Annotated in this window: 46 protein-coding genes, 1 pseudogene and 1 riboswitch (1 of these 48 only partly in view); of the genes and pseudogenes, 24 read left to right on the top strand and 23 right to left on the bottom strand. The window is 71.8% G+C overall.

Annotation, left to right across the window (positions count from 1 at the left end; all coding sequences use genetic code 11):
- Positions 1-62: 62 nt before the first annotated feature.
- The gene (locus tag ACZ41I_RS32970; protein WP_468515778.1) at positions 63-4,877 is read right to left on the bottom strand and encodes a DNA repair ATPase; all 4,815 of its coding nucleotides are present in this window, start codon (positions 4,875-4,877) and stop codon (positions 63-65) included.
- A 99-nt stretch (positions 4,878-4,976) separates the two neighbouring features.
- The gene (locus tag ACZ41I_RS32965) at positions 4,977-7,133 is read right to left on the bottom strand and encodes a flotillin family protein (RefSeq protein ID WP_399766417.1); all 2,157 of its coding nucleotides are present in this window, start codon (positions 7,131-7,133) and stop codon (positions 4,977-4,979) included.
- A 255-nt stretch (positions 7,134-7,388) separates the two neighbouring features.
- Here ACZ41I_RS32965 and ACZ41I_RS32960 point away from each other — a divergent pair, with 255 nt between their 5' ends.
- Positions 7,389-8,480, top strand: coding sequence for a PucR family transcriptional regulator (locus tag ACZ41I_RS32960; RefSeq protein WP_399766420.1), 1,092 nt, complete (start codon positions 7,389-7,391; stop codon positions 8,478-8,480).
- Positions 8,481-8,492: 12 nt separating this feature from the next.
- Here ACZ41I_RS32960 and ACZ41I_RS32955 read toward each other — a convergent pair whose 3' ends face one another.
- Complete coding sequence (locus ACZ41I_RS32955) at positions 8,493-9,359, bottom strand: GyrI-like domain-containing protein (protein WP_468515777.1); 867 nt, start codon at positions 9,357-9,359, stop codon at positions 8,493-8,495.
- A gap of 197 nt (positions 9,360-9,556) precedes the next feature.
- Between ACZ41I_RS32955 and ACZ41I_RS32950 the strand changes: the two genes are divergently transcribed.
- Together ACZ41I_RS32950 and ACZ41I_RS32945 are read left to right on the top strand one after the other, a co-directional pair.
- Positions 9,557-10,021 carry a hypothetical protein gene (locus ACZ41I_RS32950; RefSeq protein WP_468515776.1) on the top strand — a complete coding sequence of 155 codons (465 nt, stop codon included), beginning with the start codon at positions 9,557-9,559 and terminating at the stop codon, positions 10,019-10,021.
- Positions 10,018-10,365: a winged helix-turn-helix domain-containing protein gene (locus ACZ41I_RS32945; RefSeq protein WP_399766426.1), complete on the top strand. Its 348-nt coding sequence runs from the start codon at positions 10,018-10,020 to the stop codon at positions 10,363-10,365. Before ACZ41I_RS32950 ends, ACZ41I_RS32945 begins: the two co-directional genes overlap by 4 nt.
- A gap of 7 nt (positions 10,366-10,372) precedes the next feature.
- Here the strand turns inward: ACZ41I_RS32945 and ACZ41I_RS32940 are convergent, their stop codons facing one another.
- Complete coding sequence (locus ACZ41I_RS32940; RefSeq protein ID WP_363215176.1) at positions 10,373-11,320, bottom strand: MIP/aquaporin family protein; 948 nt, start codon at positions 11,318-11,320, stop codon at positions 10,373-10,375.
- A gap of 83 nt (positions 11,321-11,403) precedes the next feature.
- Positions 11,404-12,069: an SDR family NAD(P)-dependent oxidoreductase gene (locus ACZ41I_RS32935; RefSeq protein WP_363215177.1), complete on the bottom strand. Its 666-nt coding sequence runs from the start codon at positions 12,067-12,069 to the stop codon at positions 11,404-11,406.
- 308 nt (positions 12,070-12,377) lie between these two features.
- Here ACZ41I_RS32935 and ctaD point away from each other — a divergent pair, with 308 nt between their 5' ends.
- Both ctaD and ACZ41I_RS32925 read left to right on the top strand, forming a co-directional pair.
- Positions 12,378-14,093 carry an aa3-type cytochrome oxidase subunit I gene (ctaD, locus tag ACZ41I_RS32930; RefSeq protein WP_468515775.1) on the top strand — a complete coding sequence of 572 codons (1,716 nt, stop codon included), beginning with the start codon at positions 12,378-12,380 and terminating at the stop codon, positions 14,091-14,093.
- Entirely contained in the window at positions 14,090-14,434 is a 345-nt protein-coding gene (locus ACZ41I_RS32925) for a cytochrome C oxidase subunit I (protein WP_468515774.1), read from the top strand. Before ctaD ends, ACZ41I_RS32925 begins: the two co-directional genes overlap by 4 nt.
- Positions 14,435-14,543: 109 nt before the next feature.
- Here ACZ41I_RS32925 and ACZ41I_RS32920 read toward each other — a convergent pair whose 3' ends face one another.
- Together ACZ41I_RS32920 and ACZ41I_RS32915 are read right to left on the bottom strand one after the other, a co-directional pair.
- Positions 14,544-15,221: an HNH endonuclease family protein gene (locus tag ACZ41I_RS32920; protein WP_468515773.1), complete on the bottom strand. Its 678-nt coding sequence runs from the start codon at positions 15,219-15,221 to the stop codon at positions 14,544-14,546.
- Positions 15,222-15,354: 133 nt separating this feature from the next.
- Complete coding sequence (locus tag ACZ41I_RS32915; RefSeq protein WP_468515772.1) at positions 15,355-16,050, bottom strand: DUF6445 family protein; 696 nt, start codon at positions 16,048-16,050, stop codon at positions 15,355-15,357.
- Between the two features lie 276 nt (positions 16,051-16,326).
- Between ACZ41I_RS32915 and ACZ41I_RS32910 the strand changes: the two genes are divergently transcribed.
- Positions 16,327-17,043, top strand: coding sequence for a DUF4142 domain-containing protein (locus ACZ41I_RS32910; RefSeq protein WP_399767231.1), 717 nt, complete (start codon positions 16,327-16,329; stop codon positions 17,041-17,043).
- Here the strand turns inward: ACZ41I_RS32910 and ACZ41I_RS32905 are convergent.
- Positions 17,040-18,707 (bottom strand): glycoside hydrolase family 13 protein, encoded by a 1,668-nt coding sequence (locus ACZ41I_RS32905; RefSeq protein ID WP_363218183.1) that lies wholly within the window; start codon positions 18,705-18,707, stop codon positions 17,040-17,042. The genes ACZ41I_RS32910 and ACZ41I_RS32905 overlap by 4 nt on opposite strands.
- 93 nt (positions 18,708-18,800) lie before the next feature.
- Positions 18,801-19,145 (bottom strand): ArsR/SmtB family transcription factor, encoded by a 345-nt coding sequence (locus tag ACZ41I_RS32900; protein ID WP_468515771.1) that lies wholly within the window; start codon positions 19,143-19,145, stop codon positions 18,801-18,803.
- A 78-nt stretch (positions 19,146-19,223) separates the two neighbouring features.
- Positions 19,224-19,413, top strand: a riboswitch (cobalamin riboswitch).
- Between the two features lie 29 nt (positions 19,414-19,442).
- On the opposite strand from ACZ41I_RS32900, the gene nicT reads away from it, so the two are divergent.
- Complete coding sequence (gene nicT, locus ACZ41I_RS32895) at positions 19,443-20,522, top strand: Nickel transporter NicT (RefSeq protein ID WP_468515770.1); 1,080 nt, start codon at positions 19,443-19,445, stop codon at positions 20,520-20,522.
- On the opposite strand, the gene ACZ41I_RS32890 is transcribed toward nicT, so the two are convergent.
- Positions 20,519-21,529 (bottom strand): nucleoside hydrolase, encoded by a 1,011-nt coding sequence (locus tag ACZ41I_RS32890; RefSeq protein ID WP_468515769.1) that lies wholly within the window; start codon positions 21,527-21,529, stop codon positions 20,519-20,521. The two genes, nicT and ACZ41I_RS32890, sit on opposite strands and share 4 nt — an antisense overlap.
- A gap of 82 nt (positions 21,530-21,611) precedes the next feature.
- Positions 21,612-22,826 (bottom strand): threonine--tRNA ligase, encoded by a 1,215-nt coding sequence (gene thrS, locus ACZ41I_RS32885; RefSeq protein ID WP_468321189.1) that lies wholly within the window; start codon positions 22,824-22,826, stop codon positions 21,612-21,614.
- A gap of 326 nt (positions 22,827-23,152) precedes the next feature.
- Here thrS and ACZ41I_RS32880 point away from each other — a divergent pair, with 326 nt between their 5' ends.
- Together ACZ41I_RS32880 and ACZ41I_RS32875 are read left to right on the top strand one after the other, a co-directional pair.
- On the top strand, positions 23,153-23,935 hold the full coding sequence (locus ACZ41I_RS32880; RefSeq protein WP_468515768.1) for a hypothetical protein: 783 nt from the start codon (positions 23,153-23,155) through the stop codon (positions 23,933-23,935).
- A gap of 268 nt (positions 23,936-24,203) precedes the next feature.
- Positions 24,204-25,856 carry an RCC1 domain-containing protein gene (locus ACZ41I_RS32875; RefSeq protein ID WP_468515767.1) on the top strand — a complete coding sequence of 551 codons (1,653 nt, stop codon included), beginning with the start codon at positions 24,204-24,206 and terminating at the stop codon, positions 25,854-25,856.
- Positions 25,857-25,873: 17 nt separating this feature from the next.
- Here ACZ41I_RS32875 and ACZ41I_RS32870 read toward each other — a convergent pair whose 3' ends face one another.
- Entirely contained in the window at positions 25,874-27,217 is a 1,344-nt protein-coding gene (locus ACZ41I_RS32870) for a helix-turn-helix domain-containing protein (RefSeq protein ID WP_399766459.1), read from the bottom strand.
- Between the two features lie 813 nt (positions 27,218-28,030).
- Between ACZ41I_RS32870 and ACZ41I_RS32865 the strand changes: the two genes are divergently transcribed.
- Entirely contained in the window at positions 28,031-29,272 is a 1,242-nt protein-coding gene (locus ACZ41I_RS32865) for an amidohydrolase (RefSeq protein WP_468515766.1), read from the top strand.
- Between the two features lie 87 nt (positions 29,273-29,359).
- Here the strand turns inward: ACZ41I_RS32865 and ACZ41I_RS32860 are convergent, their stop codons facing one another.
- Together ACZ41I_RS32860 and ACZ41I_RS32855 are read right to left on the bottom strand one after the other, a co-directional pair.
- Positions 29,360-30,586 carry a hypothetical protein gene (locus ACZ41I_RS32860; protein WP_468320974.1) on the bottom strand — a complete coding sequence of 409 codons (1,227 nt, stop codon included), beginning with the start codon at positions 30,584-30,586 and terminating at the stop codon, positions 29,360-29,362.
- A 97-nt stretch (positions 30,587-30,683) separates the two neighbouring features.
- Positions 30,684-31,247 (bottom strand): annotated as a pseudogene (locus tag ACZ41I_RS32855) (PP2C family protein-serine/threonine phosphatase); the annotation flags it as partial.
- 349 nt (positions 31,248-31,596) lie between these two features.
- On the opposite strand from ACZ41I_RS32855, the gene ACZ41I_RS32850 reads away from it, so the two are divergent.
- The 6 genes from ACZ41I_RS32850 (at position 31,597) to metG (ending at position 39,966) form a co-directional block, all read left to right on the top strand.
- Positions 31,597-32,076, top strand: a complete 480-nt coding sequence (locus ACZ41I_RS32850) for a hypothetical protein (protein WP_468320977.1) — start codon at positions 31,597-31,599, stop codon at positions 32,074-32,076.
- Between the two features lie 252 nt (positions 32,077-32,328).
- Positions 32,329-33,267: a hypothetical protein gene (locus ACZ41I_RS32845; RefSeq protein WP_468515765.1), complete on the top strand. Its 939-nt coding sequence runs from the start codon at positions 32,329-32,331 to the stop codon at positions 33,265-33,267.
- 123 nt (positions 33,268-33,390) lie between these two features.
- Entirely contained in the window at positions 33,391-34,347 is a 957-nt protein-coding gene (locus ACZ41I_RS32840; protein ID WP_468515764.1) for an endonuclease/exonuclease/phosphatase family protein, read from the top strand.
- A 37-nt stretch (positions 34,348-34,384) separates the two neighbouring features.
- Positions 34,385-36,328 (top strand): FUSC family protein, encoded by a 1,944-nt coding sequence (locus ACZ41I_RS32835; protein ID WP_363218195.1) that lies wholly within the window; start codon positions 34,385-34,387, stop codon positions 36,326-36,328.
- Between the two features lie 71 nt (positions 36,329-36,399).
- Entirely contained in the window at positions 36,400-38,121 is a 1,722-nt protein-coding gene (locus tag ACZ41I_RS32830) for a VWA domain-containing protein (RefSeq protein ID WP_468515763.1), read from the top strand.
- Between the two features lie 132 nt (positions 38,122-38,253).
- Complete coding sequence (metG, locus tag ACZ41I_RS32825) at positions 38,254-39,966, top strand: methionine--tRNA ligase (protein ID WP_468515762.1); 1,713 nt, start codon at positions 38,254-38,256, stop codon at positions 39,964-39,966.
- A gap of 74 nt (positions 39,967-40,040) precedes the next feature.
- Here the strand turns inward: metG and ACZ41I_RS32820 are convergent, their stop codons facing one another.
- The gene (locus tag ACZ41I_RS32820; RefSeq protein WP_399766480.1) at positions 40,041-41,402 is read right to left on the bottom strand and encodes an FG-GAP and VCBS repeat-containing protein; all 1,362 of its coding nucleotides are present in this window, start codon (positions 41,400-41,402) and stop codon (positions 40,041-40,043) included.
- Positions 41,403-41,664: 262 nt separating this feature from the next.
- Positions 41,665-42,012, bottom strand: a complete 348-nt coding sequence (locus tag ACZ41I_RS32815) for a DoxX family protein (protein WP_468320992.1) — start codon at positions 42,010-42,012, stop codon at positions 41,665-41,667.
- A 93-nt stretch (positions 42,013-42,105) separates the two neighbouring features.
- Between ACZ41I_RS32815 and ACZ41I_RS32810 the strand changes: the two genes are divergently transcribed.
- Entirely contained in the window at positions 42,106-42,813 is a 708-nt protein-coding gene (locus ACZ41I_RS32810; RefSeq protein ID WP_399766486.1) for a nucleotidyl transferase AbiEii/AbiGii toxin family protein, read from the top strand.
- A gap of 14 nt (positions 42,814-42,827) precedes the next feature.
- Here the strand turns inward: ACZ41I_RS32810 and aspS are convergent, their stop codons facing one another.
- Positions 42,828-44,591, bottom strand: a complete 1,764-nt coding sequence (gene aspS / locus ACZ41I_RS32805) for an aspartate--tRNA ligase (protein WP_468320996.1) — start codon at positions 44,589-44,591, stop codon at positions 42,828-42,830.
- A gap of 234 nt (positions 44,592-44,825) precedes the next feature.
- Here aspS and ACZ41I_RS32800 point away from each other — a divergent pair, with 234 nt between their 5' ends.
- Positions 44,826-47,027: a SpoIIE family protein phosphatase gene (locus ACZ41I_RS32800; RefSeq protein WP_468515761.1), complete on the top strand. Its 2,202-nt coding sequence runs from the start codon at positions 44,826-44,828 to the stop codon at positions 47,025-47,027.
- On the opposite strand, the gene ACZ41I_RS32795 is transcribed toward ACZ41I_RS32800, so the two are convergent.
- The 4 genes from ACZ41I_RS32795 to ACZ41I_RS32780 all read right to left on the bottom strand — a co-directional run bounded on the left by ACZ41I_RS32795 (position 46,913) and on the right by ACZ41I_RS32780 (position 50,437).
- The gene (locus ACZ41I_RS32795; RefSeq protein WP_468515760.1) at positions 46,913-48,043 is read right to left on the bottom strand and encodes an AI-2E family transporter; all 1,131 of its coding nucleotides are present in this window, start codon (positions 48,041-48,043) and stop codon (positions 46,913-46,915) included. The two genes, ACZ41I_RS32800 and ACZ41I_RS32795, sit on opposite strands and share 115 nt — an antisense overlap.
- A gap of 198 nt (positions 48,044-48,241) precedes the next feature.
- Positions 48,242-48,625, bottom strand: coding sequence for a hypothetical protein (locus tag ACZ41I_RS32790; protein ID WP_468515759.1), 384 nt, complete (start codon positions 48,623-48,625; stop codon positions 48,242-48,244).
- Between the two features lie 243 nt (positions 48,626-48,868).
- The gene (locus tag ACZ41I_RS32785) at positions 48,869-49,840 is read right to left on the bottom strand and encodes a pirin family protein (protein WP_363219262.1); all 972 of its coding nucleotides are present in this window, start codon (positions 49,838-49,840) and stop codon (positions 48,869-48,871) included.
- A gap of 132 nt (positions 49,841-49,972) precedes the next feature.
- Positions 49,973-50,437, bottom strand: a complete 465-nt coding sequence (locus ACZ41I_RS32780; RefSeq protein ID WP_031172737.1) for an SseB family protein — start codon at positions 50,435-50,437, stop codon at positions 49,973-49,975.
- 125 nt (positions 50,438-50,562) lie between these two features.
- Between ACZ41I_RS32780 and ACZ41I_RS32775 the strand changes: the two genes are divergently transcribed.
- The 4 genes from ACZ41I_RS32775 to ACZ41I_RS32760 all read left to right on the top strand — a co-directional run bounded on the left by ACZ41I_RS32775 (position 50,563) and on the right by ACZ41I_RS32760 (position 55,026).
- Positions 50,563-51,321: an alpha/beta fold hydrolase gene (locus ACZ41I_RS32775; protein ID WP_468515758.1), complete on the top strand. Its 759-nt coding sequence runs from the start codon at positions 50,563-50,565 to the stop codon at positions 51,319-51,321.
- Positions 51,322-51,453: 132 nt separating this feature from the next.
- On the top strand, positions 51,454-53,280 hold the full coding sequence (locus tag ACZ41I_RS32770; protein ID WP_363219260.1) for an acyl-CoA dehydrogenase: 1,827 nt from the start codon (positions 51,454-51,456) through the stop codon (positions 53,278-53,280).
- Positions 53,281-53,406: 126 nt separating this feature from the next.
- The gene (locus tag ACZ41I_RS32765; protein WP_468515757.1) at positions 53,407-54,705 is read left to right on the top strand and encodes a M18 family aminopeptidase; all 1,299 of its coding nucleotides are present in this window, start codon (positions 53,407-53,409) and stop codon (positions 54,703-54,705) included.
- A gap of 66 nt (positions 54,706-54,771) precedes the next feature.
- Complete coding sequence (locus tag ACZ41I_RS32760; protein WP_363219258.1) at positions 54,772-55,026, top strand: DUF6458 family protein; 255 nt, start codon at positions 54,772-54,774, stop codon at positions 55,024-55,026.
- A 105-nt stretch (positions 55,027-55,131) separates the two neighbouring features.
- On the opposite strand, the gene ACZ41I_RS32755 is transcribed toward ACZ41I_RS32760, so the two are convergent.
- Positions 55,132-55,518 (bottom strand): cupin domain-containing protein, encoded by a 387-nt coding sequence (locus ACZ41I_RS32755; RefSeq protein WP_363219257.1) that lies wholly within the window; start codon positions 55,516-55,518, stop codon positions 55,132-55,134.
- Positions 55,519-55,570: 52 nt separating this feature from the next.
- Between ACZ41I_RS32755 and ACZ41I_RS32750 the strand changes: the two genes are divergently transcribed.
- Entirely contained in the window at positions 55,571-56,539 is a 969-nt protein-coding gene (locus tag ACZ41I_RS32750) for a GlxA family transcriptional regulator (RefSeq protein WP_468515756.1), read from the top strand.
- Between the two features lie 31 nt (positions 56,540-56,570).
- Positions 56,571-57,065, top strand: coding sequence for an LURP-one-related/scramblase family protein (locus tag ACZ41I_RS32745; RefSeq protein ID WP_363219255.1), 495 nt, complete (start codon positions 56,571-56,573; stop codon positions 57,063-57,065).
- A gap of 48 nt (positions 57,066-57,113) precedes the next feature.
- Here the strand turns inward: ACZ41I_RS32745 and ACZ41I_RS32740 are convergent, their stop codons facing one another.
- Positions 57,114-57,267: the end of a carbon-nitrogen family hydrolase gene (locus ACZ41I_RS32740; RefSeq protein ID WP_468515755.1), read on the bottom strand. The gene runs 665 nt beyond the window's last position; only the last 154 of its 819 coding nucleotides appear in the window; its start codon lies off the right edge, out of view — the gene reads right to left on this strand; its stop codon occupies positions 57,114-57,116.

Below are 57,267 nucleotides of genomic sequence, written 5' to 3'. Positions count from 1 at the left end.
TACCGCCGTGCTCAGGGTGACGCAGGCGAGCGCGGCGGACACGGGCGTCAGGAAGTACAGCATCACCGCTCCTCGCCGCCGGCCCGTGCCCGGTGGATGGCGCTCTCCACGGCCGCCACCCGGTCGGCGAGCAGGCCCAGGGCCGCGACCGCGCGGGTCATGGGGTCGTCCTCGGGGCCGCCGAGGGTGCGGGCCCGGACCTGGGCCCTCTTCACCTCGGCCCAGCGCGCCGCCCGGTCGGCGTCGAGCGCGCCGCGCAGCTCCGCCAGTTTCAGCAGGTTGGCCTCGGCACCCGTGGTGAGGGTCTGGGCCTCGGCGGTGTAGTGGTCGTCGACGACGGCCTCGCGTTCGGCGTCGTTCATGACCGGCCGCAGCCGCTGGACGATCTTGTTCATGTCGCGGTAGGAGCCCTGGAGGCGGAAGGGCGGCTCCGTGCGGGCCGCCTCCGACTGCGCGGCGGAGTCGATATAGGCCCGGTTGACCTTCAGTACCGTCTCGCGGACCGCCAGCGCATGTCGCACCACGGCCAGGGCGCCGTCCAGTTCGGCGGCCGGCATGGGCCGGGTCAGCCGGTCGGCGCGGGCCGTGGGGTCGGCCGCGGCCAGCCGGACCAGCAGGTCCAGGTCGGCGCGGTCGCGGCCGGCGAGCGGGGCGAGCACCGGGTTGGCGGTCAGGGCGTTCTCGATGAAGCTGAGCGCGAAGACGTCCTCCTTGCCGGTGAGGACGTCGCCGAGGTTCCGGACGTCCGCGCGGCTGGCGAGCATGTCGGGGATGCGGAAGCGTTCCCCGGACTCGGTGTAGGGGTTGCCGGCCATGCAGACCGCGAAGCGCTTGCCCCGCAGGTCGTAGGTGCGCGGCGCGCCGTCCCACACGCCGTCCACGCGCCGGGTGGCGTCGCACAGCGGGATGAACTGCTGCAGCAGCTCCGGCGAGGTGTGCTGGATGTCGTCCAGGTACAGGAGGGTGTTGTTGCCCGCCGCCAGCGCGAAGTTGATCTTCTCGATCTCCCGGCGGGCGGTGGCGTTCGGCGCGTCGGCCGGGTCCAGCGAGGTGACGGTGTGGCCGAGCGCCGGGCCGCTGACCTTGACCAGCATCAGACCGAGCCGGTCGGCGACGTACTCCATGAGCGTCGTCTTGCCGTAGCCGGGCGGGGAGATCAGCAGGAGCAGCCCGCCGGTGTCGGTGCGCTTCGTCGAGCCGGTGGTGCCCAGCTGGCGGGCCAGGCTGTCGCCGATCAGGGGGAGGTACACCTGGTCCACCAGGCGGTTGCGGACGAACGCCGACAGGACGCGGGGGCGGTGCTCGTCCAGGCGGAGGCGGTCGCGTTCGGCGGTCACCAGGGTCGTACGGCGGCGCTGATAGGCGCGGAAGGCGGGCACCTCCTCGGCCGTGAAGCGGGCCGTACGGGCGAGGAACTCGTCGATGCGCAGCTGCAGTCGGCCGCCGCGGACGCGCGGGTGCGTGCCCAGCAGGCCCTCCGCCGTCGCGGTGAGCGGGGCGTCGCCGTCGTAGCGGGGCAGGCCGGGGCAGAGCTCGGCGGCGACCGCCTCGGCCAGTTCGCCCGGTCCGGCCTCGGTCCCGGTGGCGGCGGCGTACGCGCCGAGCCAGGCGTGCACCACCTGGCGGCGCGCGGCGAGGCCGGTCAGGTCCTGCAGCTCGCCGCCGTAACTCCCGTCCGCGTGGCGGAACTTCTCCAGCAGTGTGCGGGCCGCGACTCCGAGGACGAAGCCGTCCGGGGCGCCGGTCAGCTCCTCGAAGAGGTACGCGGCCGCCGGACCGCCCGGCGCCTGTGCGTCCCAGGCCTCGATCGCCCCGGCCAGCTCCCGCTCCAGCTCCCCGATGGCCGGTACGGCACCGAAGGCGTCCCGGGCCCGGGCCAGCGACACCGCCCGCCGGACCCACGCCGTACGAGCCTCCTCGGTGGTGCCGTGCGCCCAGAACAGCTGGGCGGCGGCGCGGGCACCGGGCTCGTGACGCAGGGTGCCGGCGCCCTCGTACAAGGGCAGCAGGGCGGTGAGGACGACCGTCGCGTCGTGGTCGTGGACGCCGCGCTCGTAGCCCTCGTCGTACGACTCCTGCGCCGCCCGGCGGACCAGGCCGGGCAGGTCGTCGGCGGCGGCGAGGGCGGCCGGGCCGTGCTCGGCGAGCAGCCGGGCGGCGAGGTGCTCGGCGCGGTAGACCCCGGGCGACTCGGACGGCAGATGGCGGTCCCAGTGGGCGCGGTACGCCGCGAACTGCGGGTCGGTGACCGGGGCGCGGTAGTCCGTGCCCGTGACCGCGAAGGCCAGGCCGTCGCCGTGCGGGACGAGGGTGAGGTCGAGCGGCTGGGTGTTGACGGCGAAGCGGTGGCCGCCGAGCAGCAGGGTACGGCCGTCCTCGGTGTACAGGTCGGTGCGGTCGCGCAGGGCGCGGGCGGCCTCCTGGCGGGCCGACTTCAGGCGGCCGTCGAGTTCCTCGGCGCGCACGCTGTCGCCGAGGGCACGCAGCTCGTCGGCGGTGCGGCGGACCTTGGCGACCAGTGGGTCGGAGGCGAAGTAGGTGGTGACCGCGTCGGTGTCGGCGAGCGTGGCCGCGCGCCGCCCGACGGTGTCCAGGATCCGCCCGGCGGATACGGCGAGCTGTTCGGCGCGGCGGGCGCGGGCGTCGGCGAGGGACTGCTTGCGGGCGGCGAACGCCTCGTAGATCTCCGTGCGGCGGCCGGCGAGTTCGGCGAGGAAGTCGTCGAACTCGGCGAACCGGCCGTCCAGGTCCTCCACCCGGGCGAGGACGGCTGCGAGCTGGTCGTCGCACTCCTCGGGCGTGCCGGACACGGCGAGCGCGGCGGTGACCGCCTGGGCGAGCAGCGCGGTCTCGGCGGCGAACTCGGCGCGCCCCTCACTGTCCTGGAGGGCGCGGCGGCGGCCGTCGAGGGTGGCGCGGGCCCGGTTGACGCCGCCCAGCACCTCGGCGATCCGCTCCAGGACGGCCGTACGGACGGTGGCGTCGGCGATGTCGAGGCCGGTGACGACCTCGGTGACCGTGCGCAGCCCGGCGGCCAGTTCGTCGAGCCGGCCGTCGACGGTCCGGGCCGCGGCGACCGTCCCGATCCCGGCCGCCTCGGCGACGAGCCGCTCGACCTCCGCCTGCTGCCCGGCGAAGGCGTCCTCGCGCGCCAGGTACGCCACCGCGCGCCGCCCGAACGCGGCCAGGTCCTCCTCGGCGGCGGCCGCCAGTTCCTCCAGCCGGGCGGCATCGACGTACCGCAGTTCGCGGAGGGTGAGCACGTGCCCCTGCGCCTGCCGGAGTTCGGTCAGTCCGCGCACCCAGGCGGCGGCCTCGCGCGGGGCCTCGCCACGCAGCCGGCGCACCACGGCGGCGATCCGCTCGGCGGCCTCGTCGAGGGCGGCTGCGGCCTGCCGGGTCAGCTCGCGCACGGTCTCGAACTCACCGAGCACCTGCTCGGCGGTGACCCGGACCTGACCCAGCGGTTCGGCCAGCGAGCCGAGTTCGGGCTCGCTGAGCCAGTGATGGGCGTCGGCGGCGCGTACGCAGGCGGCGGTGAGCGCCCGGTACCCCTCGCCCGTCTCGATGCCGTCGGTGACCAGCCGGGCCACGGACAGGCAGTCGGCGAGCCCGCGCACGAGGTCCGCGTTGCCGACCCGGGCCAGCGCGCCGGTGCCGGTGCGCAGGGCGGCGGCGTGGGTGTCGGAGACGTACGGCGAGGTCCACCACTGGACGGGATGGGTGTGCGCGGGCTCCTCGCCGTCGGCGCGCAGCACGGCGAGCGCGCCGTCCGCGAACAGCGCCCAGCCCCGGCACGGCAGCGGGGTCGCGACCTCCTTGCGCAGGGTGTTGTACGACAGCAGCAGTGTGCGGCCCTCGGTGCGGGACCGGAACGCGTACAGCACGTCCTCCCCGTTCGGCGCGCGCACCTCCCGCTCGAACTCCAGCCCCTGCACGTCGAGTTCGTACGTCTTGTGGGTACCGCCCGCCAGGCAGTACCCGCCGGGGAAGACGATCCCCTGCTCCTCCGGCAGCCGCCGGCAGGCCTGTCCGATCCCGTCGAGCCGGACGACGGTCCGGGAGAGCGTGTCGAACACCAGGTACCGGTCGGCGTCCTCCTTGTACGGCCGCACCCGCAGCAGCACCAGCGCACCGACCCGCGCATGCGCGACGGCCGCGTCCGCGAGTGCCTGCAGCGGCTCCTGCACGGGTTCGGCGTACAGCTCCGCACCGTCCGGGGTGCGTACGGTGAGGGTGCCGCCGACGGTGCTCACCCCCAGTCCCCCGGGAACGGCCACGTACTGCTCCCGGCCGAGGACGTGATCCTCGCGGGTGGTCTCCGTCCAGGTCACGTCCTGGGCCGGCGGGAAGACGTCGTCGCGGTCGCCGCGCGCGTCCAGGAACTGCGCCGCCCGGCCGTCCTCGGTGAGGGACCAGCGCAGGACGCGGACGTCCTCGGCCTTCTCGCCGGTACGGAAAACCGCCAGCAGCCGGCCGTCGACCCGGCGCAGCCGCAGCAGGCGCGCTTCGCGGTAGTAACGGTGCAGCGCGTCGAACTCCCTGACGAACCCGGGGTCGTCCAGCAGACCGGGTACGGCGTCCTCAGCCGGCCGGTCGCCGTCGCGGCCGTACAGCGTGAGGACGTCGGTGACTGCGCCGGTCGCGCCGAAGAGGAGCGCGTCCCCCACGGCCACGATGTCGCTCGGCACGCACGCATGCTCGGTGCGGAGGCGAGCGGTGCGCGCGAGGTCCAGCCGCGCCGAGCCGAACTCCTCGGCCCGGCGGGCGTTGAGAGCCTCGGCCCGCCGGGTGAGTTCGGCGGCCTGCGCGGCGAGCCGTTCGCGGAGCACCTCGTAAGTACCGGCGTCCACCTGCGGCGCCTCAGCGGTGGCCATTGCGGGTGTTTCCTTTCGTGGCTGTGCGGCTGGCGGCTCGGGTCTGCGCGTCGGGGGCCGGGTGCGGGTGCGTCGTGGCTGCGCCACCCCCGTCCCGCGTCAGCTCTGCGCGCCGCTCCCGTTCAGCGCGGTCACCGGCGTGTCGGCGAGGCCCAGTTCGCTTGCCCGGTCGAGGAGTTTCTGGAGCTGACCCGCCTGCGGGCCGCCGCCCCTGATCTGCTTCGCCAGCAGGGCCGACACCGTCAGGTTCCGCACGTCCGCCGAGCCGAGTGAGCCCAGCAGCCTGCTCAGGTCCTCCGTGAAACTGCCCGTACCGTCCAGCCACGGCCTGGTCAGGGCCTGTGCGGTAAGGGAGTTGTCGACGAATCCGTCCACCCCCTTGCCGAGCGACACGGCGGACACCAGCCGGTCGAAGAAGACGGACTCCCCGCCGACGATGTCGATGTCGGCGTTCTCCAGCCCGGTCGCCAGCACCGTCGCCTGCGCCTCGGCCACCTGCCGCTGCGTCTCCAGCCCGGCCAGCCGGATCTCCTTCTCCGCCTGCAGCCGCAGCCGGTACTCCTCGTGCCCGCGCGAGGCCTCGTCCAGCGCGGCCATCGCGGCGGCCTTCTCGGTCAGGCCGGCCGCCTCGGCCTTCAGCTTCTCGCCGATACCGGTGGCCTCGGCGAGCGCCTTCGCCCGGGCACCCTCCGCCTCCGCCTTCAGCCGCGCCTCGGTGGCCTCCGCAGCCGCCCGCGCCCCCTCGGCCTCCGCGAGCCCCTTCGCCCGCGCCCCCTCGGCCTCCGCCAGCGCCTTGGCCTGTGTGCCCTCGGCCTCGGCCCGCAGCCGCGCCTCGGTGGCCTCGGCCTCCGCGCGCCCGGCCTTCACGGTGACCTCGGCCTCCTTGTCGCGGACCTGTACGGCGGCCAGCCCCTCGGCGGCGGCCTCGGCCTGGACGCCCTCGGCGAGCCGCAGCTTGGCCCGGGCGTCGAGGTCGGCGGTCTTCAACCGGGCCTCGGCGAGGGTGAGTTCCTCGGCGGCCCGGTGGGTGGCGGCCTGTTCCGCCGCCTCGGCGGCCTTGATGTCCTTGACCAGCTTCTCCTGCGCCTCCGCCTCGGCGGCGATGACGAGGACCTGCCGCTCCCTCTCGGCCTCCTCGACCACGCGCAGCTTCTTGATGGACTCCTCCTGCTCGGCGACCGTACGGTCCACCGCGACCCGCTCCCGGACGACCTCGGCGATGTCCCGCTTCTCCGCCTCGACCTCCTTCTCGGCGGCGATCCTCGTCAGCTGGGTCTCCCGCTCCCGGGCGATGACTTCGAGCAGCCGGTCCTTCTCGATGCGCTCGTTCTCGACGGCGATGACCCGCTCGCGGTTCTTCGCGGCTACGGCGATCTCGCGGGCCTGGTTCTCGCGCTGGACCCCCAGCTGCTCCTCGGTCCGCAGGAAGGCGGCCTGCGCGCGCAGCCGTTCCTCCTCCACCACACGGGCGGTCTCGGCCTCCTCGCGCGCCCGGGAGGTCTCGATCTCCCGCTTCTGCTTGATCTCGGCGTCCGCCTGCCGGCGCTCCAGCTCCAGGATGGCCTCGCGGGCGTCGACGTCCTGGCGGGTGATCTCCTTCTGCTCGTTGCGGCGGGCCTCGTTGGTGCGGACGTGCTCGACCGCCGTCAGCTCGGTGATCTTGCGGATGCCCTCGGCGTCGAGGACGTTGGCCGGGTCCATCTGGGACAGCGGGGTCTGCTCCAGGTAGTCGATCGCCGCGTCCTCCAGGTGGTAGCCGTTGAGGTCGATGCCGATCAACTCGATGATGTGGTACCGCAGTTCCTCGCGCTTGGTGTACAGGTCGGTGAAGTCCATCTGCTTGCCGACGGTCTTCAGCGCCTCGGAGAACTTCGCGTGGAACAGCTCCTGCAGCGTGTCCTGGTGGCTGGCGCGCTCGGTGCCGACGGTCTGGGCGACCTTGATGACGTCCGGGACGGTCTTGTTGACCTTCACGAAGAACAGGATGCGGATGTCGGCGCGGATGTTGTCCCGGCAGATCAGCCCGTCCCGGCCGGAGCGGCTGATCTCGATCGTCTTCACCGAGATGTCCATGACCTCGGCCTTGTGCACGATCGGCAGCACGACCTGCCCGGTGAACGACACGTCGACCTGCCGCGTCTTCGACACGATCAGGGCCTGGCTCTGGTCCACCTTGCGGTACAGCCGGGAGAACGCGAGCACCGCGAGCAGCACGGTGAAGAGACATACGACGGCGAGCACGCCGAGCGCTTCCATGACCACACGTCCTTGCGTCAGACGACGGGATACGGAGCCCCCCGGTGCTGCGGGGCCGGTCAGCCGGCACGCCATGCGCCAGGTGCCCGGCACCGCGGCCCTCCGTAGTGCTCCCCGCAGGAGATGGTGCGGCAGGGCATACGTCCGCGCATTGCCGGTTTCCGGCAGTGTTCACTAGTGTCTGCATGCCGGACAGGCGCTAAGAAATCGTCACCGGCGCGTCAGGAACACGGGGGAACACGGGGCGGGGCAGGCGTGGGGGAGCAGCACGACACAAGCGGCATACCGGAGCGCTATCTGGACGGTTTCGCCCGGACGCTGGCCGAGGTCGCGGTCACCGGCCGGCGGCTGACCAGGGAGGAGCTGAAGACCCGGCGGACTTTGGGGGAGCAGGCCGCCGACGCCGGGCACGGACTGCGCGCGCTGGTCGTCGCCCACCTGGCCGCCACCCGCGCCGCCTGGCCGGCCGTACCCGGTCGGGCCGAGAGCGGCCAGGCCACCCTGGCCGCCGTGGAGCAGGCGATAGACGCGTTCGCCGAGGGCTACGAACGCGCCCAGCGGCTCGCCGTACGCCGCGAGGAGGCGGCGCGCCGGGAGTTCATCGACGACCTGCTCTACGGCCGCAGCGACCTGGGCCGCCTGGCCGAGCGCGCCGAGCGGTTCGGCCTGCGCCTGTCCCAGGCGCACGCGGTGGCCGTCGCCGAGGGCCCGTCCGCGTACGTCGAGGGCGGCCCGGCCGCCCGCCGCGTCGAGGCCGCCGTACTCGCCCGCTTCGACTCCCGCAGCATCCTGCTCACCACCAAGAACGGCCGGCTGCTGTGTGTCGCGCCCGGCGAGGAGGACGAGATCCTCGTCCACTTCGCCAAGCAGGTGTACGCGGCGACGGGCACCGCCGGCGCAGCACCGCGGATCGCCATCGGCCGTCCGCAGCACGGCGCCGGCGGGGTCGTGCAGTCGTACGAGGAGGCCCTCGCCGCGCTGGAGATGGCGGCCCGTCTGGACCTTGCCGGGCCGGTGCTGCGCGCCGCCGACCTGCTCGTCTACCCGGTGCTGGCGCGGGACCGGCAGGCCCTGGTCGACCTGGTGGAGCACACGCTCGGCCCACTGGCCTCGGCCCGCGGCGGCGCCGTCCCCCTCCTGGACACGCTGAGCGCCTACTTCGACGCCGGCTGCGTGGCCGCCGAGGCCGCCCGCCGCCTGTCCCTCAGCGTCCGCGCGCTCACCTACCGCCTGGAGCGCATCCACAAACTCACCACCGCCGACCCGACCGACCCCGCCCACCGCTACATGCTCCAGACAGCCGTCATCGGCGCCCGCCTGCTGGACTGGCCCAACCATCCCCTGTGATGCGGGGTTCGCTCAGGCGGCGGCCCGTTCCACGGGAATCCACAGCTTCGCGTCCGCCTGTGTCCCGTCCTGTGCCACGCTCACCTGGAGGATCTCGGGTCCCGGCCTGCTCTGGTAGGGGTTCGAGGGGAACCACTGCATGAACACGTCCCGCCACAGGTGCTGGAGCGCCTGCGGGAACGGGCCGGAGTTCTCGAAGACGGCCCACGTCCCGGCCGGGACGGCAAGGACGTCCATGTCCTCGGGCGCTTCGGCGCTCGTCACCACACCCTGGTAGTAGTCGAGTTCGGTCCCCTCCGCCCGGCTCGGATCGAGCTGGTCGCTCACGCCGACGATCCCCGCCGGCTCCTGGTCGGACAGCGCCGTGATACGCGCCAGCGTCTCGGGGCCGATGCCGCGGACGAACTCGGCTATCGCCGGGTTGACCCCCTCGTGGACGAGCGGGACACGGGCCTTCTTGCCGACCACACGGAACTCGTCCTTGTCCACGATCCTGTATCGCATACTGCTGCTCCCTTCAATGATGAGCCGGAAGGACATCCGGGGCTGGGAGTGCAGAGCCGCACCGGTCCGCCGGGCCTCGCCCGGACCCACACCGTGGACGGCCCGGAACGCACGGGCGAAGGCTTCTCCCGAGCCGTAGCCGTAGCGCACGGCGACGTCCAGCAGCGTCCGTTCACCGGCGAGCACCTCGGCGCCCGCCACGGTCAGCCGTCTGCGGCGGATGTACTCCGACAGCGGGACGCCGGCCAGCGCGGAGAACAGCCGACGGAAGTGGTACTCCGACATCGCTGTCATCCGCGCGAGCTCGGCCACGTCGATCGGCCGGTCGAGATGCGACTCGATGTGCTCCATGGCCTGGTTGAGCCGCTCCAGCATCCCGGTCCCCTTCCCTTTCGATCACCAACGTTAGGAAGGGACCACCCTGCCGCACCCGACATCCCGTGCCCGACGCGGTCGGGTTCGACGGGCTCCGAAAGTACTTGCATTTATGGAAAGTACTGTCCATGCTTACGGGTACGAAGGAGAGGCGGCCGACCACCGCCTCTGCCCGCCCCACCGTCGAAGGGACACACATGGACAGCACGGGGGACCCCATGGACGCCCGGCAGGCGCGGGCCGCGCTTGCCGCCGCCTGCGCCGCACGGACGGCGGCCCGCGAGGCGGGCGAGCGCGGCCGGCCTCTCGGTTACGCGATGGGCCAGGGTCTGACGTGTGCGGCCGGCTTCACCGCACTGGGCCTGGCCGAGCAGTGGCCGCGATGGGGGGACTGGCTGGTGGCCGCCGCCGTGGTGTGCCTGGGCGCCTTCCTCGTGCTGCTGTGGCTCGGCGCGCACCACGGCGGAGTGACCCGCTGGTTCAACCGGGACCGCCGGCCCGGCCGTCCGGCCTGGCAGGCCTGGGTGGTGCCGTTCATTCCCGTGACCGTCGGCCTGCTGGCCGCGATCCCGTACGGCACCACGGGGTGGCTCGTCGGCATCGGCCTGGCTTCCGGCACGGACTACGTCCTGCGCGGGATCCGGCAGGGCCGCACCGCATGACCGGCCCCACCGGCGGCGCGCCCCCCGCGCTGGACCGCGAACTGCACCACCCGACCCGGCTGGCCCTCGCCGCCTACCTCTCGGCGTGCGGCGAGGCGGAGTTCGCCGTCCTGCGGGACTACTGCCAGGTCTCCGACTCCACGCTGAGCAAGACCCTCTCCGCGCTGGAGAAGACGGGCTACGTCAGCATCCGCAAGGGGTACCTCGGCAAGCGCCCGCGCACCTGGGCCGGGCTCACGCTCACCGGCCGCAGGGCGCTTGCCCGCCATCTGGCGGCGCTGGAGGACATCGCGGCGACGGCCCGCCGGGCGGCCACCGAGGCGGACGGCGGCGGCTGCGGCTGAGCCCCGCTCACTCCTCGTCGGTCTCAACCACCGGGCGGGTGCGCCCCGGCTCGGGCAGCTCGGCCAGCTCCGCCCGGACGAGCAGGACGTCGCCGATGAAGAGGTCGTACACCAGGATGCCGACGACACCGCCGATCAGCGGGCCGACGATCGGGATCCACCAGTAGGCGCTGAACGACCCCGGCACACTGCCCGGGAAAGCCAGGCCGTTCCACCCCGCCGCATAGGTGAACAGGCGCGGCCCGAAGTCACGGGCCGGATTGATCGCGTAGCCCGCGTTGGCGCCGTAGGACATGCCGATGGCGGCCACGACGAAGCCCACGACCAGCGGCCCCAGGTTGGCCTTCACCGCCTGGTTGCGCAGGTCGATGACGGCGGCGATCAGCATGAGCAGGAAGGCCGTGCCGACGATCTGGTCGACCAGCGGACCCCAGTAGCCGCCGTGGAAGTACGGCGCCGGGAAGGTGGCGAAGATGGAGAAGGTGGCGTTGGTGTGCCCGTTCACCTTCGGGCCCGTCGCGGCGGCGTCGAAGGCGTGGATCGCTTGGTGGTACACGAGGTAGACGAGCGCCGCACCGGTGAGCGCGCCGACGACCTGCGAGAACCAGTACGGCAGGACCTTGGCCCAGGAGAAGCCGCGGCGCACGGCCATGGCCAGCGTCACCGCCGGGTTCAGATGGGCACCGCTCACGCCGCCGCCGACGTAGACGCCGAAGACGACGGCGAAGGCCCAGCCCCAGGTGATCAGCAGCCAGTCGCCGGCCGCGAGGAAGATCGTCGTGGGGGTGGCGGCACGGCCCGAGCCGGGCAGTGCGGCGACCGCCGTCGCGACCACACCGCAGCCGAAGGAGATGAGCACGAAGGTCCCGAGGAACTCGGCGAGACACTCGCCCAGCAGCCCTCCCCGGCCTCTGAGCCGGGACGGCTTGATGAGCGCAGGGATTTCGACAGCCATGGAGGCCCCCTTGCAGAGAGCAATACGGCCAACATCACCATATTGGCCTACAAACCCTCACCTCGCAGGTTGACCGAACGCCGTCAGCCGTCCAGATCGTCGGCGAAGTGCCGGAACCCGTGCCGGTCCCGGTGCATGCCCCACAGCGTCTCCGCGAGCACCGCCGGGTCCTTGCGCGCATGCCCCGGAGTGATCGCCCCCGGAATCACCAGCTGCGCGACGTGTATCCCCTCCCCCGCCAGCCGTTCGTGCAGCAGATGGCCGTAGGCGGTCTCCGCGGCGAACGCGATCGACGTCCCGGCCCGCTCGGTGTGCGGTACGACGGCGGTCCCGCCGTTGACGAAGAGGATCGTCCCGCGCCCCAGCCGGCGCATCCCCGGCAGCACCTGCTGCACGGCCGCGACGGGCCCGTACACGGAGAACTCGACCGGCCCGACGAGATCGCGCGGCCCGGTCTCCAGCACGGGCCGCATGAAGTCCCGGTGCGGCACCGGGCTGTACTGCAGCACCTCGACGGTCCCCACCTCGCCCGCCGCCCGCTCCAGTGCTCCGGCCAGCTCCTCCGGCCTGCGCACGTCGGCGACGAACCCCCGGGCGCCGATCCCGCTCCCGCCGAGCTCCCGCACCAGCGCGTCGAGCCGTTCCCGGTTCCGGGCGAAGAGGGCGACATCGAACCCCTCCCGCCCGAACCGCCGCGCGACAGCGGCTCCGAGCCCCGGCCCGGCCCCCACGACGGCGATGCTGCTCATCCGTGTTCACCACTCGGGAAGTCTTGATCAGTGCCTGCGCAACATGCGGCGAGTAAGGATCCTCGACCCTGCGCATCCTGGACAGGTCATAATCCCCGAGTCTTCAACCGGATCACCCGGGACGCATCTCGAACGCGGCGACAACGGCCGGCCGGGGGTGGCCGGATTGCGCCGTCCGTGTGCATCCGTCACGCGATCGGCCGCGCGTCGGCCGCTCAGGGCGTCGAGCGCGGCACCGCGCAGCAAGGATGGCGAGTAGCCGATGTCATGGCGTGCGCGGCCCGCGAGCATCAGGAGACAGACGACCAGTGAGCATCCTCAACGAACCCCATGGCGCCGCCGAGGAGGCGTACGAGAGCGAGGTGCCGGTCAGGGGCAGGCGGCCCGGCAGTGTCGTGGTGAAGTGGCTGACGACCACCGACCACAAGACGATCGGCACGCTCTATCTGGCGACGTCGTTCGCGTTCTTCCTGATCGGCGGCGTGATGGCGCTGATCATGCGGGCCGAACTGGCCCGTCCGGGCCTGCAGATCATCTCGAACGAGCAGTTCAACCAGCTGTTCACGATGCACGGCACTGTGATGCTGCTGATGTTCGCCACCCCGCTGTTCGCCGGCTTCACGAACTGGATCATGCCGCTGCAGATCGGCGCGCCCGACGTGGCGTTCCCGCGGCTGAACATGTTCGCCTACTGGCTGTACCTGTTCGGCTCGGTCATCGCGGTGGGCGGCTTCCTCACCCCGGACGGCGCGGCCGACTTCGGCTGGTTCGCCTACTCCCCGCTGACGGACGCGATCCGCTCACCGGGCGTCGGCGGCGACATGTGGATCATGGGTCTGGCCTTCTCCGGCTTCGGCACCATCCTCGGCTCGGTCAACTTCATCACCACGATCATCTGCATGCGCGCCCCGGGCCTGACCATGTTCCGGATGCCGATCTTCGTGTGGAACGTGCTGCTGACCGGTGTCCTGGTCCTGCTCGCCTTCCCGGTCCTGGCCGCCGCGCTGTTCGCCCTGGAGGCGGACCGCCAGTTCGGCGCCCATGTCTTCGACGCGGCCAACGGCGGTGTGCTGCTGTGGCAGCACCTGTTCTGGTTCTTCGGCCATCCCGAGGTGTACATCATCGCGCTGCCGTTCTTCGGCATCGTCACCGAGATCATCCCGGTCTTCGCCCGAAAGCCGATCTTCGGTTACATGGGACTGGTCGCCGCGACCATCGCGATCGCCGGTCTGTCCGTGACCGTGTGGGCCCACCACATGTACGTCACGGGGGGCGTCCTCCTCCCCTTCTTCGCCTTCATGACCTTCCTGATCGCCGTGCCGACCGGGGTGAAGTTCTTCAACTGGATCGGCACCATGTGGCAGGGGTCCCTGTCCTTCGAGACACCGATGCTCTGGGCCGCGGGCTTCCTGGTGACGTTCCTCTTCGGCGGCCTGACCGGTGTCATCCTGGCCTCGCCGCCAATGGACTTCCACGTCTCCGACTCGTACTTCGTGGTGGCGCACTTCCACTACGTGGTCTTCGGCACGGTCGTGTTCGCCATGTTCGCCGGATTCCACTTCTGGTGGCCCAAGTTCACCGGCAAGATGCTCGACGAGCGGCTCGGCAAGATGTGCTTCTGGACGCTGTTCATCGGCTTCCACGGCACCTTCCTCGTCCAGCACTGGCTGGGCGCGAACGGCATGCCGCGCCGCTACGCCGACTACCTGGCGGCCGACGGCTTCACCGCCCTGAACACGGTCTCGACGATCAGCTCGTTCCTGCTCGGCCTGTCGATGCTGCCGTTCCTCTACAACGTCTGGAAGACGGCCCGGTACGGGGAGCCGGTCGGCGTGGACGACCCGTGGGGCTTCGGGCGTTCGCTGGAGTGGGCGACCTCCTGCCCGCCGCCGCGGCACAACTTCGTCACCCTGCCGCGGATCCGCAGCGAGTCCCCGGCGTTCGACCTGCACCACCCCGACATCGCGATGAGCGAGCACGAGGCGGCCGCGATCCCGGCACGGCCCGACCGGGGCCAGGGATGACCGGTCCGCCCCGGCAGAGCTCCGACGGCGCCCTGGCCAACGAGGTGGAGGGCTACCTGCTCTGGCAGGCCCGGATCGCCGAGGCGGAGCAGCGCGCCCGGGAGTTCACCGGGCCCCTGGAGTGGCTGACGAGCGGGCAGCGCGAGGAGATCGAGCGGCGGTACGTCGCCGACAGCCTGCGCCGGGCCCGGACCGACCTGGAACGGATCGCAGCCCGCTGCGCGTCCCTGCGCACCGAGTACGAGCACCGCTACCAGGAACTGCGCCGGCGCTGCGTGGGCGTCACGCTGGCGGTGTGCGCGGGCTGCACGGCGCTGGTGGCCCTGCTGCTGGCGCTGTGACGGGAAGCGGTGCAACGGCGGAGGTGCTGCTGCCCGCCGAGGAGCCCCACGGTGCGCTCCGGGTTCGCACGGGCGAGGGGCCCCGGATCGTTCCGGGGCCCGTCGGGGTTCAGGGAGCGGGCTGGTAGGTCACGGTCGTATCGGGGCACGCCTCCGCGAGCTGGTTGAGCGCTTCGAGTTCGACGGCGTCCGCGGTGAGTCCCCAGCGGAGTTTGGTGCCGACCCATTCGGAGACGTACCGGCACACGACGTCGACTGCCGGCGGCAGCCACTCGGCCGGGTCCTGGTCGGCCTTGCTGCGGTTCGAGGCCGCCGACACGGCGACGAGTGAGGTCGGGACGTCCAGGTCGTTCGCATAGGCCTCGCGCCGCTCCGCCGTCCACTGCGACGCCCCGGAGTCCCAGGCTTCGGCCAGCGGCACCATGTGGTCGACGTCCAGGGCGGCGGCCGAGGTGATCCACTTGGCGTCGTAGTACGACCACCAGCGCCCTCCGGACAGCTTGCACCCCGGAAGGACCAGGGGCGGGTCGACCGCCTCCGCGAGAAGCACCTCGGCTCGCGTGTTGCAGCCGTCGGTCGGGTTCTTGCCCGCGTTCCAGTGCTTGAAGCTGGTGCGCTGATACCCGGTCCGCACCTCTGCGGCGACGGGGAGTGCGTGAACCGCCGCCGCGACCGGGACGATGTACGTCACGGCGGAACGGCTCTGCGCCTGGGCCGGAGTGGGTGCCATGAAGGGCACGACAAGGAGTGCGACCGCGAGGGCGGCCCATCTGAGGTTCTTGATCACGTCAAGCAGAGTTGACGCCGGCTACCTCGTTCGAGGGATTCGACTCGAATGAATGAGCCACATGGACGCCACTGTTCACCGTACAGGTGTGCCAAGGACCCCCCGATGGGGGAAGCCCGTCAGGGCAGACGCCTCATGCCATCCAGAAGAACACCGCCGTCATCCGTTTCTCCTCCAGCGTCGTGCCGTGGTAACGGGTCGCGCTGTGCACCAGGTTGGCGTTGTAGAGGAGCAGGCGGTTGTACTTGTGCGGGACGCGGACGTCTTCCTCGAAGTGGTCGCCGGGCACGAAACGGGTTCCCAGGGCCTCGACGAGGTTGTTGTGCGGGGCCTGGACGATGTTGCCGCCGAGCCGGCCGCCGGGCAGTGACTGGCGGTAGAAGGCGGTGCCGCAGTCCTTGGGGACGCCGGGATTCAGATACAGCACGGCCGCGTACCGGCACAGGGCGCGGGAGTCGGTGTGCGGGCGGGGCTCGCTCTCGCCCTCGCCGACCACCTGGACGCAGTTGTGGTTCAGCGTGCCGCCGCCGGGCGCCTGCTGCACCCAGAGTTCCTTCGCCCCGGTGGCCTTCTTCACCAGACGCTCGACATGGGCGAGTTCGGGCGGCTCCAGCCCGGGCATGGCGCGCAGGCCGGGCCAGGTCTCCGAGGTGTACGGGTAGCCCTTGACCCAGTCGTCCTTGGCCAGGCACCGCTCCCGTACGGCGTCGATCTCGGGCAGGGCGTCGTCCAGGACCCAGTAGTCGCGGCCCCTGGTGGGCTTGCGGTAGGGGAGGACGGGGAGGGGCGTGCGGGCGGCGGGCGTGCGGGGCGGGGGCTGCGGGGACATGCGGCGAATCTAGGACCGTGTTTCGGCTGCTTTCTCCCGGAGACCGGTCAACGTTTGACCAACCATGTGTCATGCACACCAACACATGGCAATCGGCAACCGGACCTGGCCGTCCGGGAGTTTTTACCCGAACCACCGAGACGAATCGCTTCCCCGTACGTACTGCTGTGCGTCCGAACCGCCCCACGCCGTCACCGTGGGCGGATCCACGACCGGGCAGGAGGCACGGTGCGCTTTTCGCGGAACGCGACGGGAACCCTCTTCGTGGGCGGTGCGATGGCCATGACCCTCGTGGCCCTGGCCTATCCGAGCATGCTCGGCCTGAACAAGGTCACCACCGCCCAGGACCGCATCATCGCCAACACCCAGTGGGGACCGCTCACCGAGCAGGACCGGGACTTCGTGGTGAAGGTGCGGGCGGCCGGTCTGTGGGAGTACCCGGTGGGCCAGATCGGGCTGCAGAAGGGCACCACTCCGGCGGTCATCACGGCCAGCAAGCACCTGGTCGACGGGCACGCGGCGCTGGACATCACCTGCCGCAAGATCGCGCCGATGCTGAACATCACGCTGCCCAACCTGCCCAGTCCCCAGCAGCAGGGCTTCGTCAGCCAGCTGAAGGCGGACAGCGGCAAGAAGTTCGACAGCGACTTCGCCAACATCCTGCGGATGACGCACGGTTCGATCTTCAACACCATCTCCAAGATCCGGTCGACCACCAAGAACGCGCTGGTGCGCGCCCTCGCCGACCAGGCCAACAACACGGTTCTGGACCACATGACGGTGATGGAGAAGACGGGCCTGGTCGACTTCGACCAGACCCTGTTCCAGCAGACGACCCCGCCCAAGCTGCCCGACTCCGACCTGACCCCGCCGCCCCCGGCCGCCGGCCAGCCGGAGGTGGTCCTCACCCCGCCCCCGAGCCCCACCTCCACACCCGTCGACATCAACGGCATCACGGGCTCGGGACCGAGCCCGAGCCCGACCGTCGGTTAGGCCAGCCAGACCGTCGTGTCCGGCGGGAGGTTCGCGTTCCCGTCGAGCGGCGTACTGGCCAGCAGCACCTCCCCGGGCGGCAGCCGCACCGGGTCGGCGGTGAGGTTCGTGACGCAGCGCCAGGTGTCCGAGCGGGTGAAGTCCAGTACGCCGGCGGGCGCGTCCGGTGTCCAGGTCAGCGTCTCGCCCTCCAGCAGCTTGCGGCGCAGCCGCAGGGCGGTGCGGTACAGCTCCAGGGTCGAGCCCTCGGCCCCCGTCTGCGCCTCGACGGCGTACGACGCGAAGGACGCCGGCTGCGGCAGCCAGGCCGCGCCGCGCCCGAAGCCGTACGACGGTCCGCTCCGCGTCCACGGCAGCGGCACCCGGCAGCCGTCGCGGCCCTTGCGGACATGGCCGGTCTGCTCCCAGATCGGGTCCTGGAGGACCGCGGCGGGCAGGTCGGCGACCTCCGGCAGACCGAGTTCCTCGCCCTGGTAGAGGTACGAGGATCCGGGCAGCGCGAGCATGAGGAGGGTCGCGGCGCGGGCCCGGCGCAGGCCCGCCCCGGTGTCGATCGCGGGCGCCGTGCCGCCGGACAGCAGCCAGGCCGCCGGGTCGGTGCCGGGCGGCAGCATCAGGCGGGAGGCGTGCCGTACGACATCGTGATTGGACAGCACCCAGGTGGCGGAGGCGCCGGCGGCCCGGGCGGTGGCGAGGGAGTCGGTGATGACCTGCCGCAGCTCCTCCGCGTCCCAGCCGGTCTCCAGGTACTCGAAGTTGAAGGCCTGGTCGAGTTCATCGGGGCGGGCGTACAGGGCACGGCGGGCGCCCGGGACCCAGGCCTCGGCGACGGCGGTGCGCGGCGGGCTGTAGGCGTCGAGGATCTTGCGCCAGTCGCGGTAGATCTCGTGAACCTCGTCGCGGTCCCAGTACGGGTGGCTGCCCGGCGGGACGTGCGGCAGGGCCGCCTCGCCGGTGGCACCGAGGTCCCCGATGTCCCGCAGCGGCTCGGTGAGGTCCTTGGCCAGCCCGTGGGCGACGTCGATGCGGAAACCGTCGACGCCCCGGTCGGACCAGAACCGCAGGGTGGTGCGGAAGTCGGCGCGGACCTCCTCGTTGTCCCAGTTGAGGTCGGGCTGTTCGGGAGCGAAGAGGTGGAGGTACCACTCGCCGTCCGGGACGCGCTTCCATGCGCTGCCGCCGAACACGGACTGCCAGTCGCTGGGCGGCAGTTCGCCGTGCACGCCCCGGCCGGGGCGGAAGACATAGCGGCCGCGGGCCGGGGAGCCGGGGGCGGAGCGCAGGGCCTCCTGGAACCAGGGGTGCAGATGCGAGGTGTGGTTCGGGACGATGTCGACGACGACCTTCAGGCCGAGCCGGTGGGCCTCGCCCACCAGGGCGTCGAAGTCGTCCAGGGTGCCGAGGCGGGGATCGACGTCCCGGTGGTCGGCGACGTCGTAGCCTCCGTCGGCCAGCTCCGACGGGTAGAAGGGGCTCAGCCACAGGGCGTCGGCACCGAGGCCGGCGACGTGGCTCAGGCGCTGGGTGATGCCGCGCAGGTCGCCGAGGCCGTCGCCGTCCGCGTCGGCGAAACTGCGGGGGTAGACCTGGTAGATGACGGCCTGACGCCACCAGTCGGGGTTCTTGGAGGAGAGGTCCGGGGAGCGGTCTGCCACAGGGGCCATACGGGATCCCTTCAGGGGGAGGTGGACGACAGTACAAATCTGTCCACATGACCCGGAAAGGGAACCTTCGCATGGGGGGCCGAGGAGAGCACCTCAGCAGAGGTCCAGCACCGCGCGCAGCTCGGCGTCCACCACGCGGTAGCGCACCACCCGTCCCTGTTTCTCCCCGGCCACGACGCCCGCCGCCCGCAGCAGCCGCAGGGCCTGGGAGACGGCGGGATCGTTCATTCCGGTGGCCACGGCCAGGTCGGAGACGGCGAGCGGGCCGGTGCGGTGCAGGGCGAGGAGCAGGGCGAGCCGGTTGGCGTCGGCCAGCAGCGAGAAGCGGCCGGCCCAGGTGCGCACCCGGTCCGCGTCACCGATGGCGGCGATCGCCTCGCACACCCGGTGACCGTCGATGGTGCGCCGGTCGGCTCGGTCGGCAGGCACGAGATGCATGGCGTCATCCTCGCAGGTGGCTCTGTGATCTTGAATACCTGCACGGGTGCGCAGCTATGCAGTGCACCGCTCCCGCCCGTACGGTGGGCGGGCCGTGGTGCTCGGGAAGTCGATGAGAAGTCGACGCGGCCCTCGCCACTGTGACCGGGGAGTTCCGGTCCCGTCCGGCAGCAGCCGGGCCACTGGTCGGTCGTACGGCTGGGAAGGCAGGGACCGAAGAGCGCACCACCCCGTAAGCCAGGAGACCGGCCACGGCAGCTCACGAAGTGATCCACGAGGTGCTGGAGCGTGAACCCGATGGCCGATGCTGCTCCCTTCCGCTGGCGGCGCGAGGACACCCTGAAGACGGCGGGACTGCTGGCGGTGATCGTCGCCCTGCACGTCGTCGCCTTCGGGATCCTCTTCCTGCTGGTCGTGCCCGAGCACTACAGGGTCGGCACCGACGTCTTCGGGATCGGCCTTGGCATCACCGCCTACACCCTGGGCATGCGGCACGCGTTCGACGCCGACCACATCGCCGCGATCGACAACACCACACGCAAGCTGATGGCCGACGGGAAGCGGCCGGTGTCGGTGGGGTTCTGGTTCGCGCTGGGGCACTCCAGCGTGGTGGTCGTGCTGGCGGTGCTGATCGCCGGCGGTACGCAGCTCGCCGGCAAGGTGATGGACGAGCACTCGCGGACCCACCAGGTGCTCGGGTTCCTGGGAACGACGATCTCCGGCACGTTCCTCTACCTCATCGCGGCCCTGAACCTGGTCGCTCTGGTGGGCATCCTCAGGGTCTTCCGCGCGATGCGCGGCGGGGCGTACGACGAGCGGGAGCTCGAACAGCACCTGGACTCGCGCGGTTTCATGAACCGGATCCTCGGCCGCCTCACCAAATCGATCAGCCGGCCCGGCCAGATGTTCCCGCTCGGTTTCCTCTTCGGGCTCGGCTTCGACACGGCCACCGAAGTCACGCTGATGGTGATGGCCGGTTCGGGCGCCGCCGCCGGCCTGCCCTGGTACGCGGTCCTCTGCCTGCCGCTGCTCTTCGCCGCCGGCATGAGCCTGTTCGACACCCTCGACGGCACCTTCATGAACTTCGCCTACCAGTGGGCGTTCTCCAACCCCGTCCGCAAGGTCTTCTACAACCTCGCCATCACCGGCCTGTCCATCGCGGTCGCCTTCGTCATCGGCACGATCGAGCTGGTCGGGGTCCTGCACGAGAAGTTCGGTCTGCACGACGGCGTCACGGGCTGGATCGCCGGACTCGACCTGGACAACGTCGGCTATCTCATCGTCGGCCTGTTCGTGGTGGTGTGGGCGGCGGCACTGTCGTACTGGCGCGTCGCGCGGGTGGAGGAACGCTGGACGGCGAAGCCCGCCGCCGATTAGGGGGTGTCGTTCGGACGCCGGGATGATCCGAACGCCACCCCCTGGCGCTCCACGGTCTCCAGGTACAGCTTCACGTACCGGTCCACGTCGACCTGCAAAGCCACGTCCACCAGGGCGTGTTCGCGCTTGCCCTCGTGGATCTCGGACTCGCCGGGGCGGGGGCGGCGGTCGACGATCGTCTGGCCCCGGGTCGGGCCCGGGGCCAGGCAGACCTCGACGGGCAGGAGCCGGGTGGTGATGCCGGCCGGGTCGGCGACCGCGCACACCGCGCCCGCGTCGCCGAGGCCGCCCGCCTCCTCCGCCTCCGGGGCCTCTCCCTGTGTGGTCGGCCGGTGCGCGAGGAGTTCGCCGGCCAGCCGGGTGCCGGGGTCGCTGCTCGTGCGCAGCCGGTGGACGTCCGGGGCGTCGACGACGACCTGCATGAAGACGTCCAGGCCGTACATGGTGATCGGCACCCCGGCGGTGAGCAGGATCGCCGCCGCCTCCGGGTCGTGCCAGACGTTGAACTCGGCGACCGGCGTGGCGTTCCCGACGGCGACCGCGCCGCCCATGAAGACGATCCGCTCGATGTTGCGGGTCACCTCGGGGTGGGTGCGCAGCAGCAGGGCGATGTTGGTGAGCGGTGCGGTGGGGATGAGGGTGACCGGGCGGGGGGAGGCGAGGATCTCACGGCGCAGCAGGGCGACCGCGTCGAGGTCGACGGGGGTGCGGGTCGGCGCGGGCAGGCCGAGGTCGCCCATGCCGTCCGAGCCGTGCACATGCCGGGCCGAGCGGGCGGGTTCGATCAGCGGGCGTTCGGCGCCCCGGCCCACCGGGATGTCCGGGGCGCCCGCCTGCTCCAGCACGGTCAGGGTGTTGCGGACCACACCGTCGACGTCCGTGTTCCCGGCCACGCAGGTCACGGCCCGCAGGTCCAGGCCGGGGTGGCGTACGGCGAGCAGCAGGGCCAGGGCGTCGTCGACGCCGGTGTCGCAGTCGATGATCACGGGGATGGGCTGACCGGTCACAGCGGGCTCCTTCGTCGTGCCGACGCTCAAACCCTAGATCAGCACCCGGTGATCGGCCCCATGACGCCGGGTCCGACCGCGATCAGTCCCACAGCGCGGTGCCGCGTGCGGCCACCCGGGCGCTGATCGCGGCCAGCAGGTCCGGCACCGGCAGCGCCCCGGGGCGGCGGCCGTCCCGCAGGCGTACCGCGGCCAGCCCCGCCCCGGCCTCACGGGCGCCGATCACGGCCTGGTACGGCACCAGGCGGGCCGCCCGGATCCGGGCGCCCAGGGTGCCCTCGGCCGGACCGGCGAGCTCCGCCCGCAGCCCCAGCTGCAGGGCCTGCCGCACGACCGCCGCCGCCTGCTCCTCCTGCTCCTCGGCGACCGGCAGGACCATCAGCTGGACGGGGGCCAGCCAGGCCGGGAAGGCGCCGGCGTGCGCCTCGACGAGGTGGGCGACGGCCCGCTCGACGCTGCCGATGATGCTGCGGTGCACCATCACCGGGCGGTGCTTCGCACCGTCGGCGCCGATGTAGTGCAGGTCGAAGCGGGCCGGCTGGTGGAAGTCGATCTGCACGGTGGACAGGGTGGACTCACGCCCGGCCGGATCGGCGATCTGTACGTCGATCTTCGGACCGTAGAAGGCGGCCTCGCCCTCCGCCTCCTCGTACACCACGCCGGACGCGTCCAGGACCTCCCGCAGCAGCTCGGTGGCCCGGCGCCACAGTTCCGGATCGGCGACGTACTTCCCGCCCTCCCCGGGCAGCGACAGCCGGTGCCGTACGGCCTCGATGCCGAGGTCGGCGTAGGCACGGGCGATCAGCTCCAGCGCGGCGCGGGCCTCGTCCACCGCCTGGTCCAGGGTGCAGAAGATGTGCGCGTCGTTGAGCTGGATGGCGCGGACACGGGTCAGACCGCCGAGGACACCGGAGAGTTCGGCGCGGTGCATGCCGCCCAACTCGGCAATCCTGAGCGGCAGTTCGCGGTAGCTGTGGGAACGGGAGCGATAGATCAGGGCGTGGTGGGGGCAGAGGCTGGGTCGGAGCACGACCTCCTCCGCACCGAGTTTCATCGGCGGGTACATGTCGTCGCTGTAGTGGTCCCAGTGCCCGGAGATCTCGTACAGCTCCCGTTTGCCGAGCGCGGGCGAGTACACGTGCCGGTACCCGGCGCGGCGTTCGGCTTCGCGGATGTACTCCTCCAGGGTGTGCCGTACGACCGCGCCGTCGGGCAGCCAGTACGGCAGGCCGGCGCCCATCAGCGGGTCGGTGTCGAACAGGTCCAGCTCACGGCCGAGCCGGCGGTGGTCGGGCAGACGGTCGTTCACGGGGGTCACTCCTCGGTCGGAGAGGCGGGAGAGGCGAACGCCCCGTGACAACCAGAAGCCCCGGGGCGTTCGCCCCGGGGCTTCGATGCTGGTCAGGTGTCAGCGCGCCGGGACGGTCTCCGGCGTCGTCGTGCTCTTCGGGCACTGCTGGGCGCGCTGCATGGGGGCGACCGTAGCAGGCAGTGAAGCCGCAGGTCGAGGCGTTTTCGGCGGGCCGCTCACCCGGACGGACCCAAGCGCTGGTGAGGCGGGCGGGGCGGTGGTGCCGTGAGAGCAGGCACCCCGTCGGCCGCAGCCCAGGAGGCACCTCTGACATGATCGATGCGATACGCCTCCGTGGCCTCCCGCTCTGGCTCACCGTCGCCGGCCTTCTCGGCCTGGGCGGCTGCGCGGCGCTCGGTCTGAAGCACCCGGCGACCGCGCCCCAGCCCCTCCCGACGATCGACAAGCCGGCCCCGGCGCCGAAACCGTCCGCGCGGGCCGACGGCTCCACCCTCACCGACGAACAGGCACAGGCCGCGCTCATCACCGAGACCGACCTCGGTGCCCCCTGGACGCCGACCGACGGTGCGGCCACCTGGCGGGACGGCCTGCTGAAGGCGACCACCGAGGCCGGCGACTGCCAGCCGCTGCTGGACGCCCTCTACACCGACGAACTCCTCGGCGGTCCCGCCCGCGTCGCCATCGGTCTGGACGACGCCGACACCGACGCGCAGCTGCGCTACCAGATCGCCGCCCGGCGTCCCTCCGACGTCGACGCGGCGCTGAAGTGGCTCGCGACGATGCCGGCGCAGTGCGCGCGCTTCACCGCCACCACGGAACTGGGGATCCTGGAGGACGTCCAGGTCACCGACGCCCCGCTGCCGGAGGTCGGCGACGCCCGACAGGGCCTGCGCATCAGCATCGCCGCCCTGTCCCCGGACGGGCAGGAGAGCCTGCTCTCGCTGGACCTGGCCGCCGTCCGGGTCGGCGAGGACGCCTTCGCCTTCACCAACGGCGGCCTGGGCGGCGTGGCGAACAACGTGACCCAGGCCGCGGTCCAGGTCGGCGCGCTACGCCTGGCGGACGTCCGCAGGCAGGGGCGGGCGCAGGTCTGACCCCCGGACTGCCCAGGCGGAACCGCCTGGAGAAAAAGCAGACCGAATGTGCCGTCCTGCAAAAGGAATTCACGTTTTCAGATAGTCGGTCATGCGATTTCTCGTTGGCGACGCCCCCGGACAGTCCAGGGCCCACCTGCACAACGAGTGACAAGCAGATCCATGAATGGCCATTCGCGGTGTCGATGCGGATCTTTGCCCAAATGATGCGCCGAGAATAGGGCGGCTCGTGAGTGTACGGGCCAAGAATCCGCACGAGAGGGTCATTATGAGAACGCTCCGTGGCTCGTCCTGGGGAGCACGCATCGCAGCCGTCTGCACGGCGGCGATGCTGGGGCTCTTCCCGGGGGCATGGCTGAGCACAGCACACGCCGACAACGGGAGATCGGACGTACCCGGCGCCGTGGTCTCCTGGGGAATCAACCAGTCCGGCCAGCTCGGCCAAGGCACCGTAACCAACAACGAACCCATCCCGAACCGCGTCTGCGGCTCTGCCTCCTGCTCCTCACAGCTCGACCACGTCATCGCCGTCTCCGGGGGCGGAGCACACAGCCTGGCCCTCCGCTCCGACGGCACCGTCCTCGCCTGGGGCAGCAATTTCCGCGGTCAGCTCGGCAATGGCACGACCACCGACAGCTCCACCCCCGTGCAGGTGTGTGCGCCCGGCCAGACCGCTCCCTGCAGCCAGTTCCTCACCGGCATCGTCGCCGTCTCCGCAGGCGGCCGCCACAGCCTCGCGCTGAACCGCGACGGTCGCGTCTTCGTCTGGGGAGGCAACGACGAAGGCCAGCTCGGCAACGGCACCAATACGGACAGCAACGTCCCGATTCAGCTGCTCAGCGTGGGCGGCGTGCAGTCCATCTCCGCCGGCGCCGCCCACAGCCTGGTGTCCCTCAACAACGGCACCGCCCGCAGCTGGGGGGAGAACATCCGCGGTGCGCTCGGCGACGGTACGACCACCAACAGCAATGTCCCCGTCACGGTGACCGGCCTCACCAACGTCCAGTCCGTCGCCGCAGGCGGCTTCCACAGTCTGGCGGCGCTGACCGACGGCACCGCCCGCAGCTGGGGCGGCAACTTCGACGGCCAGCTCGGCGACGGCACCTTCACCGACAGCAGCGTTCCGGTCCAGGTGAGCGGCCTCACCAATGTGCAGTCCGTCTCCGCAGGGCGCCTCCACAGCGCGGCACTGCTGACCGACGGCACGGTCCGTGCCTGGGGAAACAACGCCTTCGGTCAGCTCGGCAACGGCACGACCGTCAGGAGCAACACCCCGGTCCAGGTGATCGGCCTCAGCACGGTGCAGTCCCTCTCCGCACACGACGGTGACCACAACCTGGCACTCCTGAACGACGGAACGGTCCGCGCCTGGGGGGACGACTCCTTCGGTCAGCTCGGTGACGGCGGCAATGCCACCATCCGCAGCACACCCCAGCGGGTCTGCGCTCCGGGTCAAAGCGCGCCCTGCACCCAGTTCCTGACCAACGTCACCGCCGTCGGCGCAGGCGCCGAGCACAGTCTCGCCATCGTCCGGCCCTCCGCCGACGTGGCCATCGCCAAGAGCGCGATCCCGGAGCCTGTCCGGCCCAACCGCAATCTGACCTACACCCTCACGGTGAGCAACCACGGGCCGAACACCGCCGACAACGTCGTGGTGACGGACGACCTCCCCTCCAACGCCCGGTTCGTCAGCGTCACGCCCAGCCAGGGAAGCTGCCAGGCGCCGCCGGTGGGGTCGACGGACAGTGTGCGGTGTTCGCTCGGCAGTCTCGCGAACAGCGCGAGCAGCACCACTCAGATCGTGGTCACCGTCAGGGCGAACCGGAACACCACCGTGACCAACACGGCGAACGTGACCACCAGCACGCCCGACCCCGTCCAGAGCAACAACTCCGTGACCATCGAGACCCCGGTGAGCTGACGAGCCCGCATCCGGGGTCACAGCGGCGGCTGTGCCGGCGCCGGACCCAGGGTCGTCGTGCCCGGGGCCGTGCGGTGGCCCAGGCCCGTGCGATACGCGTCCAGTGCCGCCTCCACCCGGCCCGTGCGGCGGAGCAGGTCGCCGAGGAGGCGGCACAGGTCGGCCAGGTCGCCGGCGGCGCCCGCGCGTTCCAGGAGGCTGAGCGCGCGGACGTAGTGCTCCTCGGCGGCCTCGGTGTCCCGGGCGTCCTCGGCGATGATGCCGAGCAGGCGGTGGGCCGCGGCGGCGTGCACCGCGCCCCGTTCGGAGGAGAAGTCGCCGAGGACGCCCTGGAGGAGTCCGGCGGCCTCGGCGGACTTGCCGCGGCGGTGCAGTACGTCGGCCAGTTCGACGGCGGCCTGGCTGCGGTAGAGGGCGGCCCGGCTCTGCGCGAGCATGGTGTGCGCCTGACGCAACTCCGCTTCGGCACGCTCCAGTTCGCCGTTCTGCGCACAGACGTATCCGCGCATCCAGTGGCAGTTGGCCAGCTCGGTGCGCAGCTGCAGCTGGCGGTAGAGCTCGGCGGCCTTGGCGAGGGAGGCGTCGGCCTCGGCGACCCGGCCCTCGGCGATCAGGGTGCGGGCCACCGAGCGGTGCATCCGGGCGATCAGCGCGGGGTCGGCGGCCCGCGGCGCGAGCGCGAGGGCGAACTCGGCGGCCTGGGCGGCGCGGGCGTGCGCGCCCATGTCCATGTACGGGCCGATGACGCCGGCGTAGAGCAGGAGCAGGGCGTCGGGGTCGTGCAGGCCGCTCCGGTTCAGTTCGTCGAGGGCCGACTCCAGGAGGTAGACGGCGTACCGGAGTTCACCGGCCAGGTAGTGGGCGACCGCACGGCCGCGGACGGCCGGTACGCGCATCGGGAGGGACTGGTCCGCGAGATGCGCCTCGGCACGTTCGAAGAACTCCCGCGCCCGCGTCAGCTCCCCCGTCTCCAGCGCGCATTCGCCGAGTCCCAGCAGTGCGGTGGCCTGCTCGGCGCCCAGCCCGTGGGTCTCCGCCTCCGCGCACAGCGCCGTGTACTGGACGGCGGCCTCCTCGGCCCTGCCGTCGGCGAGGACCCGCTGGGCCTCGGTGAGCCGCAGCCTCAGGCCGGTGGCGAGGTGGGCGGGCCGGCCGACGGCCAGCTCCTCGAAGGCCACGCCAAGCCGGCCGGCGATGTGCCGCAGCGCCTCGTCGGAGGCCCGCACCCGGCCCGCCTCCAGGGTGGAGATGTAGGCGGGCGTGTAGGCAGGTTCCGCCAGCTGCCGCTGGGTCAGCCCGCGCTCGGTGCGCAGCTGTTGTACGCGCCGCCCGATGACCGCCGGGTCGTCCCGTTCCCGCATCACCGCGTACTCCCAACTCGCCTGGAGGCCCTTGCCGTTGGGCCCGTGCAGCCCCTAGGTTAAACGGCGGATTAAGTCTGCTTAATGCGTCGCTGTCGTGTTGCGAGGTCGCCGTGCCCGGACGTACATCCGCACCTTACGGAAACACCACCGCACGCAGGGCCATAGCCGCCGCTGTGATCGCCACGGCGACCCTGCTCCTCGCGGCGAACGCGGGCCCGGCACGGGCGTCGGACACCGCGCCGGGCGTCCGGACCCAGCATGCCGCTCCCGCCGCTGAACGAAGATGACGACGGAGCGCCCCGGGGAGACTCCGGCTGATCTCGCGGACCCGCCGGGCAGGGCGCGTCCGGCACGTACGTCCGCCACTGGCTCCGGCGCCGGACCGGTGCCCGCGCGGCCGCCGGCCCGCTCGACCGCCCGCCCGGGATCGACGGCGTACCGCTGGAGCGGGACGTGCGGGCTGCCCGCGTACGGGGTCGTGCCGTCGGACGAAAAGGGCCAGGGACTCGACGCCGTCGCCCGGGTGGGGTCGGCGGGGTGCCGAGGGGCCGGCGGGTCGCCGCCGCAGGGCGCCCACCGGGTCCGAGGGCGGCCGTCAGCACCGGGCCCCCGGGGGAGGTCGAGCGTGGTGCGGGCACGGCGGCGGGCTGTGTCCCACAGCCGTGCCGGGTGGCGGGATCGGCCCCGCAGGCACGTGCACAGCCTGGACGACGGCGAGTGACGGCAGCCGTTCACCGGCGGCGTCCCCGCGGGGCCGGAAATGATCCCCTTGGGGAGCTCACGTGCGGCCGGCCCGCATACGCTGGCCCCGTGACGTCTCCCGCCGCCCGCACCGCCCTGGACCTGACCTCCGGCCTCCCGGTGACGGACCTGGAGGACCTCTACCGCGACCTGCACCGCCACCCCGAGCTGTCCCTGCGCGAGCACCGCACCGCCGGGACACTGGCCGCGCGGCTGGCGAAGGCCGGGTACGAGACGACGGAGGGGGTCGGCGGCACCGGCGTCGTGGGCCGGCTGCGCAACGGCGACGGCCCGACCGTGCTGCTGCGGGCCGACATGGACGCGCTGCCGGTCACGGAGGAGACCGGGCTGCCGTACGCCTCGACGGCGGACGGTGTGATGCACGCCTGCGGGCACGACCTGCACGTCACCTGGCTGGCCGGGGCCGCGGCGGCACTGGCGGCCGGGAGGGACACCTGGAACGGCACGCTGCTGCTCGTCGGCCAGCCCGCCGAGGAGAACGGGCAGGGCGCGGCGCGCGTGGTCGCGGACGGGCTGTACGAGCGGTTCGGCCGGCCGGACGTGCTGCTCGGGCAGCATGCCGCGCCCGGCCTGGCGGGCCTGTACCCGCACGCACCCGGCCTCATCATGTCGGCGGCGACGGATGTGGACATCGTCGTGCACGGCCGGGGCGGGCACGGCTCGCGCCCCGAGGCGACGGTCGACCCGGTGGTGACGGCCGCCTACCTGGTCACCCGGCTCCAGACCGTCGTCTCCCGGGAGTTGGCCGCCCGCGAACCCGCCGTGCTCACGGTGGGCCGCATCGAGGCGGGCACCCGGCACAACATCATCCCCTCCGAGGCCCGCATCTCCCTGAACCTGCGTACGCAGTCGGAGGAGGTGCGCACCCGGATGCTGGCCGCGATCCGGCGCATCGCGCACGGCGAGTGCCTGGCCGCCGGCTGCCCGCGCGAGCCCGAGGTGACCGTCGGCAACACCTTCCCGGTGACCGTGAACGACGCGGCCACCGACGCCGCTGTGGCCGCCGTGCACGCGGAGGTCTTCGGCGCGGGCACGGTGTTCGACCCGGGCCCCGCGATGGGCAGCGAGGACTTCCCCGAGCTGGCACTCGGCTCGATCCCGTACTCGTACTGGTTCGTCACCACCACCCCCGCCGAGGTCTGGGAGCAGGCCCCCGGCAATACGCTGCCGGAGAAGTTCGCGGCCGTGCCGAGCAACCACAGCCCGCACTTCGCACCCGACCTCTCCACGATCGTCCCCGGCGTCCGCACCCTCGTCTCCGGGGCCCTGGCCATGCTGTCGGCGGCGTGAGCTCGGATCTGAGGCGGCGGGGCTACGGTGGCGGGCTGAGGCGGCGGCTACGGTGGCGGCTACGGTGGCGCGGCTGAGCCGGCGGGGCTATGGAGCTGCCTGAAGCTGGCGCAGATGCTGCTGGACGTTCTCCAGCGCGCCGCTTCTGCGGCCCGGCACCCGTAGCCTCAACTCGGCGAGGGCAGGGCCGAGTTCACGGGCCGCCACCGCGTCCGTGATCCGCCCCCACTGGTGGTGGGCCCGGTCCACGGCGGCCTCCACGGCAGGCGAGTCCACCGCCTGCCCCGCGCTCAGCCGGGTACGGCCGACCGCCAGCCAGGCCCGGCAACTGCGCACCGCGTCCCCCGCGAACATCGCCAGATCCGCGCGGACTTCGGCCCAGTGCAGCGCCTCGTCGGAGACGGGCCCGTGATCCCGAACGGCGAACTGCTCATGCCGGGCGGCAAGCACATCGGCATCAGCATGCCGCCCGGCCTGAACGGCGGCGCTGATGAGGGCGTGGGGGTCTTGGGTGCTGCCGATGCCGATGCGGGTGTTCGGCTCGGGGACCAGGGCGGCGTGGTGGTTCGGCTCGGGGCCGGGCAGGCCCGGGCTGTGGTCGGGGCCGGGCGGAGGGGTGGTCCGGGCTTGCGGGCTGCCGGGGCGGGTGGGCAGGTGGGAGAACGGGTGTCCGGGGGCGTGGCCCCCGGCGACGGCGAGCACCAGCCCCCGGCCCGCACCGGAGTCACCGACCCGGGCCAGCGCCTGCTCATGCAACTGCCCCAGCGGCGGCCGGTAACCGCTCCTCAACAGCGTCGCCACCGCCTTCATGTACGCCGGCTCGCCCACCCCCCGCCGCCCGCCCGCCGCCACTACACGACCGTAAACAGCGCTGTTGGGCCCGCAGTCCAACCCCCGCTCGGCGACGTACTGCCAGGCTTCCCCGTCCGCATGCAGGTCCACCACAAGCCCCGTGTCCACAGCGGAGCGCAACCGCAGCTCCTCCCGGATCCAGTGCCACGGCAGCCCCGTGTAGCGGACGGTCGCCGCGGTGGTGCGCGCCAGCGCCAGATGCGGCAGCCGCTGCCGGCGGTCCAGCTGCAGCTGGCCGGCGATGTACACGGTCAGCGGCCCCGGCGCGGCCGCGGCGGCGCGCAGCCGGGTCAGGACGGCCTGCGGCTCCAGCGGGTCGGCGAGTTCGACCACGTTGGCGGTGTCGGTGCCGGACAGCACGGCGGGCGCCACGGCGGCCAGCACCGGCAGCACACCGGCCGCGTCCACCAGGCGCCCCCGGCCCACCGGCGAGGCCGCGAGCAGCAGCACGGTTCCGGGCATCGGTCCTCCCCTGTAGCCCCTGAGCTCCTGTAGCCCCTGTCGGTCCTGATCGGCTCTTCCGCCAGCACCGTAACCGCTGCGGCTGCAAACCCGCGCCTCAGGACCGCAAACGTCCCAGTTCGGGGTCTTCGCCCTGCGCCTGCCGTATCCGCCGTACGGCGAACACGGTGGTGTCGTCGACCAGCCGGCCGCCGCTGTGCCGCAGGACGCCGTCGCGGACCCGGAGGACCAGGCGCCGGGGATCGGTGTCGTGCTGGTCGGCGGCGACCGCGCGGGCGATGTCCCGGGCCGGCGGATAGAAGTCGTCCGCCCGGTCGCGGGCCTCGGTCACGCCGTCGGTGACCAGCAGCAGGGTCTCGTCGGCGGCCAACGGCACCCGGCGCACGGGCGGCAGCCCTTCCGCCAGGTCGCCGAAGCCGAGCGGCAGCCCGTCGCCGCTCGGCAGCTCGCGGATCCCCCGCGGGCCGACGGCCGGCGGGGACTCATGGCCGAAGTCGACCATGTCGACGGCGTCGGGGACGTGCTCGGGGAAGCCGACCAGCACGGCGGTGGCGAAGCGGCCGCCGTCGTCCCGGCCCAGTGCACAGGTGTGCGAGCGGTGCCGCCGCATCCGGGTCTCCAGGCGTTCGGCGACGGTCGCGAGATCCTTCTCGTGGTAGCCGCCCGGGTGGTCTCGGCGATGTCCTGGATGTGCAGGGGTCTGCCGCTCCTTGCACAGCCGCACCCCCGAAGCCACCCCATGGCCCGGTACCGGTCGGGCCACGATGCCGACGAGCAGCAGCAGGGGCGGCATCCAGGGGACGTTCCGGCCGTGCAGGCGCTGCAGCCGGCGCCGCACCCCGTACTCCATCTCCGTCACGGCGGGCAGGCCTCCATGTCTCTCGCGTCTCTCAGCGAAACACGGGAGAGAACCGCCCGCATCCGGGCACCCGTCGCCCCCTGGCCGACTTGCCGGGCCCTGCTGCCAGGTGTGCCCTGGAAGGCGGGGGCGAGGAGAGAGGAGTGCTCTCATGGCTCAAGCGGCACCCGCGCCCGGCGGTACGTCCCGCCCCGGCGGCAGGCCGGAGATCGGGGAACGGGCCGATGTGCGCGCCCGTCCGCCCGATGTCTTCGACGCGCGTACCCATCGCATCGCCCACGTCGCCGTCCCGGTCGTGCTGGGCCTCCTCTACGGCTACTGGGTCGCGGCCGACGCCCGCCAGGGCGGCGGCATCACGGGAGGGAACCTGCTGCTCGGGTGGGTCAGCGCGCTGGTGTTCGCGGTGGTGTGCATGGCCCTGCTGACGCTGGCCCCGCGGATGCCGCGGGAAGTGCACGCGCTGCTGTGGACGGCGTTCACCGGTGTCGCGTTCGGTTTCCTCTACATCCAGACACCGCACTCGGTGTGGCGGACCGTGCTGATGTCGCTGCTCGTCGCGGGATGCACCTTCGCCACCTTCTTCTACCGGTACTACACCCGCGAGGACGCGTTCGGGCGCCGCGTCCGCTGAACACACGGAGCCGACCGTGACGGTGAGTGCGTGGGCCCCGGCCGGTCGGCCGGGGCCCGCGCACTCCCCTGTTCCCCTCTTCCCTCACCCGCCCGTCACGTTCCGGCTGCACGAACCGGAAGGACCTCCTTCCCCCAGGAAACACCCGTTCGGGTGAACCCTCCACCGGAGAGCGCGATCGAGAGCGCGGGCCGTCGCCCGAACGCAGGCGCTCCGCTCGCGTGCGCGCCCTGCGGGCCGTTGTCTGGAAGCGTGCCCCCACGTCTCAGGAGCGCCCTGTCGGCCGTACTGCTCGCCCTGTCCTGCCTCCTCGTGCCGTTCGGCGCGCTGGCGGCCTGGGCGGCGTACGGGCTCGCCGACACGGGCCGGTACGTCGCCACGATGGCGCCGCTCGCCACCGACCCGGACGTGCGCGAGGCCGTCGCGGACACGGTCGGTGACGACATCCTGCGCGCGGTCGACCAGCACCTGGACGTCCGGCCGGTACGCGGCTCCGTCCGCCCGTTCGTGCACGACGCGGTGCGCTCCTTCACCCAGACCGAGGCCTTCCAGCTGGCCTGGGACACCGGTAATCGGGTCACCCACGACGCGGTGCTGCGCGCCCTGCGCGACAACGGTGACGGCGACGCGGCCGGGCGTCCGGTCACCGTCGACCTCGCTCCCGTCACCGACCAGGTGAAGCGTCAGCTGACCCGGGACCATGTGCCGCTCGCCGCACGCATCCCGGTGGAGCACATCGCGGTCCCCGTGCTCCCGGCCGAACGACTGGCCTCCCTCCGGAAGGGGTTCCACGTGCTCGAAGTCACCGGTTTCTGGCTCCCGGTGGCGGTCCTCGCCTTCGCCGCCACCGGAATCGCCCTGGCCGTCCACCGCCGCCGCGCCGTCGCCGCGACCGCGCTGGGCACGGCCCTGGGCGGCGGACTGCTCGCCCTGGCCCTGGCCGTGGGCCGCAGCCTCACCCTCGCCGGCCTGCCCGAAGGCGTGTCCCACCCGGCCGTCGGCGCCGTCTACGACGCGCTCACCGGCACCCTGCGCACGGTCTCCTGGCTCCTGCTCGTGCTGGGCCTCACGGTGGCCCTCACCGCATGGCTGACCCGCTGTCTGCGCCCGGTCCACCCGGTGCGGCACCGGCCCGCACCGGACCCGCCCGCTGCGGCACCGGCCCCGCCGGTGTCCACAACCTGTAGATGACCTGGGCGATTCACCCACAGGTCCCGTCCGGTATCCACAACCGGTGGACGACGGCGCCCAGTTGTCCTCTCCGGCCCCGGGAAGTTCATGGCGCGGGCGGACGGCCCGCCGTAGGCTCGGCCCGTGGACCGACGCCCCGGACGCAGGCTCGGCGCCTGGTGCTGCGCACTGCTGCTGGCCGGAGTCGGCGCGGTGGTCGGCTGCCGGGCCGCCGACACCGACGGTGTCACCCCCGTACCCCAGCTGCTCGCCTTCCTGCCCTGGCTGCTCGTGCCGACCGGCTTCGCCCTGCTGTGCGCACTGCTCGCCCGCTGGTGGCCGGGCCTGGTGTGCGGGGTCGCCGTGCTCGGCCTGCTCGCCTGGTACCAGGAGCCGTACGGCAAGGTCACCGAGCCCGACGGCCCGCCGCTCGCCACCCTGCGCGTGCTGACCTCCAACGTCGAGTTCGGGCGCGGCACCCCCGCCCTGGTCCCATGGATCCGCCGCCTGCGTCCGGACGTCGTCTTCGTCGAGGAGTGCGAGTACGCCTGCCAGGCCGCCCTGGAAGACGACTTCGGGACCGGCTACCCGTACCGGCGGGCGGTCCGCGCGGCCGGCTCGCACGGCTCCCTCGTCCTCAGCCGCTTCCCGCTGCGGCCCACCGCGGGCGTGCGCGGCACGATGGGCATGCCCGGCGCCGTCGCCGACGTACGCGGGCACGCCGTGCGCCTCCAACTCGCCCACCCCATGCCGCCGCTGCCCCGCCAGGTCGGTCTGTGGCACCGCGAACTGGGCCGGCTGCGCGCCTTCGCAGCGGCCGGCACCCGCACGCCCACCATCCTCGCCGGCGACTTCAACGCCACCCAGGACCACGCCGCCTTCCGCCGCATCCTCGACACCGGTCTGACCGACGCCGCCCGCCTCGCCGGACACGACCGCGCCGTCAGCTGGCCCGCGCGCACCGCCTCCGTCATCGGCGCCCAGATCGACCACGTCCTGCTCTCCCCGGACTTCACCGCGACCGACGCCCGCTTCCTGCGCGTGGCCGGCACCGACCACCGCGCCCTCGTCGTGGATCTCACCCTCCACCAGCGCGGATGACTCCGGGGGCCGGCAGCGGACCGGCGATAATGGCGACATGTCGCGCGAGTTCCCCATCGGCCTCACCCCTCCCGACTGGCTGGTCCGGAACCTCCGCCCCCAGCAGGCTCCCCTCAACAAGGCCGCCGTGGCCCGCGCCGCCGTCGCCATGGCCCTCCCCCTCGCGATCGGCCAGGCCACCGGATACCCGGCGTACGGCGCCCTCGCCTCCATGGGCGCCCTGTCCGGCGTCATCGGCGACACCGCCGACGCCTACCGGATGCGCATCCTCAACATCGCCGTCCCGCAGCTCTTCGGCGCGGTCGGCGTGACACTGGGCACCCTGGTGTACGGCCACGGCTGGTACGCGGTCGCGGCCGTCACCGGCATCGCGCTGCTGTCCGGCATGATCTCCACGATCGGCGCGGTGGCCTCGGTCTCCGGCCTGCTCCTGCTGCTGAACTGCGTGGTCGGAGCGGGCCTGCCCCTGCCCCACCCCTGGTGGCTGGCCCCGGCCCTGATGACCGGCGGCGGCCTGCTGGTCCTCCTCCTGGCCCTGCTGGCCTGGCCGTTGCGCTCCGGCGTCCCCGAACGCGCGGCGGTGGCGGCCGCCTACCGCACGGCCGCCGCACTCCTCGCCGTGGCCGGCACGGACCGCACCGAGGAGTACGACGACGCCCGCCGCGCCGTCACCCAGTCCCTCAACCAGTCCTACGACCTGATCCTGGCCCGGCGCGCCCGCCAGCACGGCCGCAGCCGCGAACTCACCCGCCTGCTCGCCCAGTTGAACGCCATCACACCCGTGGTGGAGGCCGCCCCCGCGGCCCACCTGGCCGGCCGCCCCCTGCCGCCGCGGGTCCCGGAGTCGCTCCACCACCTGGCGCAGGCCGTCGAAACCGGCTACACGGGCCCGATAGCCCTCGACCTCCCGCAACCCGTGTCGGAGACGGCACGCGCGGTGGACCACGCCCTGCGCCACGCGGCCGAGGTGGTGACGGCCCCCGACGTCGACCCCCGGGGCATCGACGACCGCCTGGGCCGCCCCGCGGCGCTGGGCATCCGCACGGCGAGAGCAGCCCGCAACGTCGTACTGTCGGCCAACTCCTGGCGCTACGGCCTGCGCCTCGCGGTCTGCATCGGCATCGCCCAGGCCCTGGTGTCGTTGATCCCCGTGCCCCGCTCCTACTGGGTGGCCCTGACGATCACCTTCGTCCTGAAGCCCGACTTCGGCTCGGTCTTCTCCCGCGCCCTGCTGCGCGCCCTCGGCACGGTGGCGGGCCTGGTGATCGCGGCGGTGGTGCTGGCCGAGGTCCCGCTCGGCTGGTGGGACGTCCCGGCGATGCTGCTCCTGGCCCCGCTGATCCCGGCGCTGACCCCGCGCGGCTACGGCCACCAGACGATGGCGATCACCCCGGTGATCCTCCTCCTGTCGGACATCCTGAACCACCAGGGCACGGCGCTGCTGCTGCCCCGCCTGACGGACTCGCTGCTGGGCTGCGCCATCGCCCTGACCGCCGGCTACCTGCTCTGGCCGGAGAGCTGGCGCACGCGGGTCGGCGACCGCCTGGCCGACGCGGTGGCGGACACGGCGGCGTATCTGGAGGCGGCCTTCGCCCCGGCCGACGACCCCTCCGCCAGGGCCCGTATGCGCCGTCGCCTCTACCGCGACCTGTCGGTGATCCGTACGGAGTTCCAGCGGGCCCTGACGGAACCGCCGCCGACCGGCCGACGCGCCGCCGCGTGGTGGCCGCTGGTCGTGGCCGTGGAACGTATCGTCGACGCGACCACAGCGGCCCGCGTCCGCGTCAGGCACGGGGCGCCGCCCCCGTCCGCGGCCGAGATCGCCCAGATCTCCCTGCAGTTGCGGGAGCTGTCCGAGGGGGTACGGGACGCGGAAACCCTGACACCGGTCCGCACGGACCTCACCGGGCCGGCGGACAGTGTCCTGGAACCCCTCCGGCAGGAGGTTGCGGCGGCCCGGTCGCTCGCTTCCCCCCGTTGACCGCTTCGCTAACCTTACGTGTCCGTCCTGGCCAGGGATCGACGGGCATCACCTCATGAAGGGTTGCGCACATGGGCATTCTCACTCTCCTGCGGAACGCATTCGGCCGCTCACGCAAGGCACGCGCCGCCGAGGCAGAGGGTGCGGACCGCCTGCCGTCCCAACAGCCCACGCCCCCCGCACCGACCTCGCAGGCCGCCCCCACCACACCGACCCCCGAGCGGCACGAGCCGACGCCCACCGTCCCCGAGCCCCGCCGCTCGCCCTCCGACGAACACGACCTGGTGTCGGCCGCCTTCGACCGCATCCAGGTCCCCCACCCCTCAGAACCGGCAAACCCCGAGCAGCCCCTCGCACAGCAGCCCACCGAGCCCAGCACCGAGCCGGAGCCCGGACACACGCCCGAGACCGGGACGCCGACGGAGCAAAAGGCGGAGGCCGAGGAGAAGGCGGGGGCCGAGGAGAACGCCGACCTGGAGGAGAAGGCGGAGGCCAAGGCCGAGGCACCGGCTCAGCCGGTCCAAGAGGCGGCCACCGAGGAAGGCGCCGAGCGGGAGACCACGAAGACGGCCGAGACCGCGACGCCGGCCGACGAGACGGCTCAGGCCGACGAGAAGGCTCGGGCCGAGGCACCGGTCCAGGAGGCCCCCGCCGGGGAAAGCACCGAGCCGGAGACCACGCAGACGGCCGAGACCACGACGCCGGCCGACGAGACGCCGGACGCTGAGGAGGCGGCTGCGCCGCAGGTCGGTCAGTCGACCGAGGACAGCGCCGAACCGAAGGCCGAGAAGCAGGCCGCGCCTGAGGAGCAGGCCGACCCGGAGAACCAGGCCGACCCGGAGAACCAGGCCGAGCCGGAGAACCAGGCGGAGCCGGAGGAGCACGCGGCCTCTGAGGATCAGGCGGCGCCGCAGGCCGAGCACGATGGCGGACCGGAGGCCGAGGGCCGTACCGGGGCAGAGGCCGAGGAGGTGGGTGAACCGCGGGCCGCCGACGGCGAGGGTGCCCCACAGGGGCCACCGGCAGCCGACGACGAGAGCCGCACGGGTGGTGCGGGTGGGAACGACAGCCCCGCCGAAGGCGAAGCCGAGGGGGAGGACACACCCGCCGAGGCCGGCAAGAAGACCCCCGCCACCCCCCTCACCAAGGTCAAGTCCCGCACCCCCTCCCTCACCACCGCCTACAAGGCCGCCACAGCCACCCTCAAGAAGACCGACCTCACCGGCACCCGAGCGAAGCTCTACCTCGTGCTGGACCGCTCCGCGAGCATGCGCCCGTACTACAAGGACGGTTCCGCCCAGGCCCTCGCCGACCAGACGCTCGCCCTCGCCGCCCACCTGGACCCCGAGGCCACGGTCCACGTCGTCTTCTTCTCCACGGAGGTCGACGGCACCACCGACCTCACCCTCACCCCGGACCACGAGACCAAGATCGACGACGTCCACGCCGGCCTCGGCCGCATGGGCCGTACCAGCTACCACGCCGCCGTGGAAGCCGTACTCACCCACTACACGAAGAACCACGAGAGCGGCACCCCCGCCCTCGTCGTCTTCCAGACCGACGGCGCCCCGGACGCGAAGACCCCCGCGACCCAGGCCCTCACCGAGGCGGCGCAGACACACCCCGCCGTCTTCTTCTCCTTCGTCGCCTTCGGAGACCACGACAACAAGGCCTTCGACTACGCCCGCAAGCTGAAGACCGGCAACACGTCCTTCTTCCACGCGGGCCCCACCCCCCGTGAGCTGACGGACACGGAACTGTACGAGGGCGTACTCGCCACCTGGCGCCCGTAACGGACGGTCACCGCGTGCAACCCCTCGGGCCGCCCCTTCCCGCCCTGCAAAACGGGAAGCGGGCGGCCCACCCCTGTCGGCTACGATTTCAAGGTTCGAAACCGCAGAAAACGCGACCTGGGAGCAGCCACGATGGCTCGACACCTCATCACCAGCGCCCTTCCGTACATCAACGGGATCAAGCACCTGGGCAACATGGTGGGGTCCATGCTCCCGGCCGACGTGTACGCCCGGTACCTCCGCCAGCGCGGCCACGACGTCCTGTACATCTGCGCGACCGACGAGCACGGCACCCCGGCCGAGCTGGCCGCCAAGGAGCAGGGCCTGCCGGTCGACGAGTTCTGCGCCCAGGCGCACGACGCGCAGAAGGCGGTCTACGACGGCTTCGCGCTCGCGTTCGACTACTTCGGCCGCAGCTCCAGCCCCGAGAACCGCGAGATCACCCAGCACTTCGCCCGCAAGCTGAACGAGAACGGCTTCATCGAGGAGCGGGCCATCCGTCAGGTGTACAGCCCCACCGACGGCCGTTTCCTCCCGGACCGCTACGTCGAGGGCACCTGCCCGCACTGCGGCTACGACAAGGCCCGCGGCGACCAGTGCGAGAACTGCACCCGCGTCCTGGACCCGACGGATCTGATCAACCCCCGCTCGGCGATCTCGGGCAGCACGGATCTCGAAGTGAGGGAGACCAAGCACCTCTTCCTGCTCCAGTCGAAGCTGGAGAACGAGGTCCGCGAGTGGGTCGCCCGGCACGACAAGGACTGGCCGCAGCTGGCCTCCTCCATCGCCCACAAGTGGCTGACCGAGGGCCTGCACGACCGTGCGATCACCCGTGACCTGGACTGGGGTGTCCCGGTCCCGGCCGACACCTGGCCGGAGCTGGCGGCCGAGGGCAAGGTGTTCTACGTCTGGTTCGACGCCCCGATCGAGTACATCGGCGCGACGAAGGAGTGGGCCGACCAGGACCCGGAGAACCGGGACTGGAAGTCCTGGTGGTACGAGGCGGACGACGTCCGGTACACCGAGTTCATGGCCAAGGACAACGTCCCCTTCCACACGGTGATGTTCCCGGCGACGGAACTCGGCATCCGCGAGCCCTGGAAGATGGTCGACTACGTCAAGGCCTTCAACTGGCTGACGTACTACGGCGGGAAGTTCTCCACCTCGCAGAAGCGGGGCGTCTTCACCGACCAGGCCCTGGACATCCTGCCCGCCGACTACTGGCGCTACTTCCTGATCGCCAACGCCCCGGAGTCGGACGACTCGTCCTTCACCTGGGAGCACTTCACCGCCACGGTCAACAAGGACCTCGCCGACACGCTCGGCAACTTCGTCAACCGTGTGCTGTCCTTCTCGAAGAAGCGCTTCGGCGACGAGGTCCCGGCCGGCGGCGAGGCGGGCGAGGCGGAGACCCGCCTCGGCGAGGAGATCGCCCGGCTGCTCGCCGAGTACGAGGAGCACATGGAGGCGCTGCAGTTCCGCAAGGCCGCCGCGGCCCTGCGCGCCCTGTGGTCGGCCGGCAACTCCTACCTGGAGGAGAAGGCCCCCTGGCTGCAGATCAAGACCGACAAGGACGCCGCAGCCCTCACCCTGCGCACGGCGATGAACCTGATCCACCTGTACGCGGTGGTCTCGGAGCCGCTGATCCCGGCCACGTCCGCCGCCATGCGCCAGGCCTTCTCCCTCCAGCAGGACACCGCCGTCTGGGTCACCCCCGACGAGGCGAAGTCCCTCACCGCCGTCCCCGCCGGCACCCCCTTCACGGTCCCGCCGGTGCTGTTCGCCAAGCTCACGGACGAGGACCTGGCGGCGTACAAGGAGCGCTTCGGCGGCGAGGGCGCCTGAGCCCCGCACGGACAACACGGGCAAGGCCCCGGCGCACGGTGCGCCGGGGCCTTGCCCTTGCCGCTACCGTCCGCTCACTTGGCCACGGTCCGCGCGAAGTACTGCTGCTCGGGCGTGAGCCCGAACGTCCGGGGGCCGACGGAGACGGAGCCGCTGGTCGTCAGGCCGGCGCTGCCCGACTTGAAGTACCAGAGGTTGCCCTCGTAGATGTTCTCGGAGTCCGTGCCGACGACGAGTTCGCTGCGGCCGTCGCCGTTCATGTCGGCGAGGGAGACCTGCTGCCCCCACCTGTCGTATGCCTCGTCGACACCCGCCACACCGGCGGTGTTCTGGTGCCAGGACACCGCGCCGGTGGCGGTCAGGCCCTTGGCGGAGCCGCGCAGCACGGTCACCGCACCCGTGGTGCTGACTCCCGAGATGCTCTCCTGCTCCACACCGATCGCCACATCGGCGTAGCCGTCGCCGTTGACGTCCCCGGTGTCGACGTTGAAGCCGAACCGGTCGTACTTCTCGCCGGCTCCGGGCACGCCCGTGGTGTCCTGGCTGATGCGCACCGCGGGGCGGGTGGTGCTGATCCCGCCGGCGCTGCCGTACCGGACGACGATGGAGCCGCCCACGACGCCCGCCGGCTGGTAGCCCTCCAGCCCGGCACCGAGAACCACGTCCCCGTATCCGTCGCCGTCGACGTCGGCGATGGAGCCGGAGTTGACCTTGGTGGAGAAGACCTTGGCGGGGCCGAAGCCGCTCTTGGAGCCGAGCACCAGGCTGGCGTCGGCGGAGTCGCCGCCGTTCCTGCCCACGGACAGCAGATCGGCCACATGGTCACCGTTCACGTCCCCGGCGACCAGGCGGCCGGAGTTGATCTTGTTGTCGACGGGGCTGGTCGAGGCGTTCGCGCCGTCCCGGGTGAAGGGTCCCCGGAGCAGCTCGGTGTGCCAATAGGAGTCGCTGACGACCAGGTCGTCCTTGCCGTCGCCGTCGAAGTCGGCCGCGACCATCGGGATCGGCACGTTCGCCTTGACCGCGAGCTGTGTGCGGGAGGACAGGCCGGTGGGGCCGCCCCAGTCGACCGTCACGGCCGAGGTCGCGTCATCGAAGGCCACGAGGTCGTCGTAGCCGTCGCCGTCCAGGTCCCCCGTGGTCATCGAGAGGCCGAAGCCCCAGGGCTCGTTCGGGCCGGTGCAGTGGCCGACGGTCTGGTGCCGGGAGGCGGTGAGACCGGTCGCGGTGCCGTACATCACCACGACGCAGCCGTGCGCGGACACGGCCAGGTCGCCGTACCCGTCCTTGTTGAAGTCCGCCGTCTTCCCCGCGGCGGAGGCCGTCGTGGCCGTGGAGCCGGCCGCGACGGCGGGGCCGCCGGCGCCGAGCACCACACTGCCCGCCGAGACGAGCGTGGCGGTGGCGAGCGCCGCGACTGTACGAACTCTGCGCATGTAAACGTCCGTTCCCCTGCTGTTCTTCTTGATCACATCGCTGCGTCGAGGAGACTCCCCAGAGACCCGCACGGTTGTACAGGTCGCCTGTCGTCCCGGCGTTCGCGTTCATCACGAGCGCACCGGCACCGACGCCGGCGGCCACGACGGCGGCGGCCACGACGAGGGTGCGGCGCTTGCGGAGTGACCGGCAGTGGGAGGGAGCTGCCACGGAGGAGTCCTCAAGGGGTGCTGAACCTGCTTACGACTCCTCCCGGATTCTTCAGGCGGCGCGCCCGAGGACGAGCGCGCCGACGACGGGGGCCGCGTAGACGAGGGGGAACGGGATGTGGGAGTACCAGCGGGCGCGGGCCACGGTGACGGCGGCCCCGAGGAAGTAGAGCACCAGCCCGATCCCGGCCGCCACGCCGATCACCGGCACGAACAGCCCGGCCACCAGCCCGACGGCCCCGGCGGTCTTGGCCACGCCGAGCAGGGTCCACCAGCTCTGCGGCACCGCGTAGTCGGTGAGCGCCTTCACGATCCACTGGGCCCGCAGCAGCAGCACCGCACCGGAGAAACCGGCCATCAGCGCGGCGAGCAGGGTGACGATGATCTGGGCGGTACGCATGAGAGGCTCCCATCGAGCATCGAGCGGTCGAAAACTCCGGACACCTCTCTGAACCCCCAGCCCGCGCCCGTGTGACAGAAACCCGGAAAAATCTTGAACGTCCCCGAACCCCACCACCGGCTCCTCGCCGACGTCGTCACCGCGAGCGGCCCGTACGGACTGGTGCTCGCCGGTGGATACGCCCTGCAGGCGCACGGCCTGGTGCGGCGTCCGCACGGCAATCTCGACTTCGCCACGGAGAGTTCCGAGGGCATGGACCGGATCGCCGCCGCCGTCGGCGCCACCCTGGAGGCCCGCGGCCGGCAGGTGCGGGCGGGTGCCGTCGCCGCGCTCACCGCGCAGCTGACCGTCACCGACCCGCCGACCGGCGAACCCTGCGCCCTGGCCCTGCACAAGGAGGCCTTCTGGCAGCCGCCGGAGCTGACCGAGTACGGCCCGGCCCTCTCCCTGGAGGACGCCGTGGGTACGAAGATCCGGGCGTTGTACGACCGGGGCGCGGCGGTCGATCTGATCGATGCGCGGGCCGCCGCGGCCCGGTTCTCGCTGCCCGGCCTGGAGGCACTGGGCCGCCGGCACGCCCATGACCCGTTCGACCTGCCGACCCTGCAGTCCCGGCTGACGGGCACGGACTTCTATTCCGACGTGGACTTCCTCCGGTACGGGCTGACGGAGGAACAGGTCGTGGCCCTGCGCGTCTGGGCCCAGCGCTGGTCCGACGACATCGCCGAGCGCCTCCTGGAAGACGGCGCGTCCCCCGACATCGAGCCGGACACGGAGTCCGGCCCCGATGCGGGGGACTGACGAACGGCGCCGTACTACTTCGGCTGCGGCTTCCTGATGTTCAGGTGCAGCTCGCGCAGGCGGGCCTCCTCCAGCTCGGTGGGGGCGCCCATCATCAGGTCCTGGGCGTTGCCGTTGAGCGGGAAGGCGATCGTCTCGCGGATGTTGGGCTCGTCCGCGAGGAGCATCACGATACGGTCCACGCCCGGGGCGATGCCGCCGTGCGGCGGGGCGCCGAAGCGGAAGGCGCGGAGCATGCCGGCGAACTTCTCCTCGACGGTCTCGCGGTCGTAGCCCGCGATCTCGAAGGCCTTGAGCATGATCTCCGGCTCGTGGTTCCGGATCGCGCCGGAGGACAGCTCGACACCGTTGCAGACGATGTCGTACTGCCAGCCCAGGATGTCCAGCGGGTCCTGGGTCTCCAGGGCCTCCAGGCCGCCCTGCGGCATGGAGAAGGGGTTGTGCGAGAAGTCGATCGCGCCGGTCTCCTCGTCCTTCTCGTACATCGGGAAGTCGACGATCCAGCAGAAGCGGAAGACGCCCTCCTCGAAGTGGCCGGCGCGCTTGGCGGCCTCGACGCGGACCGCGCCCATGATCTTCGAGACCTCGTCGAACTCGCCCGCGCCGAAGAAGACCGCGTGGCCGGGGGCCAGCGACAGGCGCTTGGTCAGCTCGGCGACGTTCTCCTCGGTGAGGAACTTCGCGATCGGGCCGGAGAGGGAACCGTCCTCCCCGACACGGACCCACGCCAGGCCCTTCGCGCCGAGCGAGATCGCGAACTCGCCGAGCTGGTCGAAGAACTTGCGCGGCTGGTCCTGCACGGCCGGCACCGGCAGCGCACGCACGTGCTTGCCGGCGAAGGCCTTGAACTCCGAGCCCTCGAAGACGTCGGTGATGTCCACCAGCTCCAGCTTGGCGCGCAGGTCCGGCTTGTCGGAGCCGTACTTGAGCATCGCCTCGCGGAACGGGATCCGCGGGAAGGGGGAGGTGACGTGCCGGCCGCCGCCGAACTCCTCGAACAGCTCGGTCATGAGCTTCTCGATCGGCTGGAAGACGTCCTCCTGCTCGACGAAGCTCATCTCGACGTCGAGCTGGTAGAACTCGCCGGGCGAGCGGTCGGCGCGGGCGTCCTCGTCGCGGAAGCAGGGCGCGATCTGGAAGTAGCGGTCGAAGCCGGAGATCATCAGCAGCTGCTTGAACTGCTGCGGGGCCTGCGGCAGCGCGTAGAACTTGCCGGGGTGGAGGCGGGAGGGGACCACGAAGTCGCGCGCGCCCTCGGGGGACGTGGCCGACAGGATCGGCGTCGCCATCTCGTTGAAGCCCATCGCGGCCATCTTGTGCCGGATCGCCGAGATGACCTGCGTACGCAGCATGATGTTGCGGTGCATGCGCTCGCGGCGCAGGTCCAGGAAGCGGTACTCCAGGCGCCGCTCCTCGTTGACCCCGTCCTCGGCGTTGATGGTGAACGGCAGCGGCGCGGCGGCGCCGAGCAGCTCGACCTCGGCCACCTCGACCTCGATCTCACCGGTCGGCAGATCGGGGTTCACGTTCTCGGTTCCACGTGAAACAACGCGGCCGTCGATGCGGACCGTGGACTCCTTGGAGATCTTGTCCAGGGCCTCGTAGGCGGGCGTGCCGGGGCGGGCGACCAGCTGCGTGATGCCGTAGTGGTCGCGCAGATCGATGAAGAGGATGCCACCCAGGTCGCGCCGATTGTGCAGCCAGCCACTCAGCCGGACGTCGGTGCCGACGTCAGAGGCGCGGAGCTGGCCGCAGGTGTGGGACCTGTACCGATGCATCGTCGTTCATCGTCCTTCGTGTGTGAGGTCTGCGGGGCGTGCTCTCCCCCGCGAGAACGGGCACGGGGCCCGGACCCATCAAGGGTACCGGGCACCCCAAGATCGGCTCCCCACCATTACCGTCCGCCACCCGGCGGCGGCTCGCGGACTTCGGCGGCACCTCCAACCGTGACGCCCGCCGATCGGGCCTTCTTACAGTGGCACCCCTCGATCAGATCTCCCTAAAGTAGGGCAATGCGCACTGGCGAGCCTCTCCCGTCCGTCGGGGATGTCCTCGCCGCCCTCGCGACCGGGCTGTGGCAGTGGGACACGGCCGCCGGACTGGTCACCGTCGACGCGGAGGCGGCGCGGCTGCTCGGACTGCCCGCGGAGGCGACCACCCTCACCGAGGCCCAGACCCGGGCGCGACTGCACCCGGAGGACTGGAACGAGATCACCGGCGTGGTCCCGCTGGCGGTCGACGAGGGCACGCTCGCGGAAGTGCGCATCCGGATCATGGACGAGCAGGGGAACATCCTGCGGGTCGTCCGCAGCCGGTCGAAACCCTCCTTCGATGCCGAGCGGCGGGCGTACGAGCTGATCGGCACCCTCCAGGAGGTCACCGAGCCGACCCCGGGCACGGCGGCGGCCCGCAGCGCGGTCACCGGGGACTGGCGGCGCTCACGCGAGGCATTTCTGCTGGACGCGGGCCGGGCGCTGGCGGAGGCGCGGTCCACGGCGGAGGTGCTGCGGGTGGTCGGCGGCCTGTCGATGCCGGGCTTCTCGCCGGACGGGCTCGTGGTCTTCGGGGCGGAGGGCGACCGGCTGACGATCATCGGCCAGCACGGGCACCAGCCCGGCGACATGGGCCCCTTCTCGCATATGGCGCTGACCACCGACTATCCGGCGGCCCAGGTCGTCCGGACCGGCCGCGCGGTGTATCTGTCCTCGCCCGAGGAGTACAAGGAGCGCTACCCGGCGACCTGGCCGCTCGCCCAGCCCTTCGGCCGTCGCTCCTGGGCCTTCCTCCCGCTGACGGTGGCCGGACGCACGATGGGCGCCTGGATGGCGGCCTTCGCCTATCCGGTGGCGTTCACACCCGACGAACGCGCGGTTCTGACGACGGTGGCCCGGATGCTCGCCCAGGCGCTGTCCCGGGCCGGCGCCGAGGAGTCCGAGCGGGAGCTGACGGAGGGCCTGCAGCGCTCCATGCTGCCCTCGCTCGGCCCGGAGATCCCCGGGATGCAGGTGGCCGCCCGGTACATCCCGACCGGCGGCGGACTCCAGGTCGGCGGCGACTGGTACGACCTGATCCCGCTGCCCTCGGGCCGCTTCGCGCTGGCCATGGGCGACGTCCAGGGCCATGACGTACGGGCCGCGGGTCTCATGGGCCAGCTGCGCATCGCCCTGCGGGCCTACGCCTCAGAGGGCCACCGCCCCGACGCCGTGCTCTCCCGGGCGTCCCGGTTCCTGCACGGCATCACGCACGACGACCACCAGATGGCCGACCTGCGCTTCGCGACCTGCGTGTACGTGGAGGCCGACCCGGAGACCGGGACGCTGGAGATCGCCCGTGCCGGGCATCCGCATCCGGCGATCCGGATGGCCGACGGCACGGTGATGATGCGGCCGACGGCGGGCGGACTGCCGCTGGGCATCGACCCGGACGCGGACTATCCGACGACCCGGTTCACCCTGGAGCCGGGCGAGACGCTGATGCTCTGCACCGACGGTCTGATCGAGACCGGTGGGCACGACATGGAGAGCGGCTGGCGCCGGCTGCGCACGATCTTGGAGGACCACCGGGGGGCCGACGGGCCCGAGCTGGAATCGCTGGCCGACGCTCTGGTGCAGGGCGTGCACGGGCCGTCCTCGCACCACACCACCGGCCCCCTGGCCGACCGCCGCGAGGACGACATCGCGCTGGTGCTGCTGAGCCGGCCGCTCAAGGAGACGGCACGGCCCGCGGTCCGGCGCACGCTGCTGTCGGTGGCGCAGGACGAGCCGGACCGGATCGCCGAGGCCCGCCGGCACCTGCGTGAGCTGCTGCACGACTGGGCCGGCGCGGACCAGGTCGACTCGGCGGTGCTGCTGGTCTCGGAGATGGTCACCAACGTTCTCGTCCACACCGACGCCGACGCGCTGCTGCTCGCCGAGGTGACCGGCGATGCGGCTGCGCGGCGGCTGCGGGTGCAGGTCACCGACGCGGGCGACGACCTGCCGCACAAGCGCCGGCCCGGCGAGCTGGCCTCCTCCGGGCGCGGCCTGATGCTGATCGAACTCCTCGCGGACGCCTGGGGCGTGGACCCGCGGGGCGAGGGCAAGAGCATCTGGTTCGAGCTCTACGAATCGGCGGAGGCGTCGGGGGAGGCGTCGGGGGACGTGTCGGCGGACGGCTCGGGTGAGGCGCCGGAGGACGACGGGCCGGAGGACGACGTGTCGGAGGGTGCCGCGTAACGCGTCCGCAGCTCCTGTACGACCCCGAAGGCGGCCGCGGTCAGCGGGACCGCGAGCAGCATCCCGAGGATCCCCGCGACGGACGCCCCGGCGGTGATCGCGAGCATCACCACGGCCGGATGCATCTGCACGGTCCGGCTCTGGATGACCGGCTGCAGCACATGTCCCTCCAGCACCTGCACGGCGAGGACGACACCGAGCACCCACAGCGCGATGACGAACCCGCGGTCGGCGAGGGCGACCAGGACGGCGACCGCACCGGAGATGAAGGCACCGAGGTAGGGGATGTAGGCGCCGACGAACACCAGCGCGCCCAGCCCGAGCGCGCCGGGCACCTGGAGGATCAGCAGGCCGACGGTGATGCACAGGGCGTCGATGAGCGCGATGACGGTCGTACCGCGCATGAAGCCCTCCACCGCCTCGAAGGCGCGCCGGGCCATGGCCTCCAGCGTGTCGGCGGTGCCGCCGGGCGCGACGGACCGGAGGGTGACGACGGCGCGGTGGGAGTCGCGCAGGAAGAAGAAGACGAGCAGCAGGGCGAGCACGGCCATCGCGATGCTCTCGCCGACGACGCTGACCCCGCTGATGACGTTGGACGCGGCCGTGCCGCCGAACCTGCGCAGCAGCGTGCGCGCGTTGACGGCGAGGTCGTCGAGCCCGGTACCGGCGGCCCCGAAGCGCTGCGAGACACCCTTGGCGGCGTTCCTGAGCGAGTCGATGATCTGGTCGCCGGTGTCGATGAGCGCGGCGACGACGATGTACACGGCACCGCCGACGACGGCCACCACGGCGACACAGGTGAGCCCGGCCGCCACCGACGCCTGCACCCCGGCCCGCACGAGCCGCCGGTACAGCGGGCCGAGCAGCGCGGTCCCGAGCAGGGCGAGCAGCACCGGTGTGACGGCCGTACGGAACTCCCCGCACAACCGCACCGCCACCCAGACGACCCCGGCGACGAGCAGCAGCACGGCACACCAGGCGGCGAGACGACGCACGGGATCGGGCAACAGCGGCACGCCTCCAGCGGACCACGGCCGCCGGCCGGTGTCCTGCGGCACGGTCCGGGCGGGTGAGGCGGACGGCACCGGTGTCCCACACGTCCGAGCCGTCGGCCGGCGTCGAGGTGCCGGACCGGCGGACCCAACGACGTGAGCGGCCGCCTCTTTTGGGGCGGCCGCTCACGTGGTGGCTGGCCGGGTGCTGCGGGAGCGTTCTCAGCCGAGGAGACCACCGAGGAGACCCTGGAGGAGGCAACCGAGGCCGAGGAGACCGCAGTTGTTGCCGTTCCCGTTCCCGTTCCCGTTCCCGTTGCCGTTCCCGTTCCCGTTCCCGTTGCCATTGCCGTTGTCGTTGCCGGTACCGGTGTCCGTGGCAGTGCCGGTGTCGCTGCTCGTGGCGGTTCCGGTGTCGCTGCTCGTGGCGGTGCTGGTGTCGGTGCTCGTGGCGGTTCCGGTGTCGTCGTCGGCAAGGATCGTGACCGACGTGCTCTGCGGGGTGAGGCCCGTCCGGGCCTGGGCGGGGGCGGCCAGCGCGACCCCGCCGACGGTGAGGAGGACGCTTGCCGCGGTGCACGCCAGGGCGCTGCGGATGCTGCTCATATGTGACTCCTGAACTGGGGTGTGTGTGCGTGGTGTCGGCCACCAGGCGCGACCACTCGTGCGCGCTGTGGAACGAGGCGCGCAGTTGCGACGCTAGGGGCCCGCTCGGCGCAACGCCTTCCGGAACTAGCCCATCCGGGTCGGCGCGCCTCCTTGCGCTGCGCGCGGAAAAGCTCCCGCCGCACACGAAAGAGCCCCGTCCGGACATCCGGACGGGGCTTCCTCTCAGCCGGCCGGCGTGGCCTACAGCCCGCCCTCGGTCATGCCGTGCACCGCCGGGACGGTGCCAAGGCGGCCCTTCTGGAAGTCCTCGAAGGCCTGCATCAGCTCGTCCCTGGTGTTCATGACGAACGGACCGTAGTGCGCCATCGGCTCACGGATCGGCTGTCCGCCGAGGAGGACCACCTCCAGGTCGGGCGTGTGGGAGTCCTGCTTCTCGTCGGCCCGCACCGTCAGCGACGAGCCCGTACCGAACACGGCCGTCTGCCCCATGTGCACCGGCCGACGGTCCGCGCCCACGGATCCCCGCCCGGCAAGGACGTACGCGAGGGCGTTGAAGTCCTCCCGCCACGGCAACGTGATCTCCGCACCCGGTGCGAGCGTCGCGTGGATCATCGTGATCGGCGTGTGCGTGATACCGGGACCGGCGTGGCCGTCCAGCTCACCGGCGATGACCCGCAGCAGCGCGCCGCCGTCCGGGGAGGTGAGCAGCTGGACGTTGCCACCGCGGATGTCCTGGTAGCGCGGCGGCATCATCTTGTCCTTGGCCGGCAGGTTCACCCACAGCTGGAGGCCGTGGAAGAGACCGCCGGACATGACCAGGTGCTCCGGCGGCGCCTCGATGTGCAGAAGCCCCGAGCCGGCCGTCATCCACTGGGTGTCGCCATTGGTGATGGTGCCGCCGCCGCCGTTGGAGTCCTGGTGGTCGAAGACTCCGTCGATGATGTAGGTGACGGTCTCGAAGCCGCGGTGCGGGTGCCAGGGGGTGCCCTTGGGCTCGCCCGGCGCGTACTCCACCTCGCCCATCTGGTCCATCATGATGAACGGGTCGAGGTAGCGGTAATTGATCCCGGCGAACGCCCGGCGCACCGGGAAGCCCTCGCCCTCGAAGCCGCTCGGAGCGGTCGTGACGGCCAGCACCGGACGCGCCACCGCATCGGCGGGAGCGGTCACGCGGGGCAGCGTCAACGGGTTCTCGACGGTCACTGCAGGCATGGTCGGTACCTCCTTGTGCGCCAACTTTAGTTGAGCATTGAACTTTCTGCCACCCGGAACAGAGAAAGCCCGGAGGGAATTCCCTCCGGGCTCACGCTCACGAGTACCGGTCAGCCGACTTCGCGGCGGCGTCTAGCCGTACATCCGGCGCATCGCGAAGTCGACCATCTGCTCGACCGCCTTCGCGTCGAACACCATCCGGTGCTCGCCCTCCATGTCCAGGACGAAGCCGTAGCCGGTGGGGAGCAGGTCGATCACCTCGGCGCCCGTGATCACGAAGTACTTGGACTCCTTGCCCGCGTACCGGCGCAGCTCCTTGAGCGAGGTGAACATCGGGATCACCGGCTGCTGGGTGTTGTGCAGGGCGAGGAAGCCGGGGGTGTCGCCACGCGGGCAGTACACCTTCGACGTCGCGAAGATCTGCTGGAAGTCCTCGGCGGACATCTGCCCGGTGGTGAAGGCGCGCACCGCGTCCGCGAGGGAGGGCGGGGACGGCTCGGGATACAGCGGCGGCTGCTGCCCGTAGCCGCCGGCCATCGGCTGCTGGGGTGCGGCGTACTGCTGCTGAGCACCGACGTTCTGGTCGTAGCCGTACATGGGCGCAAGCGTACCGAGCGGGAGCGGCGGCGTGACGTCCGGGGAAAATTATGTAGCGCTCGTTAGATAATCCTTGCTACGGTTTCTCTATCGATCGCTACATATAGTGACCACGGGGGTCTCCCATGCACGGCAGCACGTCCCGCCCCGCCCTGCTCCTCGCGCACGGCGCCGGCGGATCCCTGGAGCGCAACTACGGCCCGGTGATGCACCGGCTGACCGCGCGGCACACGGTGATCGGCGCCGACTATCCGGGCGCGGGCAGCACCCCGCGCGCCACCCGACCGCTCGAACTGGACACGCTGGCCGACCAGTTGATGTCCGCGGCCGACGCGCAGGGCGTCGAGCGGTTCACCGTGTCCGGCTTCTCGCTGGGCGGCCCGGTGGCGATACGGCTGGCCGCCCGGCATCCGGAGCGGGTGACGGGGCTCGTCCTGACCGCGCCCTTCGCCCGTACCGACGCGCAGGTACGGCTCACCGCGCGCGTGTGGCGGGCGCTCGCCGAGTCGGGGGATCCGGACACGCTCGGCCGGTTCCTGCTCGCCCACGCCCTGAGCCCGGCCGCGCTGGAGGCGATGGACCCGAAGGAGCTGGAGAGCGCGGCGAAGGAGACGGGCAGGGGAGTTCCGGAGGGCACCCCGGAGCATGTGGAGCTGGTGGAGCGGCTGGACGTGACCGCGGACCTGGCCCGGATCACCGCACCCACGCTGGTCGTCTCACCGGTCGACGACCACCTGGTCCCGCCCCGGCTGCACCGGGCGGTGGCGGCGGGCATCCCGGGGGCCCGGCTGGTGGAGATACCGGGCGGCCACCTGCCTTTCGCCGAGCACCCGGACCGGTGGGCGGCGCTGCTCACGGCCCCGTTCCCGGGAAGCGAGGAATAGACCCTTCTCACACTTGCACCGGCAGGGGTTGCTTCTTATTACCGACGGGTAGCATCATCGGAGCTACTTGTTGGTACGTGAACTAGGTGCGAGGAGTCAGTGCCTCGCCGATCTCTCTACGGAGCCGTCGCCATGGGGCACTACAAGTCGAATCTCCGCGACATCGAGTTCAACCTCTTCGAAGTACTGGGGCGCGACAAGGTGTACGGCACCGGCCCGTTCGAGGAGATGGACGTCGACACCGCCAAGAGCGTCCTGGAGGAGCTGACCCGCCTCTCCGAGAACGAGCTGGCCGAGTCCTTCGCCGACGCCGACCGCAACCCGCCGGTCTTCGACCCGGAGACCAACACCGCGCCGGTCCCGGCGTCCTTCAAGAAGAGCTACCAGGCCTTCATGGACTCGGAGTACTGGCGCCTCGGCCTGCCCGAGGAGATCGGCGGCACCACCTCGCCGCGCTCCCTGATCTGGGCCTACGCCGAGCTGATCCTGGGCGCCAACCCGGCCGTGTGGATGTACTCCTCGGGCCCGGCGTTCGCCGGCATCCTCTTCGAGGAGGGCAACGAGGTCCAGAAGCACATAGCGAAGATCGCCGTGGAGAAGCAGTGGGGCTCCACGATGGTGCTCACCGAGCCCGACGCGGGCTCCGACGTGGGCGCCGGCCGTACCAAGGCGATCCAGCAGGAGGACGGCTCCTGGCACATCGAGGGCGTGAAGCGCTTCATCACCTCCGGTGAGCACGACATGTCCGAGAACATCCTCCACTACGTGCTCGCGCGGCCGGAAGGTGCCGGTCCGGGCACCAAGGGGCTCTCCCTCTTCCTCGTCCCGAAGTACAACTTCGACTTCGAGACCGGCGAGCTGGGCGAGCGCAACGGCGTCTACGCCACCAACGTCGAGCACAAGATGGGCCTGAAGGCCTCCAACACCTGCGAAATGACCTTCGGCGACAAGCACCCCGCCAAGGGCTGGCTCATCGGTGACAAGCACGACGGCATCCGCCAGATGTTCCGCATCATCGAGTTCGCCCGCATGATGGTCGGCACGAAGGCGATCTCCACGCTCTCCACCGGCTACCTGAACGCGCTGGAGTACGCCAAGGAGCGCGTCCAGGGCCCGGACCTCGCGCAGTTCATGGACAAGACCGCGCCCAAGGTCACCATCACCCACCACCCGGACGTGCGCCGCTCGCTGATCACGCAGAAGGCGTACGCCGAGGGCATGCGGGCCCTGGTGCTGTACACCGCCTCGATCCAGGACACGATCCAGGTCAAGGAGGCCGCCGGTGAGGACGCCTCCGCCGAGCACGCGCTGAACGACCTGCTGCTGCCCATCGTCAAGGGCTACGGCTCCGAGAAGGGCTACGAGCAGCTCGCCCAGTCGCTGCAGACCTTCGGCGGCTCCGGCTTCCTGCAGGAGTACCCGATCGAGCAGTACATCCGGGACTCCAAGATCGACACCCTGTACGAGGGCACCACCGCGATCCAGGGCCAGGACTTCTTCTTCCGGAAGATCGTCCGCAACCAGGGCGCCGCGCTGAACTCCCTCGCCGAGGACATCAAGAAGTTCCTGGCCCTGGGCACCGGCGGCGAGGAGCTGGCCGGCGCCCGTGAGCACCTGGCCAAGGCGGCCGTGGAGCTGGAGGCGATCGTCGGCCTGATGCTGACCGACCTCGCCGCCACCGAGCAGGACACCAAGAACATCTACAAGGTGGGCCTGAACACCACCCGTCTGCTCATGGCCTCCGGTGACGTCGTCGTCGGCTACCTGCTGCTGAAGGGTGCCGCGATCGCCGCGGAGAAGCTGGCCACGGCCTCCGCCAAGGACCAGGCGTTCTACACCGGCAAGATCGCCGCGGCGAAGTTCTTCGCGGCGAACGTCCTGCCGGGCGTCACGCTGGCCCGCAAGGTCGCCTCGGGTGTCGAGCTGGACCTGATGGAGCTCGACGAGGCCGCGTTCTAGCAGACGTCCCCACGGACACGTCCCGGATACGCCGCGGCAGGCCGCCGCGGCCACGTCCCTGTAGATACTGTGCGGGCCCGCTCTCTTTCCGGGAGCGGGCCCGCGCACGTCGTTAAGGTGAATCCCATGAGCGCAGCAGCCCGCTTCGACCGCGGCCACACCGACGACCTGATGTCCTTCCTGGCGGCCGGCCCGTCGCCGTACCACGCGGTGGCCAATGCCGCCGAACGGCTGGAGAAGGCAGGCTTCCGGCAGGTCGCGGAGACGGACGCCTGGGACGCGTCGAGCGGCGGCAAGTACGTGCTGCGCGGCGGCGCGATCGTCGCCTGGTACGTCCCCGAGGGCGCCGAGGCGCACACCCCCTTCCACATCATCGGTGCGCACACCGACTCCCCGAACCTGAGGATCAAGCCGCGCCCGGACAGCGGGGCGCACGGCTGGCGTCAGGTCGCCGTCGAGATCTACGGCGGCCCGCTGATGAACTCCTGGCTGGACCGCGACCTGGGCCTGGCCGGCCGGCTCAGCCTGCGCGACGGCTCCACGGTCCTGGTCAACGTGGACCGTCCGCTGCTGCGGGTGCCGCAGCTCGCCATCCACCTGGACCGTTCGGTCAGCACCGAGGGGCTCAAGCTCGACAAGCAGCGTCATCTGCAGCCGGTGTGGGGCCTCGGCGACGACGTCCGGGACGGCGATCTGATCGACTTCCTGGAGCAGGACGCAGGGCTCGCGGCCGGCTCGGTCACCGGCTGGGACCTGATGACACACCCGGTGGAGGCCCCGGCCTACCTCGGCCGGGACCGGGAGCTGGTCGCCGGCCCGCGCATGGACAACCTGCTGTCGGTGCACGCGGGCACCGCCGCGCTGGCCGCCGTCGCGACCTCCGGAGCACCGCTCACCCGTATCCCCGTGCTGGCCGCCTTCGACCACGAGGAGAACGGCTCCCAGTCGGACACCGGCGCCGACGGCCCGCTGCTCGGATCCGTGCTGGAACGCTCGGTGTTCGCGCGCGGCGGCTCGTACGAGGACCGGGCCCGCGCCTTCGCCGGCACGGTGTGCCTGTCCTCCGACACGGGTCACGCCGTCCACCCCAACTACGCGGAACGGCACGACCCGACGCACCACCCGCGGGTCAACGGCGGTCCGATCCTCAAGGTCAACGTCAACAACCGTTACGCCACGGACGGTTCGGGCCGCGCCGTCTTCGCCGCCGCCTGCGAGAAGGCGAACGTGCCGTTCCAGAGCTTCGTCTCCAACAACTCCATGCCGTGCGGCACGACGATCGGCCCCATCACCGCGGCCCGCCACGGCATCCGCACGGTCGACATCGGCGTGGCGATCCTCTCGATGCACAGCGTGCGCGAACTGTGCGGCGCCGACGACCCGTTCCTGCTCGCGAACGCCCTGGTGGCCTTCCTGGAGGGCTAGCCGCGACGGCCCCGGGTACCCGGACGGCACCGGAGATTCCGGAACCGAAAGGGGAGGCGACTTCTCATGGGGCTCGGAGGATGCATCATCCTCATCGCCGTCGGGGCCATCCTCACGTTCGCGACCGACTGGCACATGCACGGCGTCAACCTCACGGTCGTCGGCTTGATCCTGATGGCCGTGGGGCTCATCGGCGTGGCGACCTTCAGCGGCATCGCACGGCGCCGCCGGGTCGTGATGCCACCGACACCGGTGGTGGAGGAGGAACCCCACCGTCACCACCACCACGTCGACGGCTACAGCGACGGCTACGGCGTCTGACGCGGGCGCCCGATCACAGGACTGCGCCCGCCTCCTGCTCGTCCGTCCCGCCAGGACGAGCGGCAGGCGGGTCGAGGGGCCGTGTCCGGTGTCCGGCGCCTGCCCTCAGGACAGCGCGTGGCCGGTGGTCGCGTCCACGTGGTCCGGCACGTCCTCGTGCCGGTCGCCGACCGTCAGGGTGCCGCTCGGCTCAAGGACGAGGATCGAGGTGGGCACGCGCGCGTACGGCTTGTGCTCGGTCCCGCGCGGGACGGTGAAGACCGAGCCCCTGGGCAGGACGACCGTGCGCTCTCCGGCCGGTTCGCGCAGGCCGATGTGCAGTTCGCCGTCGAGGACCAGGAAGAACTCGTCGGTGTGGTCGTGGACATGCCAGAGGTGTTCGCCCTCCACCTTCGCCACGCGCACGTCGTAGTCGTTGACGGTGGTGACGATGCGGGGGCTCCACTGCTCGGTGAAGGAGGCGAGGGCCTGGTCGAGAGAGATCGGTTCCATGGGTTCATCGTGCGGCTGGCCGGGGCCGTCGTACGAGTGCTAGGAATCGCATATGCCGCAAGGATCCTCTCACCGCATCGTGCTGGTGGTCGACGAGAACTCCAACCCCTTCGAGATGAGCTGCGCCATCGAGGTGTTCGGGCTGCGGCGGCCCGAACTGGGCCGTGACCTGTACGACTTCCGGCTGTGCGCCGCCGAGCCCGAGACCCGGATGCGGGACGGTCTCTTCACGCTCACCGGGGTCGCCGGCCTGGAGGCCGCGGAGGACGCCGACACACTGATCGTGCCGAACCGGCCCGACGCCGAGGTCCCGCGCGCGGAGCGCGTCCTGGACGTCGTGCGCCGGGCGCACGCGTGTGGCGCCCGGCTCGTCGGCTTCTGCTCGGGCGCGTTCACCCTCGCCGAGGCGGGCCTGCTGGACGGGCGCCGGGCGGCCTGCCACTGGATGTGGGCCGAGGCCTTCCGCAACCGCTTCCCCCGGGTGCGCCTGGAGCCGGACGTGCTCTTCGTGGACGACGGCGACATCCTGACCGCCTCCGGCAGCGCCTCGGCGCTCGACCTGGGACTGCACCTCGTACGCCGCGACCACGGCGCGGAGATCGCCAACCATGTCTCCCGGCGCCTCGTCTTCGCCGCCCACCGGGACGGCGGTCAGCGGCAGTTCGTGGAGCGTCCGGTGCCCGACGTGCCCGACGCGTCGCTCGGCCCGCTGCTGGCCTGGGCGCAGGAACGGCTGGGCGAGCCGCTGACGGTGGCGGACCTCGCCGCCCGCGCGGCCGTCAGCCCCGCCACCCTGCACCGCCGCTTCCGCGCCCAGCTGGGTACGACTCCGCTGGCCTGGCTCACCGGGGAGCGGGTCGCGCTGGCCTGCCGGCTGATCGAGCGCGGCGAGGAGCGCCTGGATGTCGTCGCGGCCCGCAGCGGCCTGGGCACGGCGGCCAATCTGCGGGCCCGGCTGCGCCGGGAGACGGGGCTGAGCCCATCGGGCTACCGCAGGCGTTTCGGGCCGGCGGGACCGTGATGACCGACGCGCGGCGGGGAACGGTCACCGCATGAGACTCCTCGTACGCGACCGGCTCCTCGGCATCGGCGACGACTACTGGATCGAGGACGAGCACGGCCGGAAGGTGTTCCTCGTCGACGGCAAGGCCATGCGACTGCGGGACACCTTCGAGCTGAAGGACGCGCAGGGCCGGGTCCTGGTGGACATCCACCAGAAGATGTTCGCGCTGCGCGACACCATGGTGATCGAGCGGGACGGCGAGGGCCTGGCCACCATCAGGCGCAAACGGCTGTCCCTGTTGCGCAACCACTACCGGGTGTCTCTGGCCGACGGCACGGAGCTGGACGTCAGCGGCAAGATCCTCGACCACGAGTTCGCCATCGAGTACGACGGTGAACTCCTCGCGGTGATCTCCCGCCGCCGGCTGCACCTGCGCGACACCTACGGCGTCGACATCGTGCGCGAGGACGCCGATCCGGCGCTGCTCATCGCGGTGGCGGTGTGCGTGATCCACCTGGCGCAGAAGGAGCGGGAGGACGACTGAGCGGCCCTCACCGGCGCGCCCTCACCGGGGGCTCTCACCGGATCACCCTCACCGGCGCGGCGGCTCCAGGCCGAGCACCCGGTCCTTCAGCGCGGGGAACTGCTCGCGCGTGGCCGCCACCCTCGCCGGGTCGAAGTCGACGGTGAGGACCTCCTCGTCCGGGCCCGCCTCGGCCAGCACCTCGCCCCAGGGATCCACCACG

The sequence above is a fragment of the Streptomyces sp. NPDC030799 genome, assembly GCF_055572255.1.
The sequence above is the reverse complement of the archived record's forward strand: the minus strand, read 5'-3'. Positions and strand labels throughout refer to the sequence as shown.

Excerpts from the sequence above, each read along its gene's own strand:
- ACZ41I_RS32970 (WP_468515778.1), bottom strand. The coding sequence starts at position 4,877 with ATGGCCACCGCTGAGGCGCCGCAGGTGGACGCCGGTACTTACGAGGTG.
- ACZ41I_RS32850 (WP_468320977.1), top strand. The coding sequence starts at position 31,597 with ATGGCTCAAGCGGCACCCGCGCCCGGCGGTACGTCCCGCCCCGGCGGC.
- ACZ41I_RS32770 (WP_363219260.1), top strand. The coding sequence starts at position 51,454 with ATGGGGCACTACAAGTCGAATCTCCGCGACATCGAGTTCAACCTCTTC.
- ACZ41I_RS32775 (WP_468515758.1), top strand. The coding sequence starts at position 50,563 with ATGCACGGCAGCACGTCCCGCCCCGCCCTGCTCCTCGCGCACGGCGCC.
- metG (WP_468515762.1), top strand. The coding sequence starts at position 38,254 with ATGGCTCGACACCTCATCACCAGCGCCCTTCCGTACATCAACGGGATC.
- ACZ41I_RS32860 (WP_468320974.1), bottom strand. The coding sequence starts at position 30,586 with ATGCCCGGAACCGTGCTGCTGCTCGCGGCCTCGCCGGTGGGCCGGGGG.
- ACZ41I_RS32870 (WP_399766459.1), bottom strand. The coding sequence starts at position 27,217 with ATGCGGGAACGGGACGACCCGGCGGTCATCGGGCGGCGCGTACAACAG.
- ACZ41I_RS32765 (WP_468515757.1), top strand. The coding sequence starts at position 53,407 with ATGAGCGCAGCAGCCCGCTTCGACCGCGGCCACACCGACGACCTGATG.
- ACZ41I_RS32915 (WP_468515772.1), bottom strand. The coding sequence starts at position 16,050 with ATGTCCCCGCAGCCCCCGCCCCGCACGCCCGCCGCCCGCACGCCCCTC.
- ACZ41I_RS32905 (WP_363218183.1), bottom strand. The coding sequence starts at position 18,707 with ATGGCCCCTGTGGCAGACCGCTCCCCGGACCTCTCCTCCAAGAACCCC.
- ACZ41I_RS32925 (WP_468515774.1), top strand. The coding sequence starts at position 14,090 with ATGACCGGTCCGCCCCGGCAGAGCTCCGACGGCGCCCTGGCCAACGAG.
- nicT (WP_468515770.1), top strand. The coding sequence starts at position 19,443 with ATGGCCGATGCTGCTCCCTTCCGCTGGCGGCGCGAGGACACCCTGAAG.
- ACZ41I_RS32760 (WP_363219258.1), top strand. The coding sequence starts at position 54,772 with ATGGGGCTCGGAGGATGCATCATCCTCATCGCCGTCGGGGCCATCCTC.
- ACZ41I_RS32745 (WP_363219255.1), top strand. The coding sequence starts at position 56,571 with ATGAGACTCCTCGTACGCGACCGGCTCCTCGGCATCGGCGACGACTAC.
- ACZ41I_RS32945 (WP_399766426.1), top strand. The coding sequence starts at position 10,018 with ATGACCGGCCCCACCGGCGGCGCGCCCCCCGCGCTGGACCGCGAACTG.
- ACZ41I_RS32880 (WP_468515768.1), top strand. The coding sequence starts at position 23,153 with ATGATCGATGCGATACGCCTCCGTGGCCTCCCGCTCTGGCTCACCGTC.
- ACZ41I_RS32800 (WP_468515761.1), top strand. The coding sequence starts at position 44,826 with ATGCGCACTGGCGAGCCTCTCCCGTCCGTCGGGGATGTCCTCGCCGCC.
- ACZ41I_RS32755 (WP_363219257.1), bottom strand. The coding sequence starts at position 55,518 with ATGGAACCGATCTCTCTCGACCAGGCCCTCGCCTCCTTCACCGAGCAG.
- ACZ41I_RS32900 (WP_468515771.1), bottom strand. The coding sequence starts at position 19,145 with ATGCATCTCGTGCCTGCCGACCGAGCCGACCGGCGCACCATCGACGGT.
- ACZ41I_RS32940 (WP_363215176.1), bottom strand. The coding sequence starts at position 11,320 with ATGGCTGTCGAAATCCCTGCGCTCATCAAGCCGTCCCGGCTCAGAGGC.
- ACZ41I_RS32935 (WP_363215177.1), bottom strand. The coding sequence starts at position 12,069 with ATGAGCAGCATCGCCGTCGTGGGGGCCGGGCCGGGGCTCGGAGCCGCT.
- ACZ41I_RS32780 (WP_031172737.1), bottom strand. The coding sequence starts at position 50,437 with ATGTACGGCTACGACCAGAACGTCGGTGCTCAGCAGCAGTACGCCGCA.
- ACZ41I_RS32830 (WP_468515763.1), top strand. The coding sequence starts at position 36,400 with ATGGGCATTCTCACTCTCCTGCGGAACGCATTCGGCCGCTCACGCAAG.
- ACZ41I_RS32835 (WP_363218195.1), top strand. The coding sequence starts at position 34,385 with ATGTCGCGCGAGTTCCCCATCGGCCTCACCCCTCCCGACTGGCTGGTC.
- ACZ41I_RS32965 (WP_399766417.1), bottom strand. The coding sequence starts at position 7,133 with ATGGAAGCGCTCGGCGTGCTCGCCGTCGTATGTCTCTTCACCGTGCTG.
- ACZ41I_RS32820 (WP_399766480.1), bottom strand. The coding sequence starts at position 41,402 with ATGCGCAGAGTTCGTACAGTCGCGGCGCTCGCCACCGCCACGCTCGTC.
- aspS (WP_468320996.1), bottom strand. The coding sequence starts at position 44,591 with ATGCATCGGTACAGGTCCCACACCTGCGGCCAGCTCCGCGCCTCTGAC.
- ACZ41I_RS32950 (WP_468515776.1), top strand. The coding sequence starts at position 9,557 with ATGGACAGCACGGGGGACCCCATGGACGCCCGGCAGGCGCGGGCCGCG.
- ACZ41I_RS32790 (WP_468515759.1), bottom strand. The coding sequence starts at position 48,625 with ATGAGCAGCATCCGCAGCGCCCTGGCGTGCACCGCGGCAAGCGTCCTC.
- ACZ41I_RS32750 (WP_468515756.1), top strand. The coding sequence starts at position 55,571 with ATGCCGCAAGGATCCTCTCACCGCATCGTGCTGGTGGTCGACGAGAAC.
- ACZ41I_RS32910 (WP_399767231.1), top strand. The coding sequence starts at position 16,327 with ATGGCCATGACCCTCGTGGCCCTGGCCTATCCGAGCATGCTCGGCCTG.
- ACZ41I_RS32955 (WP_468515777.1), bottom strand. The coding sequence starts at position 9,359 with ATGCTGGAGCGGCTCAACCAGGCCATGGAGCACATCGAGTCGCATCTC.
- ACZ41I_RS32875 (WP_468515767.1), top strand. The coding sequence starts at position 24,204 with ATGAGAACGCTCCGTGGCTCGTCCTGGGGAGCACGCATCGCAGCCGTC.
- ACZ41I_RS32785 (WP_363219262.1), bottom strand. The coding sequence starts at position 49,840 with ATGCCTGCAGTGACCGTCGAGAACCCGTTGACGCTGCCCCGCGTGACC.
- ACZ41I_RS32815 (WP_468320992.1), bottom strand. The coding sequence starts at position 42,012 with ATGCGTACCGCCCAGATCATCGTCACCCTGCTCGCCGCGCTGATGGCC.